General features: G+C 56.3%; 54 protein-coding genes and 2 tRNA genes (2 of these 56 only partly in view). 43 read left to right on the top strand and 13 right to left on the bottom strand.

Annotated elements, in window-relative coordinates; genetic code table 11:
• The 5 genes from ACWXTG_RS07420 to aceE all read right to left on the bottom strand — a co-directional run.
• Positions 1-570, bottom strand: the 5' portion of a protein-coding gene (locus tag ACWXTG_RS07420; RefSeq protein WP_407996812.1) for a DUF6607 family protein. 24 nt of this gene lie to the left of the window's left edge; only the first 570 of its 594 coding nucleotides appear in the window; the start codon lies at positions 568-570; the stop codon falls past the left edge of the window.
• Positions 561-779, bottom strand: coding sequence for a hypothetical protein (locus ACWXTG_RS07415; RefSeq protein WP_407996813.1), 219 nt, complete (start codon positions 777-779; stop codon positions 561-563). Before ACWXTG_RS07415 ends, ACWXTG_RS07420 begins: the two co-directional genes overlap by 10 nt.
• Before the next feature lie 198 nt (positions 780-977).
• Entirely contained in the window at positions 978-2,756 is a 1,779-nt protein-coding gene (gene lpdA, locus ACWXTG_RS07410) for a dihydrolipoyl dehydrogenase (RefSeq protein WP_407996814.1), read from the bottom strand.
• 16 nt (positions 2,757-2,772) lie between these two features.
• Positions 2,773-4,119, bottom strand: coding sequence for a dihydrolipoyllysine-residue acetyltransferase (gene aceF / locus ACWXTG_RS07405; RefSeq protein WP_309566699.1), 1,347 nt, complete (start codon positions 4,117-4,119; stop codon positions 2,773-2,775).
• 129 nt (positions 4,120-4,248) lie between these two features.
• Positions 4,249-6,903 carry a pyruvate dehydrogenase (acetyl-transferring), homodimeric type gene (gene aceE / locus ACWXTG_RS07400; RefSeq protein WP_309566697.1) on the bottom strand — a complete coding sequence of 885 codons (2,655 nt, stop codon included), beginning with the start codon at positions 6,901-6,903 and terminating at the stop codon, positions 4,249-4,251.
• A gap of 198 nt (positions 6,904-7,101) precedes the next feature.
• Between aceE and ACWXTG_RS07395 the strand changes: the two genes are divergently transcribed.
• Positions 7,102-8,556, top strand: coding sequence for a M17 family metallopeptidase (locus ACWXTG_RS07395; protein ID WP_407996816.1), 1,455 nt, complete (start codon positions 7,102-7,104; stop codon positions 8,554-8,556).
• A 10-nt stretch (positions 8,557-8,566) separates the two neighbouring features.
• On the top strand, positions 8,567-8,974 hold the full coding sequence (arfB, locus tag ACWXTG_RS07390) for an alternative ribosome rescue aminoacyl-tRNA hydrolase ArfB (protein ID WP_480219498.1): 408 nt from the start codon (positions 8,567-8,569) through the stop codon (positions 8,972-8,974).
• Between the two features lie 97 nt (positions 8,975-9,071).
• On the opposite strand, the gene ACWXTG_RS07385 is transcribed toward arfB, so the two are convergent.
• The 6 genes from ACWXTG_RS07385 to ACWXTG_RS07360 form a co-directional block, all read right to left on the bottom strand.
• Positions 9,072-10,112, bottom strand: a complete 1,041-nt coding sequence (locus ACWXTG_RS07385) for a M48 family metalloprotease (RefSeq protein ID WP_480219497.1) — start codon at positions 10,110-10,112, stop codon at positions 9,072-9,074.
• 112 nt (positions 10,113-10,224) lie between these two features.
• Positions 10,225-11,916, bottom strand: a complete 1,692-nt coding sequence (locus ACWXTG_RS07380) for a potassium channel family protein (RefSeq protein ID WP_407997164.1) — start codon at positions 11,914-11,916, stop codon at positions 10,225-10,227.
• A 52-nt stretch (positions 11,917-11,968) separates the two neighbouring features.
• Positions 11,969-12,337, bottom strand: coding sequence for a DUF6394 family protein (locus ACWXTG_RS07375; protein ID WP_309566689.1), 369 nt, complete (start codon positions 12,335-12,337; stop codon positions 11,969-11,971).
• Positions 12,338-12,407: 70 nt separating this feature from the next.
• Positions 12,408-13,892, bottom strand: a complete 1,485-nt coding sequence (locus ACWXTG_RS07370; protein WP_407996820.1) for a CYTH and CHAD domain-containing protein — start codon at positions 13,890-13,892, stop codon at positions 12,408-12,410.
• Positions 13,893-13,907: 15 nt separating this feature from the next.
• Positions 13,908-14,540, bottom strand: a complete 633-nt coding sequence (locus tag ACWXTG_RS07365; RefSeq protein ID WP_407996821.1) for a nucleotide-binding protein — start codon at positions 14,538-14,540, stop codon at positions 13,908-13,910.
• Between the two features lie 43 nt (positions 14,541-14,583).
• On the bottom strand, positions 14,584-15,036 hold the full coding sequence (locus ACWXTG_RS07360; protein ID WP_407996822.1) for a SixA phosphatase family protein: 453 nt from the start codon (positions 15,034-15,036) through the stop codon (positions 14,584-14,586).
• 73 nt (positions 15,037-15,109) lie between these two features.
• Between ACWXTG_RS07360 and ACWXTG_RS07355 the strand changes: the two genes are divergently transcribed.
• The 33 genes from ACWXTG_RS07355 to ACWXTG_RS07195 all read left to right on the top strand — a co-directional run bounded on the left by ACWXTG_RS07355 (position 15,110) and on the right by ACWXTG_RS07195 (position 46,369).
• Entirely contained in the window at positions 15,110-16,054 is a 945-nt protein-coding gene (locus tag ACWXTG_RS07355; RefSeq protein WP_480219496.1) for a hypothetical protein, read from the top strand.
• The gene (recJ, locus tag ACWXTG_RS07350; protein ID WP_480219495.1) at positions 16,054-17,748 is read left to right on the top strand and encodes a single-stranded-DNA-specific exonuclease RecJ; all 1,695 of its coding nucleotides are present in this window, start codon (positions 16,054-16,056) and stop codon (positions 17,746-17,748) included. The genes ACWXTG_RS07355 and recJ overlap by 1 nt, the downstream gene beginning before the upstream one ends.
• 82 nt (positions 17,749-17,830) lie before the next feature.
• Complete coding sequence (tpiA, locus tag ACWXTG_RS07345; protein WP_480219494.1) at positions 17,831-18,583, top strand: triose-phosphate isomerase; 753 nt, start codon at positions 17,831-17,833, stop codon at positions 18,581-18,583.
• Positions 18,584-18,616: 33 nt separating this feature from the next.
• Positions 18,617-18,952, top strand: coding sequence for a preprotein translocase subunit SecG (gene secG / locus ACWXTG_RS07340; RefSeq protein WP_309566676.1), 336 nt, complete (start codon positions 18,617-18,619; stop codon positions 18,950-18,952).
• A gap of 28 nt (positions 18,953-18,980) precedes the next feature.
• A tRNA-Leu gene (locus ACWXTG_RS07335) sits at positions 18,981-19,065 on the top strand.
• Positions 19,066-19,775: 710 nt separating this feature from the next.
• Complete coding sequence (locus tag ACWXTG_RS07330) at positions 19,776-20,132, top strand: NADH-quinone oxidoreductase subunit A (protein WP_230346657.1); 357 nt, start codon at positions 19,776-19,778, stop codon at positions 20,130-20,132.
• A gap of 13 nt (positions 20,133-20,145) precedes the next feature.
• Complete coding sequence (locus ACWXTG_RS07325; RefSeq protein WP_011480281.1) at positions 20,146-20,622, top strand: NuoB/complex I 20 kDa subunit family protein; 477 nt, start codon at positions 20,146-20,148, stop codon at positions 20,620-20,622.
• 11 nt (positions 20,623-20,633) lie between these two features.
• Positions 20,634-21,227: an NADH-quinone oxidoreductase subunit C gene (locus tag ACWXTG_RS07320; RefSeq protein WP_407996827.1), complete on the top strand. Its 594-nt coding sequence runs from the start codon at positions 20,634-20,636 to the stop codon at positions 21,225-21,227.
• 127 nt (positions 21,228-21,354) lie between these two features.
• Positions 21,355-22,608, top strand: a complete 1,254-nt coding sequence (locus ACWXTG_RS07315) for an NADH-quinone oxidoreductase subunit D (protein WP_309566669.1) — start codon at positions 21,355-21,357, stop codon at positions 22,606-22,608.
• Positions 22,605-23,084 carry an NADH-quinone oxidoreductase subunit NuoE gene (gene nuoE, locus ACWXTG_RS07310; RefSeq protein WP_480219493.1) on the top strand — a complete coding sequence of 160 codons (480 nt, stop codon included), beginning with the start codon at positions 22,605-22,607 and terminating at the stop codon, positions 23,082-23,084. Before ACWXTG_RS07315 ends, nuoE begins: the two co-directional genes overlap by 4 nt.
• The gene (nuoF, locus tag ACWXTG_RS07305) at positions 23,081-24,406 is read left to right on the top strand and encodes an NADH-quinone oxidoreductase subunit NuoF (RefSeq protein WP_480219492.1); all 1,326 of its coding nucleotides are present in this window, start codon (positions 23,081-23,083) and stop codon (positions 24,404-24,406) included. Before nuoE ends, nuoF begins: the two co-directional genes overlap by 4 nt.
• Positions 24,399-26,825, top strand: coding sequence for an NADH-quinone oxidoreductase subunit NuoG (gene nuoG, locus ACWXTG_RS07300; protein WP_480219491.1), 2,427 nt, complete (start codon positions 24,399-24,401; stop codon positions 26,823-26,825). Before nuoF ends, nuoG begins: the two co-directional genes overlap by 8 nt.
• The gene (gene nuoH, locus ACWXTG_RS07295; protein WP_480219490.1) at positions 26,822-27,841 is read left to right on the top strand and encodes an NADH-quinone oxidoreductase subunit NuoH; all 1,020 of its coding nucleotides are present in this window, start codon (positions 26,822-26,824) and stop codon (positions 27,839-27,841) included. Before nuoG ends, nuoH begins: the two co-directional genes overlap by 4 nt.
• Before the next feature lie 42 nt (positions 27,842-27,883).
• The gene (gene nuoI / locus ACWXTG_RS07290; protein ID WP_309566660.1) at positions 27,884-28,375 is read left to right on the top strand and encodes an NADH-quinone oxidoreductase subunit NuoI; all 492 of its coding nucleotides are present in this window, start codon (positions 27,884-27,886) and stop codon (positions 28,373-28,375) included.
• A gap of 197 nt (positions 28,376-28,572) precedes the next feature.
• Positions 28,573-29,211: an NADH-quinone oxidoreductase subunit J gene (locus ACWXTG_RS07285; RefSeq protein WP_407996831.1), complete on the top strand. Its 639-nt coding sequence runs from the start codon at positions 28,573-28,575 to the stop codon at positions 29,209-29,211.
• A gap of 16 nt (positions 29,212-29,227) precedes the next feature.
• A complete protein-coding gene (gene nuoK, locus ACWXTG_RS07280; protein ID WP_011480272.1) occupies positions 29,228-29,536 on the top strand; it encodes an NADH-quinone oxidoreductase subunit NuoK in 309 nt (102 codons plus the stop codon).
• Between the two features lie 59 nt (positions 29,537-29,595).
• Positions 29,596-31,620, top strand: coding sequence for an NADH-quinone oxidoreductase subunit L (gene nuoL / locus ACWXTG_RS07275; RefSeq protein WP_480219489.1), 2,025 nt, complete (start codon positions 29,596-29,598; stop codon positions 31,618-31,620).
• 6 nt (positions 31,621-31,626) lie between these two features.
• A complete protein-coding gene (locus tag ACWXTG_RS07270; RefSeq protein ID WP_309566652.1) occupies positions 31,627-33,114 on the top strand; it encodes an NADH-quinone oxidoreductase subunit M in 1,488 nt (495 codons plus the stop codon).
• Between the two features lie 21 nt (positions 33,115-33,135).
• Positions 33,136-34,584 carry an NADH-quinone oxidoreductase subunit NuoN gene (gene nuoN, locus ACWXTG_RS07265; RefSeq protein ID WP_309566650.1) on the top strand — a complete coding sequence of 483 codons (1,449 nt, stop codon included), beginning with the start codon at positions 33,136-33,138 and terminating at the stop codon, positions 34,582-34,584.
• A gap of 47 nt (positions 34,585-34,631) precedes the next feature.
• Positions 34,632-34,925: a DUF2818 family protein gene (locus tag ACWXTG_RS07260; protein WP_309566648.1), complete on the top strand. Its 294-nt coding sequence runs from the start codon at positions 34,632-34,634 to the stop codon at positions 34,923-34,925.
• Between the two features lie 39 nt (positions 34,926-34,964).
• Positions 34,965-35,549, top strand: a complete 585-nt coding sequence (locus ACWXTG_RS07255) for an NUDIX hydrolase (RefSeq protein ID WP_309566646.1) — start codon at positions 34,965-34,967, stop codon at positions 35,547-35,549.
• On the top strand, positions 35,546-36,376 hold the full coding sequence (locus tag ACWXTG_RS07250; RefSeq protein ID WP_309566644.1) for an SDR family oxidoreductase: 831 nt from the start codon (positions 35,546-35,548) through the stop codon (positions 36,374-36,376). Before ACWXTG_RS07255 ends, ACWXTG_RS07250 begins: the two co-directional genes overlap by 4 nt.
• A gap of 357 nt (positions 36,377-36,733) precedes the next feature.
• Positions 36,734-38,533, top strand: coding sequence for a methanol/ethanol family PQQ-dependent dehydrogenase (locus ACWXTG_RS07245; protein WP_309566642.1), 1,800 nt, complete (start codon positions 36,734-36,736; stop codon positions 38,531-38,533).
• Between the two features lie 87 nt (positions 38,534-38,620).
• Positions 38,621-39,463, top strand: a complete 843-nt coding sequence (gene moxJ / locus ACWXTG_RS07240; protein ID WP_309566641.1) for a methanol oxidation system protein MoxJ — start codon at positions 38,621-38,623, stop codon at positions 39,461-39,463.
• 25 nt (positions 39,464-39,488) lie between these two features.
• On the top strand, positions 39,489-39,983 hold the full coding sequence (gene moxG / locus ACWXTG_RS07235) for a cytochrome c(L), periplasmic (RefSeq protein WP_405029521.1): 495 nt from the start codon (positions 39,489-39,491) through the stop codon (positions 39,981-39,983).
• 98 nt (positions 39,984-40,081) lie between these two features.
• Positions 40,082-40,357, top strand: a complete 276-nt coding sequence (locus ACWXTG_RS07230; protein WP_309566638.1) for a methanol dehydrogenase — start codon at positions 40,082-40,084, stop codon at positions 40,355-40,357.
• Positions 40,358-40,499: 142 nt separating this feature from the next.
• A complete protein-coding gene (locus tag ACWXTG_RS07225; RefSeq protein ID WP_309566637.1) occupies positions 40,500-41,519 on the top strand; it encodes an AAA family ATPase in 1,020 nt (339 codons plus the stop codon).
• A 31-nt stretch (positions 41,520-41,550) separates the two neighbouring features.
• Complete coding sequence (locus ACWXTG_RS07220; RefSeq protein ID WP_480221191.1) at positions 41,551-42,414, top strand: DUF58 domain-containing protein; 864 nt, start codon at positions 41,551-41,553, stop codon at positions 42,412-42,414.
• Complete coding sequence (locus ACWXTG_RS07215) at positions 42,414-43,286, top strand: hypothetical protein (RefSeq protein ID WP_309566635.1); 873 nt, start codon at positions 42,414-42,416, stop codon at positions 43,284-43,286. The genes ACWXTG_RS07220 and ACWXTG_RS07215 overlap by 1 nt, the downstream gene beginning before the upstream one ends.
• Positions 43,283-44,284 (top strand): vWA domain-containing protein, encoded by a 1,002-nt coding sequence (locus tag ACWXTG_RS07210; protein ID WP_309566634.1) that lies wholly within the window; start codon positions 43,283-43,285, stop codon positions 44,282-44,284. The genes ACWXTG_RS07215 and ACWXTG_RS07210 overlap by 4 nt, the downstream gene beginning before the upstream one ends.
• A gap of 14 nt (positions 44,285-44,298) precedes the next feature.
• Positions 44,299-44,841, top strand: coding sequence for a hypothetical protein (locus tag ACWXTG_RS07205; RefSeq protein WP_480221190.1), 543 nt, complete (start codon positions 44,299-44,301; stop codon positions 44,839-44,841).
• 2 nt (positions 44,842-44,843) lie between these two features.
• Positions 44,844-45,869, top strand: a complete 1,026-nt coding sequence (locus ACWXTG_RS07200; RefSeq protein ID WP_309566632.1) for a vWA domain-containing protein — start codon at positions 44,844-44,846, stop codon at positions 45,867-45,869.
• Entirely contained in the window at positions 45,866-46,369 is a 504-nt protein-coding gene (locus ACWXTG_RS07195; protein ID WP_309566631.1) for an SRPBCC family protein, read from the top strand. Before ACWXTG_RS07200 ends, ACWXTG_RS07195 begins: the two co-directional genes overlap by 4 nt.
• A gap of 67 nt (positions 46,370-46,436) precedes the next feature.
• Here ACWXTG_RS07195 and ACWXTG_RS07190 read toward each other — a convergent pair whose 3' ends face one another.
• Together ACWXTG_RS07190 and ACWXTG_RS07185 are read right to left on the bottom strand one after the other, a co-directional pair.
• Positions 46,437-47,906, bottom strand: a complete 1,470-nt coding sequence (locus tag ACWXTG_RS07190; RefSeq protein WP_309566630.1) for a pyridoxal phosphate-dependent decarboxylase family protein — start codon at positions 47,904-47,906, stop codon at positions 46,437-46,439.
• Positions 47,903-48,541 carry a 2OG-Fe(II) oxygenase gene (locus ACWXTG_RS07185; RefSeq protein WP_309566629.1) on the bottom strand — a complete coding sequence of 213 codons (639 nt, stop codon included), beginning with the start codon at positions 48,539-48,541 and terminating at the stop codon, positions 47,903-47,905. The genes ACWXTG_RS07190 and ACWXTG_RS07185 overlap by 4 nt, the downstream gene beginning before the upstream one ends.
• Positions 48,542-48,680: 139 nt before the next feature.
• Here ACWXTG_RS07185 and ACWXTG_RS07180 point away from each other — a divergent pair.
• From ACWXTG_RS07180 to ACWXTG_RS07145, 8 genes are all read left to right on the top strand, one after another.
• Positions 48,681-48,757: transfer RNA gene (locus ACWXTG_RS07180), tRNA-Val, on the top strand.
• A 244-nt stretch (positions 48,758-49,001) separates the two neighbouring features.
• A complete protein-coding gene (locus ACWXTG_RS07175) occupies positions 49,002-51,668 on the top strand; it encodes a TonB-dependent receptor (protein WP_309566628.1) in 2,667 nt (888 codons plus the stop codon).
• 361 nt (positions 51,669-52,029) lie between these two features.
• Positions 52,030-52,869: a PEP-CTERM sorting domain-containing protein gene (locus ACWXTG_RS07170; RefSeq protein WP_309566627.1), complete on the top strand. Its 840-nt coding sequence runs from the start codon at positions 52,030-52,032 to the stop codon at positions 52,867-52,869.
• Between the two features lie 125 nt (positions 52,870-52,994).
• Positions 52,995-53,825 carry a PEP-CTERM sorting domain-containing protein gene (locus ACWXTG_RS07165; RefSeq protein WP_480221189.1) on the top strand — a complete coding sequence of 277 codons (831 nt, stop codon included), beginning with the start codon at positions 52,995-52,997 and terminating at the stop codon, positions 53,823-53,825.
• Positions 53,826-53,969: 144 nt separating this feature from the next.
• Positions 53,970-54,647 (top strand): CAAX prenyl protease-related protein, encoded by a 678-nt coding sequence (locus ACWXTG_RS07160; RefSeq protein ID WP_480221188.1) that lies wholly within the window; start codon positions 53,970-53,972, stop codon positions 54,645-54,647.
• A 2-nt stretch (positions 54,648-54,649) separates the two neighbouring features.
• Complete coding sequence (gene epsL, locus ACWXTG_RS07155) at positions 54,650-55,876, top strand: XrtB/PEP-CTERM-associated polysaccharide biosynthesis outer membrane protein EpsL (RefSeq protein WP_480221187.1); 1,227 nt, start codon at positions 54,650-54,652, stop codon at positions 55,874-55,876.
• An 11-nt stretch (positions 55,877-55,887) separates the two neighbouring features.
• Positions 55,888-57,273, top strand: a complete 1,386-nt coding sequence (locus tag ACWXTG_RS07150; protein ID WP_480221186.1) for an undecaprenyl-phosphate glucose phosphotransferase — start codon at positions 55,888-55,890, stop codon at positions 57,271-57,273.
• A 34-nt stretch (positions 57,274-57,307) separates the two neighbouring features.
• On the top strand, positions 57,308-57,671 hold the start of the coding sequence (locus ACWXTG_RS07145; protein ID WP_480221185.1) for an EpsD family peptidyl-prolyl cis-trans isomerase. It continues 587 nt past the right edge of the window; only the first 364 of its 951 coding nucleotides appear in the window; its start codon is at positions 57,308-57,310; its stop codon lies beyond the right edge, outside the window.

Below are 57,671 nucleotides of genomic sequence, written 5' to 3'. Positions count from 1 at the left end.
CCCAGACTGGCTTGGTGCTTTCCTGATAGCGGTCACCTGTGCTCCAGTCATATCTGTAATACGTTCATAGCGGTTGAACCCGGATTCACGAGCCAATACCGGATGGCTGGCAGCGAGTTTCCCTGTCTTATCCAGCTTCACCTTGAGGTTTTGCTGCTCATGCGTCCAGCCGATAGGCGTAATGGTGTGGCGGTTGTTGCCGATCAATGCATTATAATCGCTGCGCACGGTGTATTCGCGACGTGGGAATGGGCGCCAGCCATTCTCATCATTCCAGCTCGAGAAATTGTCTAGATGCTGCCAACGCGAAATGTCGGAATAACGCGGGCTGTCATCAACCTGATATACCGTCTGTCGCCAGTGGCCTTGCTGTTGTTCCATCGGGACTTTGGTGCGTTGCCAGGTGTTGTTGCCACGATATACCAATTGATCATTAGGCTCATATCGCCAATCCTGGCGCCAATGCTTGGTGACATGAGGGCCTTGAGTTTTGCCGTCCTTATCCTTGAACGACATGACCAGCAAATGCTGCAATACGATATCGCGACCATTGTCTTCTACTACGTACACTTTTTCTGTTCCCCAGCTGCGGTAGGGACGAATCCCGTGGTTTCAACAAAGTCGAAACTCACGCGATATTCACCGGCCATGGCGAGAATGGCACGGCGGTCGCGTTCGAACTGGCTTACAGGCGCTTGCAAGGCGTGCCATTCTGCAGTGGGTTCCGTGACGAGTTGAACTGTCGTGCCGCGTGTCGGCCCGCCTCTGGGGGATAGCATTGTCGGCGATGACGGGAAAAGCTGAGCATAGCAAAGCAATAAACTGGCAAGAACAAATGATTTTTATTCTTAATTTTGGCATTTTAAATTGACTGAAGAATGATCAACTTCTATTGCCGGACTGAGGCGGTTTGATGGCTCATAAACAAAAAAACGGCGCTTAGGGGCACCGTTTTTGATGATGTTTATTAAACGTAATCAGCGTTTCTTAGGAGGCAGCATGTCAGTGATCGTGCCTTCCTTGAGTTCTGCCGCGAAGCAGATGGTCTCGGACAAGGTCGGGTGGGCGTGGATGGTGAGGCCCAGGTCGTGCGCATCGGCTCCCATCTCGATTGCAAGCACGGCTTCCGCCAGCAGTTCGCCGGCATTGGTGCCGACGATGCCGGCACCGATCACGCGGTGGGTTTTCTTGTCGAAGATCAGCTTGGTGGCGCCTTCGGAGCGAGCAATGGATAACGCCCGGCCGCTTGCCGCCCATGGGAAGGAGGCTTTCTCGATCTCCAGACCCTTGGCCTTGGCTTCGGTTTCAGTGACGCCTACCCAGGCCACTTCGGGATCGGTATAGGCAACGGAAGGAATCGCCATGGCCTGGAACTCGACCTTGTGGCCGGCAATGACTTCAGCCGCCACTTTGGCTTCGTGGGTCGCCTTGTGCGCCAGCATGGGTTGGCCGACGATGTCGCCGATCGCGAAGATATGCGGTACGTTGGTGCGCATCTGCTTGTCGACGGCGATGAAGCCGCGATCGTCCACTGCAACGCCTGCGTTTTCGGCGCCGATGTTCTTGCCGTTCGGGCGGCGGCCGATGGAGACCAGCACGCGGTCGTAGACTTGGCTTTCCTTGGGTGCGTTCTCGCCTTCGAAGCTGACGTGGATGCCGTCTTTCTTGGCTTCGATCTTGGCTACCTTGGTGGAGAGCATGATGCTCTCGAAGCGTTTTTCCATGCGCTTCTGCAATGGGCGGATTAGGTCGCGGTCGGCACCCGGGATGAGGCCGTCCATGAACTCGACCACGCTGACCTTGCTGCCCAGCGCGTCGTATACCGTGCCCATTTCCAGGCCGATGATGCCGCCGCCGATCACCAGCAGGCGTTTCGGTACGTCTGCCAACGCCAGCGCGCCGGTGGAGTCCATGATGCGTTCGTCTTCAGGCGCGCCGGGGAATTTGGTGGCTTGTGAGCCGGCGGCGATGATCGCGTTCTGGAAGCCGACAGTGGTGACCTTGCCATCGGCCGCGGTCACGGCGATCTGGTTGGGACTGGTGAACTGGCCTACGCCCTGCACCACGGTCACGCCGCGCTGCTTGGCCATTTGTGCGAGGCCGCCGGTGAGCTTGGCGACGACGTCGTTGGCTTTCCAGTTGCGCAGTTCTTCCAGGTTGATCTTGGGCTTGCCGAAGCTGACGCCGTGATGGCTGGTTTCCTCGGCCTCGGTGATGACCTTGGCAGTGTGCAGCAACGCCTTGGACGGGATGCAGCCCACATTGAGGCAGACGCCGCCCAGCGTGGAGTAGCGCTCGATCAGCACGACCTGCTTGCCGAGGTCGGCAGCGCGGAAGGCGGCCGTATAGCCGCCAGGGCCGGAGCCGAGCACCACGACTTCGGTATTGATGTCGGAGTCGCCGGTGGCGGTTGCCGGAGCAGGCGCCGGCGCGGCAGGCGTTGCCGCGGGCGCCGGTTTGGATTGTTCCTGGGCTGCTGGTGCCGGGCTGGCGGCAGCGCCTGCCTGTTCCGCACCGGCTTCTTCCACCAGCAGGATCAGTGCGCCCTTGGCGACCTTGTCGCCCACCTTGACCTTGACTTCCTTCACCACGCCGGCGTGGGAGGAGGGAATGTCCATGGAGGCCTTGTCGGATTCCAGGGTGATCAGCGCGTCTTCCTTGGCGATGGTGTCGCCGGCCTTTACCAGTACTTCAATGACGTCCACGCTATCGAAGTTGCCGATATCGGGAACCAATACTTCAGTAATCTTGCTCATGTTTATCCCTCAATCCTTACAGCAACAAACGACGTACATCGGACAACACCATGCGCAAATGGCTGGTGAAACGGGCGCCATCGGCACCGTCGATCACGCGGTGGTCATAAGACAGGGACAAAGGCAGGATCAGGCGCGGCTCGAATTCCTTGTTCTTGCCGTTGAATACCGGTTGGATGCTGGAGCGCGATACGCCCAGGATCGCCACTTCGGGGCAGTTGATGATGGGCGTGAAGGCCGTGCCGCCGATACCGCCCAGGCTGGAAATGGTGAAGCAGCCGCCCTGCATTTCCTCGACCTTGAGCTTGCGCTCGCGTGCCTTGGCGGAAAGCTCGCCCAGCTCGGCAGCGATTTCGAGCACGTCCTTGCGGTTGACGTCTCGGATCACAGGCACAACCAGTCCGTCCGGCGTGTCGCAGGCGAAGCCGACGTTGTAGTACTGCTTGAGGATCAGGTTCTCGCCATCGGCGGACAGCGACGCATTGAAGTTAGGGTAGGCGCGCAACGCGTTGACCGAGGCCTTGATCAGGAAGGCTAGCATAGTGAGCTTGACGCCGCGTTTTTCCGCTTCGGATTGCATGGATTTGCGGAAATCCTCGAGGTCGGTGATGTCGGCCTCGTCGAATTGCGTGACGTGCGGCGCGGTGACCCAGTTGCGGTGCAGGTTGGCGCCCGAGAGCTTCTTGATGCGCGACAACGGCTTGGTTTCGGTCTCGCCATATTGCGAGAAGTCGATGACGGGGGCCGGAATGACGGCAAGGCCGCCGGCTCCGGTGGCGATGCCGCCGCCGCGGGGCTTGCTCAGCTCGCCCTTGACGTAGGCCTGAACGTCGGATTGCGTGATGCGGTTCTTGGGGCCGCTGGCGGTGACCAATGCCAGGTTGACGCCCAGCTCGCGTGCGAATTTGCGCACTGACGGGCTGGCATGCGCAAGCTTGCCAGCAGCGGTTTCAACGCTGGCCGCAACCGGGTTTGGCGTGGTTTGCGGCTGTATGGTCTGGGGAGGCTCGGGCGCAGGGCGGGTGGCTTCGGGTACGGGCGCCGGGGTTGCCGGCGCAGCTGCGGCAGGTGCTGCTGGCTTGGCTTCCTCTTGCGGGGCCGCGGCGGGGGCGCTTGCGCTTTCTTCCACCGCTTCCAGCGTGAGGATGAGGGCGCCTTGGGCCACCTTGTCGCCTACCTTGATTTTGACTTCCTTCACGGTGCCGGCGAATGGCGCGGGAATGTCCATCGAGGCCTTGTCGGACTCCAGGGTGATCAGCGAGTCGTCCTTGGCAATGCTGTCGCCGGCTTTGACCAGGACTTCGATGACATCCACGCTGTCAAAGTTGCCGATGTCGGGAACGAGTACGTCTTTAATTGCCATGCTTGATGTTCCTTAAAATGTATCTTTTCAAGATATGCATTTACGCAAAACGCCCGCATGCGGTAAGCCGGGGCGTATGATTGCTGCGAACGGCCGCCAGGGGTGCCTGGCGGCCTGTTTGCCATGGGCTTACACCGTTGCCGGGTTTGGCCTGTTGGCGTCGAGCTTGTATTTCTTGATTGCTTCCGCGGCCTTGGCGGCAGGCAGTTTGCCTTCGTCCGCCAATGCCTTCAGGGCCGCGAGCACGACATGGTAGCGGTCGACCTCGAAGAAGCTGCGCAATGCCTCGCGCGAGTCGGAGCGGCCATAGCCGTCGGTGCCCAGTGCAACATAGCGCTGCGGGATGAAGTTGCGGATCTGATCGGCAAACGCCTTCATGTAGTCGGTGGAGGCGATCACCGGGCCTTCGGCTTTCTTCAACTGCTTGGCGACGTAGCTTTCCTTCTGCGGCTTTTCCGGATTGAGCAGGTTCCAGCGCTCGACGTCCAGGCCTTCGCGGCGCAGCTCGGTGAAGCTGGTGACGCTCCAGATGTCGGCGGATACGCCCCAATCCTTTTCCAGCAACTCGGCCGCGGCAATCACTTCGCGCAGGATCACGCCGCTGCCCAGCAATTGCACCTTGGGGCCTTTTGCCTTGGACTTGCTGAACTGGTAGATGCCCTTGAGGATGCCTTCCTCTGCGCCCTTCGGCAGTTCGGGGTGGGTGTAGTTCTCGTTCATCAGGGTGATGTAGTAATACACGTCTTCCTGGTTCTGCACCATGCGGCGCAGGCCTTCCTGAATGATGACCGCGAGTTCGTAGGCGAAGGTCGGGTCATAGGAGACGCAGTTCGGGATGGTGGCGGACATCAGGTGGCTGTGGCCATCCTCGTGTTGCAGGCCTTCGCCGTTCAGCGTGGTGCGGCCGGCGGTCGCGCCCAGCAGGAAACCGCGCGCGCGGCTGTCGCCTGCCGCCCATGCCAGGTCGCCGATGCGCTGGAAGCCGAACATGGAGTAGAAGATGTAGAACGGGATCATCTGCACGCCGGTGACGCTGTATGAGGTCGCGGCAGCCAGCCAGGAGGAGAACGAGCCGGCCTCGTTGATGCCTTCCTCGAGGATCTGGCCGTCCTTGGATTCCTTGTAGAACATCACCTGGTCGGCATCCTGCGGCTCGTAAAGCTGGCCGACGGAGGAGTATATGCCGAGCTGGCGGAACATGCCCTCCATGCCGAAGGTGCGGGCTTCGTCAGGCACGATGGGCACGACGTACTTGCCGATCTGCTTGTCGCGCACCAGTGTGGAGAGGATGCGCACGAAGGCCATGGTAGTGGAGATTTCGCGCTCGCCGGTGGAGCCCAGCATGTTCTCGAAAGCGGACAGGGCCGGCACGGTCAGTTCGTTGCCCTTGCGGCGGCGTGCAGGGATGAATCCGCCCATGGCTTCGCGGCGCGCCTGCAGGTATTGCATTTCCGGGCTGTCGTCGGCGGGACGGTAGAAGGAAAGTTTCTCCACCTGTTCGTCGGTCAGCGGCAGGTTGAAGCGGTCGCGGAATTTCTTCAGCGTCTCGATGCTCATGCTCTTCTGCTGGTGGGTGGTGTTCTGGCCTTCGCCCTCGTCGCCCATGCCGTAACCCTTGACGGTCTTGGCAAGCACCACGGTAGGCTGTCCCTTGTGGTTCACCGCGGCATGGTAGGCCGCATACACCTTGTGCGGGTCATGGCCGCCGCGGTTGAGGCGCCAGATGTCCTCGTCGGACATCGCCGCGACCATTTCCTTGAGTTCGGGATACTTGCCGAAGAAATGTTCGCGCGTATAGGCGCCGCCCTTGGCCTTGAAGTTCTGGTATTCGCCGTCCACGCATTCTTCCATGCGCTTCTTGAGCAGGCCGTCCTTGTCCATGGCGAGCAATGGGTCCCAGTAGGAGCCCCACAATACCTTGACCACGTTCCAGCCGGAGCCGCGGAACGCGGCCTCGAATTCCTGGATCACCTTGCCGTTGCCGCGCACCGGGCCGTCCAGGCGCTGCAGGTTACAGTTGATGACGAAGATCAGGTTGTCGAGTTTCTCACGGGCCGCGAGTGAAATTGCGCCCAGGGATTCCGGCTCGTCCATTTCGCCGTCGCCGCAGAACACCCACACCTTGCGGTCTGCAGTATCGGCAATGCCGCGGTTGTGCAGGTACTTGAGGAAACGCGCCTGGTAGATGCCGGCGATCGGGCCCAGGCCCATGGAGACGGTCGGGAACTGCCAGAAATCGGGCATCAGCCAGGGGTGCGGATATGAAGACAGGCCGTTGCCGTTGGATTCCATACGGAAATTGGACAGCTGTTCTTCCGTGATGCGGCCTTCGAGGAAGGCACGCGCGTATACGCCGGGAGAGGAGTGGCCCTGGAAATAGATCAGGTCGCCGCCGAAGTTCTCGTTGGCAGCGCGGAAGAAGTGGTTGAAGCCGGTGTCGTACAAGGTGGCGGCAGACTGGAAACTGGCAATGTGGCCGCCTACGCCCGGGGATTTCTCGTTGGCGCGCAGCACGGTCATGATGGCGTTCCAGCGGATCAGCGCGCGGATCTTGCGTTCCATGGCGGTGTCGCCGGGATGCTTGGGCTGCAGGTGCGCAGGAATGGTGTTTACGTATGCAGTGGTTGCGTTATACGGTAAATATGCACCTGAGCGGCGGGCTTTATCGATCAGCGTTTCCAGCAGGAAATGCGCTCGCTCGGTTCCCTCGTTCTCAAGTACCGATGAGATGGCTTCAAGCCATTCCTGGGTCTCTTGAGGGTCGATATCGGGGGTCAATGCCATGTAAGGTTCTCCGGGAAACTTTTAAGATACGCTTGGGTATAATCAGCCTGATGCAGCATCAAGCTTTAAATATTTGTTATGGCTTGAGGCCGTTGTGAAGACGCTATATTGGCTTTTTTGACTGTTTAGGTCAAGTTTTGTCGCTTGCCGCAGCGCATGAAAGTACGGGCCTAACCCGCTAAAAACAAGAGAAAACTTATGACTGTGCAACTCAAGCAACTTCCACATCCCGCAGACGAGAAATCACTGGCGACGGCAAGCCATATACTGTTTGTTCTGCCCAGGAGGAAGCCTGCCTCGCTACCGTTCGCCTCCGTGCTGGAGGCCAGGTTGCGCCGTGCGCGGAGCAAATATACCGACCTGGCGAAAAGCCATGTATCGGCCGACCTCCCAAACGGGGGTGTTGCAAGCTGGGTGGTGATGGATGAGCGGCAGAATGCTTTCCAGCGCCATACCTTACTGCGCAAGGCTGCCAAGATATTGCTGGATGACCAGCCGCAGTCGGCGACTATTGCGGTGTTTGGCGATGAAGCGTTGCGGGCGCTCGCCGCGCGCGAGGCGTATTACGTGGTGAGCGTGAACGCGGTGGAACTGCCTGTGCGTAAATCCAGGCATAAAGCGCATCCGCTCAAGCATATCGTGGTTCAGGGCTGGAAGCAGGCCGACGGCTATGCCGGAATCAACGCGCTGGTGGCCGGCAATACATTGGCGAGAAGCCTGACCCTGACGCCGCCGAATGAATTGACGCCGGCCGCATACCGGGAAAAGATCGCGGAACTGGCTAGGCAATATGGCTGGAAACGCCAAGAGTACGACCTCAAGAAACTGCGCAAGCTTGGTGCCGGAGCCTTTGTCGCGGTGGCGCAAGGCTCACCGGAAGTGGATGCCGCGATCGTGCACTTATCTTACCAGCCCAAGGATGCGCGTCAGCATGTGGCTGTGGTCGGCAAGGGTATCTGCTTCGATACCGGCGGACACAACCTCAAGCCGGCCAAATACATGCACGGCATGCATGAGGACATGAACGGCTCTGCCGTGGCGCTGGGCATCCTGCTCGCCGCGACCGAGGCCCACCTGCCGGTCAAGATAGACTGCTGGCTGGCATTGGCGCAGAACCATATCGGGCCGTGCGCCTACAAGCAGAATGATGTGGTGACTGCCCTCAACGGCACGACCATAGAAATCGTCCATACCGATGCGGAGGGACGCATGGTGCTGGCCGACACCTTGACCCTGGCCTCACGCGCCAAGCCAGGGCTCATGCTCGACTTCGCCACATTGACCGGCAGCATGCAGGTGGCATTGGGCGACCGTTATAGCGGCGTGATCGGCAATGACCATGATTGGCTGGACAAGGCCGTGCAAGCTGGAAATGCCGTTGGCGAGCGGGTATGCAGGCTGCCGTTCGACGAGGATTACGAGGAAGAACTGGAAAGCGGCATTGCCGACATCAAGCAATGCACCCTGGAGGGCGGCGCGGACCATGTGCTGGCCGCGCGCTTCCTAGCCAGGTTCATCGAGAACGATATCCCCTGGGTGCACACGGATTTGTCTTCATACCACCGCAAGGGCGGGCTTGGCGCCGTGGGCAGCGACGTGAACGGCTTCGGCGTCAGCCTCGGCTTGCAGTTGATACGCCAGGTGCTGGATTAACGGATTTGTTATGGATTTGCCTGAACTGTACCTGGAGCCCGATGAAATCACGCTGACCGCCGTGCGGGCGCAAGGAGCGGGCGGCCAGAACGTGAACAAGGTGTCGAGCGCCATCCACCTGCGCTACGACGTCAAGGCCTCTTCTTTGCCCGACCTGGTCAAGGCCAGGCTGTTGCGCTTGCGCGACCACAGGATCACCAAGGATGGCGTGATCATCATCAAGGCCCAGCTGCATCGCAGCCAGGAGTTGAATCGTGCCGATGCGCTCGCCAGGTTGCATGAGCTGGTCAATAGCGTGGCCAGGACGCCCGCGCCGCGCATCGCCACCAAGCCCACCAAGGGCTCGAAACTGCGCCGGCTGGAAGGCAAGCGCCGCCATGCCGAGCTCAAGGCGTTGCGGCGCCATGTGATTGAATGAGTGGCCACCGCACCGAAACCGATCCCATCCGGCCCGGCGGCCCCGGGCAGGGCCATGGGCGATCTACGCCATACACAAGGCAGTTTGCCGGCCGCTTTTATTTCAGGTCGGGTATCAGGGCTTGTCCCAGCTGTTGCTTTTGCTCGATTTCCTTGACGGCCTGGTCCAGCGCCAGGTAGCGGCTGGCGGTATTGGGGTGCGACGCGCCGTGCGAGATCGCCTTCGGGTGCTCGGCGCCCATGCGCCGCCAGAAGTTGGGCGCGCTCCTGATGTCGTAGCCCGCGCGCGCGGTGGCGTAGATGCCGACATAGTCGGCCTCCGCCTCGAAATCCTGGCTGAACGCCCCGGCGCCGAGGTTGCCTCCCAGGTTGGTGACATCGACGCCGGTCACGGCGGTCGCTACCGCGCCTAGAATCACGCCCAGCAACTGGTTGTTGGATTTCTTGCCCATGTGGTCCATCTGGTTGTGCGCGAACTCATGCCCGATCACGGTGGCCAGTTCATCGTCGTTTTCGGTAAAGCGCAGCATGCCGCTGGTGATGTAAATCCCCTTGCCGTCGGCATAAGCGTTGACATCGTCCGCAGTGACCACCGTCACGGGATAGTTGCAGACGACGTCCATGGGGATCTGCAGGGTCCGGGCCTCGTCGGCACGCAGGATGTCGACGGCGATTTCCCGGCCTGGCGTGTGGGGCGCCGCAATCAATGACTTGAGGTCGGCCTGCTTGCTGCTGACGGTTTGGTTGTTGATGCGGACGATCACATCGCCTTTTTGTAGCCCGGCGCTTTCTGCGGGGCTGCCGGCAAAGATTTCCACTACTTTGTAGTCGTCGGTCAAGTTCCAGTGTTTGACCGCCGCGCGCTGCACGTCGCCTTGAAACTGCGACTGGTAATATGCGAGGAAGCCAAGGTGGGGAGCGGTGTTGCTACCGCAGTACGGGGCGGAGGTTCGTAATATCGGCAAGGCGACGCGCATGGCGTGCAGGTGCCGCTTCGCCTGGTTCTGGAAGGCCAGCTCGTGCTGGATGGCTTTTTCGGATTCGCTGACCTGTTGGTCGATAGCGGTTTGCTTGGTGACGGGAGTGGAGCAAGCGAGAAGTAGCGAGCTGATTGCCAAAGCGCTGAGATTGCGGATCATACGTCCCCCTTGAAATCGTGCCGATGGTTCGCCGGATACCTATGCTGGTATCTCAGGGCCTGTTCAACATATCCCATGAAGACATGTTGAACAGGCTATCGCCAGCAGTGTATTACTGCTGTGCTTGTTTGCGCAACTTGCGCAAACGGGTGACCTTGCGCGTCACCCAGCGCCAGAGCCAGCCGTCGGCAATTTCGCGGCCATTGATGATCCAGGTGAGGGTCTTGTGGTTGCTCAGGGTGATCGGCTGCACGCTCTTGGCCATGGCGCTGCCGCAGAATAGCAAGCGGTCGCCAACGTGCAACTGTTCGGTGACTTCCGGCAGCAGGGTGTATTGGCCGCTGCGTACCAGCATGAGAGGGACCAGGTCCAGCTTCTGCGTGCGGTTGCCGGGGTCGCGCGTCAATGCATCGAGCGTCACGGGCAGTCCCCAGGCAATCAGGTTGGCGACAGCGGGGCTGTGTTCCGCATCCACGGTCACGCCCCAGGCATCCGGTACGTTCTCGCCCACCACCCCTACCAGGCGGCTGATCAATTGGTTGGCCCAGCTGTTATCCTGCGTGCGCACCAGTTGCAGGAAATGCGTCATCATCGGTGTGATCATGCGGGCCAGGCATTCATGCGCAATGATGTCGCTGGGATCCATCGAGATATCGGCATTGAAGTGCTCGAACAGGGGCTCGTTGAAGCGGCGGTTCTTGCGCACGACGACGAACAGGTTGGGGTTCATCTTTTGCGCGGTCATCACGATCGACAGGTTGTTGATGTCATTGTTGGTGCCGGCGATGATGCCCACGGCATCGTCTATCCCTGCCGCTTTCAGCGTCGATGCTTCGGTGCCGCTGCCGACGATGCAGTTTTCGCAGTGGGTGAGCTCGGGGTCGGCCTCGATGACGACGGTCGTGATTTGCTCGCGCTCGAGGTTCTCCACCACCGCCTTGCCGAAACGCCCGTAGCCGCACACGATCCATTTGCCGATCGGGGGTACCTCGGGCAGGGTCAGGATATCGCCCGGCACGCCGGTGAGCCATTGGTGCAGCAGGTAAGTCCCGATCGCGTGTACCTCCATGCCTAGCTGGTCGCCAAATAAGGTATAGGGGTTGAGGATATGGTCGGTGCCGAACGAGGCCATATTGGCGGCGACTTCATCGTCTTCCGCCCGGGCGAGCACCATGAGGTCGGGATTGAGCAGCTTGGCCGCTACCGCCACCGCCAGGTTGACATGGTCGTTGTCGGTGAGCGCGGCGATGCCCTTGCACATGGGATGGCGCACGCCTGCCCGCAGCAAGGTGTCGGGCATCTTGGCATCGGCGCAGAGCACCGGGATGTCGAACTGGTAGTCTTCGAGCTCCAGGTCGTTAACGCGGTCCTGGTCCACTTCGGTGACCACGACGCGTATGCCTTTGTGGTCCAGCGCCTTCACCAGCAGGCTGCCGGTTTCACCGTAGCCTGAGACGATGAAGAACGGCTCGTGCAGATGGTCCACGGCCCGGGCGAAACTGTTGGTGGTGAGCGCTTGCTTGAGCGCGGGGTCCTGGAACAGTGAAATGATCTTACCTATGGCGTAAAACCAGGGAATGACCGTGAAGTAGATCGAGAAGGTCATCCATAGCCGCTGCGAATCGCTATATGGGAAAGGGACTTCGCCGAAGCCAATCGTGGTGGCCGTATAGCTGATGACATAAAAAGCCTCGAACAGGCTCATATGCCAAGGGTTGCCGTGATTATCGACGCCAGGCATCAATGTCAGCCCGACAATCGCGATGGTGTAGCTGACAATCACGGTGATCAGCGGCGCGCGCATGCGCCGCAGGATCAGGAAGAAAATATTGTTCACAAGCGGTTCCGCTCAGGATTTACCGGCGTAGCGTAATCGTTTCCGCAAGCAGCAGGATGACCGAGGTGATATTGGCGAGCAGAGCGCCCCCGCTGAGCGACACGACGCGCGCGGCGGTGCCGGATTCTTCGGCGCTGGCGACTACCCAGACGATGGCCGCCGCGATCAGTTGCAGGTCCGCGACCAGGCTGGTGGATAGGTGGATGGCGCCGATCTGCGAGCGGTCGCCGAACTTGAGCACCGTGGCGATCAGGTTCACCACGATCGCGGTATACAGCTCATAGATATGATGTTCGATGGGGTTGCCGCTGCCCCCGACGAAGAAACCGAAGTTAAGGGTCATCGCCAGTACGATGAAGAAGCCGAAAATGACTTTTTCCAGATTCATTGTGATCCCTGTATATGTGGAGTTGAGAGAATGGAGGCGAGTTTAGTAGATTTTGCCCGACATGGCACCTTTACCAGGCGGCAGGGGCTCGTTGAAACGCCTTCCATAGCGTCGGCAGTCCTGCGATATGGCGCTTTTCCCGTTTGCGCGCGGCATGCTGCCAGGCGAGCCACGCGGGTTGTAGGCCGGGATTGCGCTTGCTCATGCGCTCCAGGGTCTGGCTGGTGACGGCAAGGTCATTGAGCGCCCCGAGGCTGGCTTGAATTTCGCTTAGCGCATCCAACAGTTTTGCCGTCTGTTTTTCTGCTTTCTTGCTCGGATAAAGCGGGCTGAATAATTCGACCGCGTAACGCAGGCGGCGCGCCAGGATGCGCAGCTTGTGCCTTTTCTCCACAGAGAGTTTGTTGAGCCGCTTACCTTGCTTGAGCAGTTTTTTATGCCTGCGGCGCAAATGCGATGCGGCGGTATTGGATACGGCGTGACGGCTTGCGGGCAATCCTACAGCAAACAGGTGGCCCAGCGTGAGCAGCAGGCGTTGATAGCGCGATTGCCTTAGCCCGTTGCGCAGCGCGCCGTATGCCCGGCTTCTTGCGCGGGCAACGTGGGCTTGGGCCTGCTGCAGTTCATCTGCAGGCAGCTTCAGGCCCGGCAGGGTTTCATGCAGCAGCACATCGAGGTCGCGCGCCTTGGCGAGCAAATCATTGAGCCAGTCGATTTCATCGCCGAGCACATCGTCCTGGCTGCCAAAGGCTTTCAATGCCACTTTCATTCGGCGCAGCGCCACCCGCATCTGGTGCACGCCTTCGGGGTCGTCGCCCTGTATTGCGATCGCCTGGTTGCTTTGCAGCTGGCGCAGGCATTCCCAGCCCGCCTTCTCGAAGGCTTCTCCCGGGCTGTCCTTGGGCGTCAGGCCTGCAGGCTTGGCTTTGGAGGCCTGCTGCGGGAAATCGCGGTAATAGGCATAGCCGCGCTGGGCCTTGCTGACGTTTTCTATGGTGAGCGGGATGTCGGATTGCAGCTCGAGCGCGAGCGCGAACAAGTGCTCGACCTTGCCGCCCTTCAGCTCCAGTTCGATCTCGATGAGCGGCTGACAGTGGTCCTTTGCGATCAAGAGGCCGTCATCCAGCGACAGCTCGATGTGGCTGCCTTGGTAATCCAGCTGCCATTCGGTGCGGCGCATATCGGTGGTGAAGATGGGAAGCAACGCCTGCCGGAGCGCCGGATCGTCAAAAATAGGGGTAAGGCTGGGATCCGTGATCTTGGTGTAATCAGGCTCCCCCTTGGAGATGATGTCCTCCCACTCGAGGCGCTGGTGCAGCCCCGCCAGGGAATGGCCTGCCGCCTTGACCGCCTGGAACCAGCCGCCGGACATGCGCCGTACCCGCAGGCTCACGCGCTGGTCGAGCAGCTGTAAGTCGGGCGTGTCGTAGTAGGTGCTCACCAGGCGGCGCGTGACGGCTCTTTCTGCCAGATGCTTGCGGATGGCGGCATGCCGGCGCAGGCGGGGAATATCCTCCTTGGCAATGCGCAGCTTGAGCTCGATCTCGTTGGGCATATTCCCTCCTGGTGGTTATTTTTGCTTGTTGGCGTTGACCAGCCAGTGCAGCAGCGGAGCCCATTGCTGCAAATCGCGGCTGACCTGGGATGGGCGGATGTCGAACAGGCTGGCGCCTTGCTCTGCCGCGAGGGCGTATACCTGGGCATTGCGCAGGTTGCCCACGGAGGGGAAGCCCGATTTTGCGAGGAAATCCTGCAAGGCCAATGCGGCGCGCGTGCGGTTGTCCACCCGCATGCCGACCATCGCGACGAAAGTGCGGCCTTTGCGCACGGATTTCTCTTCCTGCAGCACTTGCAGGAAATCCCGTGTCGCTCCCATGTCGAAAGCGGACGGCTGCATGGGGACGAGGATGAAATCGGCATCCTTGACGGCCTGGCTCAGTTTGTCGCCGCGCAATCCCGCAGGGGAGTCGACAATGGTCCAGTCGGCGCTGAGGCTGTTGGTGTATTTGCCGCGGCCGTCCTGGCCATGGATCAATGGCAGCTTGTACGGCCTGCGCTCCAGCCATTGCAGTGCGGAGCGCTGCCGATCCATGTCTGAAAGCACCACATGCCTGCCCCTGCTGGCAAAATAGCCGGCCAGGTTGGTCGCAAGCGTAGTCTTGCCGCTTCCTCCCTTGGGGTTTGCAATCAGGACGGTGCTCACATGCTCTCCCAGGAGTGTTGGATCGGGGTGGGGGGCATCTTCATCAAATCAGTTCTGGCGTCACCATGGCGCGCAGTATGGTTTGTTCTTCCTCGCCGCGGCGGCGGTTGGCGATCCACCAAATAGCCCCTTTCTTGATGCTCCAATATTGCATGCGGCGCGTCATGGCATAGGCCGCAGCCATGCCCAGCGTCGGCTGGTGGCCGATGATGAGCACGCTGTCTTTACCCAGCGGCCAGCCTGCCGCATCAAGCAATACCTGGGGCGACGAACCCGGGGCAAGCTCGTCCAAAGTGGTAAACTCCAGCCCGAGGGCGTGGGCTGTCTGTTGCGTGCGTCTGGCGGGGCTCACAAGAATGCGGGTATCAGCTGGCATGTGCTGTTTCAGCCAGGCTGCCATTTTTGCAGCCTGTTGCTCCCCCTTCGGGGTAAGCTCGCGGGCAAGATCGGGAGAGCCTTCTTCGGCTTCAGCGTGACGCCATAAAATAATATCCATAAACCTTGTTGCTAAGCGGAGAATGTCCTTCTATCTTAGCGCTCAACCTGCTTCATGACAAAGTGACATCTGTGTGAAATTACAAATCTTTCTTTCCGATACTGCTGAAAGCCGGGCTGCCATGGCGGCCGACGATGCCTTGCTGCGGCTGCTGGCGCGAGGCCGGGTGCAGTGGCTAGCGACAGGCTGGGAAGCCTATCTGTGCCAACAGTTCGGCATTGCAAAGCAGCAGGATTGGCCGCTCGCCGCATTGGCACGCCTGGGAAATCGATTGTCCGTAGACGGGGCGTACTGGATGCTGGCAAGCCCGGTGCACCTCATGCTGCAGCGGGACTCTTTCTCGCTTGCTCAGCCGGCGCCGCTGGCCCTAGGCTTCGAGGAAAGCGAGGCATTGCGGACTAGTCTCAATCGGCATTTTGCCGGGGAGGGACTCGAGTTCCTGCCGGGAGCGCAAAGGCATTGGCACCTCAAGCTGCAATCGGCGCCGGCACTGTCGACCACCTCGATCAGCGTTGCCGCCGGGCGCGACGTGACGCCCTGGCTGCCGCAAGGGGATGATGCGCAGCACTGGCGGCAATTGCTCAATGAAATGCAGATGCTGTTGTTCGGACATGAGGTTAACCAGGCAAGGGAGGCGCGCGGCGAGCTTGCCGTCAACAGTGTCTGGCTGCATGGGGGCGGCGTGTTGCCAAGCCAGAGCAAGGCGGCTCCGTGCAAGGTTTATAGCGGCGATGCCAGCCTGAGAGGCATGGCGGAGCTCGCAGGCCTGCAGCATGCCGCCATTGCCGGTTTGCAGGCGCTGTTGCACGAATCGCATGCGCCTGCCGTCGTGCAGTCTTCGTATGATGAGCTAGGGGCAGGCTGGTGCGAACTGTTGTGGCAGACGTTGAAAGCCCGGCAGATACAGCAGTTGGACATATATTTCCCCTGGTCTGATCGCATGCTGCATTTGCGACTCAAGCCAATCGATGTGTATAAGTTCTGGCGCAAGCCTATAGCATTGGAAAAGTATTTTTGATGGTTCAGATCATACAAAGAAATATCGAGAAGGATGCCTATGAGGCATTGGTCGAGGCCGGCGTGCGTCCTACGATGGCTCGCTTGCTTGCCGCGCGTGGGGTGAGGGATATGGGACAGATGGAGGCAAGCCTGGCTCGCCTGATCCCGCCGGAAACGTTGACAGGCAACCCCGAAATGGCGGCCCTGCTGGCAGATGCCATTGCGGCAGGCAAGCGCATCATGGTGGTGGGCGACTACGACGCTGACGGCGCCACCGCCACGGCGGTGGCCGTCAAGGGCTTGCGCAGCATGGGCGCTGCCGTGGATTTTCTCGTGCCGAACCGTTTCGAATACGGCTACGGCTTGACGCCGGAAATCGTGACATTGGCCGCCGGCCATCATCCTGACCTGATCCTGACTGTGGATAACGGCATTGCCAGTGTCGACGGGGTGGAGGCGGCCGATAAGCTTGGCATTCCTGTACTCGTGACCGACCACCACTTGCCCGGAGATGAGACTCCCCGGGCGGCATGCATCGTCAACCCGAATCAATACGGATGCGATTTTCCCAGCAAAAACCTGGCGGGTGTCGGCGTGATGTTTTATGTCCTGCTTGCGCTGCGCGCCGAGCTACGCCGGAGAGGGGCGTTTGATGCAGGTTCCGAACCCAACCTGACCGAGCTGCTGGACCTGGTGGCGCTGGGCACCGTGGCCGACCTGGTGCGGCTGGACGACAACAACCGCATCCTGGTCGAGCAGGGCCTCCGCCGCATCCGCGCGGGCAAATGCAGCCCCGGCGTGCTGGCCTTGTTCGAGGTGGCGGGGCGCGGCCATGCCAAGGCCAGTCCGCAGGATCTTGGCTTCAGTATCGGCCCGCGCCTGAACGCGGCGGGGCGTCTTGACGACATGACGCTGGGCATCGCCTGCCTGTTGGCGCCGGATATGGCATCGGCCCGGCAGATGGCGCAGCAACTGCATGAGCTGAACCAGCAGCGGCGCAATATCGAGGCCGGCATGCAGGATGATGCCCTGGCAGTGCTGGACGAGATCGATGCTGCCGGGCGCTATAGCCTGAGCCTGTTCCGGGAAGGCTGGCACCAGGGCGTGATCGGCATCCTGGCCTCCCGCATCAAGGAGCGTTTTCATCGCCCCGTGATTGCATTCGCATCAGCAGGCGATGGCGTCATCAAGGGTTCGGGGCGCTCGATTGCGGGTCTGCACCTGCGCGATGCGCTGGACCTGCTTTCCAAACGCGAGCCCGGCTTGCTGCTGAAATTCGGCGGGCATGCCATGGCGGCGGGCTTGAGCATACGCGAGCAGGATTTTCCGCGCTTCGATGCGGCATTTGAGCAAGTGGTCGCTAGCCTGTTGACCCAGCAGCAGCTCGAGGCCGTGATCGAGGTCGACGGCTCATTGTCCGTAGAGGATGCCGGGCTGGACATGGCGTATGCGTTGGAGCGCCAGGTGTGGGGGCAGGGATTTCCGCCGCCGTTATTCCTGGACGAGTTCCGCGTCGTCAACCAGCGCATTGTCGGGGAGCGGCATCTCAAGCTGAGCCTGGAAAAATCCGGGCAGGTGTTTGACGCCATCTTTTTCAGGCAGGAGCAGTTCCTGCCCGAGCGGGTGCATGCGGTCTATCAAATGCAAGTGAACGAGTTTCGCGGCGCGCAGTCCGTACAACTATGCCTGCAGCATTGGCAGGAGCCAGCCTAGCCGGGGCCGCGTGCGTTGACCGGTCCAATGGCTGCACTGTAATATCGATCAACAATATCAAATAAATTTTTCGGGTTTTTTTATGCGTCGCAAGCTGGTTGTCGGCAACTGGAAAATGAATGGCAACCTTGCTCAGAACAAAAGGTTGCTGGAAGCGCTCGTGCGCGGCTTGCGGGATGTCGGCCATGTGGATATCGCCGTCTGCGTCCCTTATCCCTACCTGTTCCAGGCCCAGGAAATGCTCAGCAACACCAATATCGCCTGGGGAGCGCAGAATGTGGCCAAGCACGAGAACGGCGCCTATACCGGCGAAGTCAGCGCCGCCATGCTCAAGGAATTTGGCGCCAGCTACGTCATCGTCGGGCACTCGGAGCGCAGCGACGCCTACTGCGAAAGCGATGCCAACATCGCCGACAAGTTCGCCATCGCCAAGCATTACGGCATCACCCCCATCTTTTGCGTCGGCGAAACCCTGCAGGAGCGCGAGTCGGGAGTCATGGAATATGCGATCGCCAACCAGTTGGACGCCATCCTATCCGTCTCGGGCGGAGCCTTGCTCGACCAGGCCGTGATCGCCTACGAACCCGTATGGGCGATCGGGACCAACAAGACGGCTTCGCCGGAGCAGGCGCGCGCTGCGCATTCCTTCATTCGCGAGCGTGTTGCCGCCATGCATCCCGGTGCGGCGGAAAGCGTGAGAATCATCTATGGGGGTAGCGTAAATCCGAGAAATGCGGCACAATTGCTGTCTATGCCGGATATAGACGGCGGATTGATCGGCAGGTGTTCTTTGGATGCCGATGATTTTGAAAGAATTTGTCGCGCTGCTTGCTGAGTTTACAGCCAGGCAGGGGATTTAAAAGAGAAAATGGAAACAATCGTAACCGTCATTCATGTGATCGCAGCGCTGGGCGTAGTCGGCTTGGTATTGTTGCAGCATGGCAAGGGTGCCGACATGGGCGCTGCGTTTGGTAGCGGCGCTTCGGGCAGCCTGTTTGGTGTCAGCGGCTCATCCAACTTCATGAGCCGTGCAACCGCCATCTGCGTCGCGATCTTTTTCGTGACCAGCATGAGCCTTGCATACTTGGCCAGCCACCGTTCTGAACAAGGCAGCGTGGTACAGAAGTCCGTGGTAAAATCCGCTCCTGTTTCTGATGTGCCCAAGCCTGCTGAACCTACATCGGCAAAGGACGTACCTCAGTAATTACAAAGTTTTCGGGCGTAAGCCCATTGCCGTCGTGGTGGAATTGGTAGACACGCTATCTTGAGGGGGTAGTGGCGAAAGCCGTGTGAGTTCGAGTCTCACCGTCGGCACCAAATAAATCGAGAAATCGATCGTAAAACCCGCATTAACCTAGTGTTGTGCGGGTTTTTTATTGGCTTTAATTGCTGTTAAGAAGGCCGTGCGAGGCGGCAGTTGTTTGCTTGATGAAATGGACTAGTCCTTGTTTCATTCAAGTGAAATATGGCGGCAATACCATGTTCATCAATGCGATTGCACGCATTGAATCTTCCAAACTCATACAGGCCCATCCGGGCCTGTTTTTTCTTGATGTTTCCGGTCTGTCCTTCGTCCCGCCTTCCCTCTTTAGGCGGTGTTGCAACAGGAAGTATTGTTGCCGCTGAATCACCTTTTCTTGATGCTTGATGATCTTTTGAGTGTCTGATGCTTTGCGGGCTGGCGTCTGGAAATCCTGTCGTTTTTCGTCTTGGACGAATAAATTGAAATCCCTGTGAACTATTGAGGTTTTTGCGGGTATAACCTGTATCTTGTGGGGTTATTTTCGTAACAAAAAGTTAATTTGATTGCATTTTAACCCTGGTTTTATAAGGTTATTTGCAACTAAATATCATATGAAACAATTGCTAATGGTAAAGTCAGCCCCTGTGGCGGCATTCCGGGCTGTTTAGTTGTAATTTTTATGTTACAATTCATTAACAAATGCGGGGTATGATGAATGCATCGCTACCGCTGTCAAGTTGAATGAACTTGATTTCCTCAAGGCTGATTTGTATAGGGTTAGAACGTGCTGGAGAACTACTTCCCGATATTGCTGTTCATCATTGTGGGTCTTGGTGTCGGTGTCGCTCCTATTGTGCTTGGCAAGCTGGTTTCTCCCAACCGTCCTGATGCCGAAAAGAATTCTCCTTACGAATGCGGCTTTGAAGCGTTCGAAGATGCGCGTATGAAATTCGACGTGCGCTACTACTTGGTTGCCATCCTGTTCATCCTGTTCGACCTTGAAATCGCCTTTCTTTTCCCTTGGGCCGTCGTATTGCAGGAAATCGGCCTGTTCGGCTTTCTGGCGATGATGGTCTTCCTTGGGATACTGGTCGTGGGTTTCGTCTATGAATGGATGAAGGGGGCGCTGGAATGGGAGTAAGAGGTAATCTGGCATGAGCATTGAAGGCGTACTCGAAAAAGGCTTTGTAACCACCACGCTGGATACGGTGATCAACTATACCCGCACCGGCTCCCTGTGGCCGATGACGTTCGGGCTGGCTTGCTGCGCGGTGGAAATGATGCATGCCGGCGCGGCGCGCTACGACTTGGACCGTTTCGGCATCGTGTTCCGTCCCAGCCCCCGGCAGTCCGATGTCATGATCGTGGCTGGCACGCTGGTCAACAAGATGGCGCCGGCATTGCGCAAGGTCTATGACCAGATGGCCGAGCCGCGCTGGGTGATCTCGATGGGTTCCTGCGCCAATGGCGGCGGTTATTATCACTATTCCTATGCCGTCGTGCGCGGGTGCGACCGTATCGTGCCCGTGGACGTCTATGTCCCAGGCTGCCCGCCGACTGCCGAGGCCTTGCTCTACGGCATCATCCAATTGCAGAACAAGATTAAGCGTACCAATACGATAGCCCGCTGAGAGCCGACACAATGACGCGCCTGGAACAATTAAAGCAGAACTTGCAGCAAGTGCTCGGTGAAAGCATGACCCGCCTCAAGGACGATGGAGGCGAAATCACGATCGAGTGCAAAGCGCCATGCTTGCTGGAAGTAGCCAACCTGCTGCGCGATCACAAACTATTGAAGTTCGAGCAATTGATCGACCTGTGCGGCGTCGATTATGCCGATTATGGCGAGGGTTCGTGGTCCGGCCTGCGCTATGCCACGGTATACCATTTTCTTTCTGTCAGCTTGAACCAGCGGCTGCGCCTACGCGTATTCGCCCTGGATGATGATTTCCCGGTATTGCCTACCGTGGTGGATGTCTGGCCGGCCGCTAACTGGTTCGAGCGCGAGTCGTTCGACTTGTACGGCATCATGTATGAAGGTCACCCGGACCTGCGGCGCCTGTTGACGGATTACGGTTTTGTCGGCCATCCGTTCCGCAAGGATTTCCCGATGATAGGCAACGTGGAAATGCGCTACGACCCCGAGCAGCAGCGCGTGATCTACCAGCCGGTGACGATAGACCCGCGCAACAATGTGCCCAGGGTGATCCGCGAAGAAGGCTTCCATCATGGCTGAAATCAGAAATTACACCATGAATTTTAGCTCCGGCCGTACTTCGTACTTAACTTGCATGCGCAAGTTAGCCTGCACTGAAATAGTGGAAGCAGACATGGCTTCGATGGTCGGGGTGGGAGGCTGAGCCATGGCGGAAATCAGGAATTACACCATGAATTTTGGCCCGCAGCACCCTGCGGCGCACGGCGTGCTGCGGCTGGTGCTGGAGCTTGACGGCGAGGTGATCCAGCGCGCCGATCCGCATATCGGCCTGCTGCACCGCGGGACGGAAAAGCTCGCCGAGAACCGCACCTACCTGCAGTCCGTGCCTTACATGGATCGGCTTGATTATGTGTCCATGATGGCCAACGAGCATGCCTACGTTATGGCGATCGAGAAACTGCTCGGGCTGGAAGTGCCTTTGCGCGCGCAGTACATCCGCGTCATGTTCGACGAGATTACTCGCATCCTCAACCACCTGCTCTGGCTGGGCGCGCATGCGTTGGACGTGGGTGCGATGACGGTGTTCCTCTATGCGTTCCGCGAACGCGAAGATCTGTTCGATTGCTACGAAGCGGTATCCGGCGCGCGCATGCATGCGGCCTATTACCGTCCGGGCGGCGTCTACCGCGACCTGCCGGATCGCATGCCGCAGTATGAGGAATCGGCGGTGCGCAGCAAGGAAGACGTCAAGCAGCTCAACGAGAACCGCCAGGGTTCGCTGCTGGATTTCATCGAGGATTTCACCGACCGTTTTCCGGCCTATGTCGATGAATATGAAACATTACTGACGGACAACCGCATCTGGAAACAGCGTACCGTGGGCATAGGCGTGGTGTCGCCCGAGCGCGCCTTGGCGCTGGGGTTGACCGGGCCGATGCTGCGCGGCAGCGGTTTTGCCTGGGATTTGCGCAAGAAGCAGCCTTACGAGGTGTACGACCGGCTCGATTTCGATATCCCGGTAGGCGTGAACGGCGACTGCTATGACCGCTACCTGGTGCGCATCGAGGAGTTCCGCCAATCCAACCGCATCGTCAAGCAGTGCATAGACTGGCTGCGCAAGAACCCTGGACCGGTCATCAGCGGCAACACCAAGGTTGCGCCCCCGCCCCGTGAAGAGATGAAGCACGACATGGAGGCGCTGATCCATCATTTCAAGTTGTTTACCGAAGGTTTTCACGTCCCTGCGGGCGAAGCCTATGCCGCGGTCGAGCATCCCAAGGGCGAGTTCGGCATATATTTGATTTCCGACGGTGCGAACAAGCCATACCGCGTGAAAATCCGTGCGCCGGGATTTGCTCACTTGGCTGCGCTGGACGAAATGACGCGCGGCCACATGATCGCTGACCTGGTGGCGATTATCGGCACGCAGGATATTGTATTCGGAGAAATTGACCGATGAGTTTGTCTGCTGAATCCTTAGCCAAGATCGACCGCGAGTTGACCAAATACCCGTCGGAGCACCGCCAGGCGGCGGTGATGTCCGCGTTGCGGATCGCACAGACCGAGAAGGGCTGGCTCTCCAAGGAAACCATCAGTGAAGTAGCCGACTACCTTGGCATTCCCGCCATTGCCGCACTGGAGGTGGCGACCTTCTACAACATGTACGAGCTGGAGCCGGTCGGCAAGTACAAGATCACGGTGTGCACCAATATTTCCTGCATGCTGCGCGATTCCGCCGAAATTGTGGAGCATTTGCAGAAGCGCCTGGGCATCGGCTTCAACGAAACCACGGCAGATGCGCGCTTTACCCTCAAGGAAGGGGAGTGCATGGGATGCTGCGGCGGGGCGCCGTTGTTCCATATCAACAATACCGAAATGCATGAGTTCCTGACGCCGGAGAAGGTGGACCAGATATTGGAGGGCCTCGAGAAATGAGGGCGACACAAACCCTGGTTTGCTTGCGTACCGTCGGGCAGGAGAATCCTGCGTCGCTGGATACTTATCTCAAGGTGGGCGGCTACGCCCAGCTGAAGCGGCTGGTGACCGAGAAGGTCAAGGCCACCGAGATCATCAGCCAGGTCAAGCTCTCCGGCTTGCGCGGGCGCGGCGGGGCTGGTTTCCCAACTGGCCTCAAGTGGAGCTTCATGCCGCGCTATTTCGACGGCACCAAGTACTTGGTATGCAATACCGATGAGGGCGAGCCTGGCACCTTCAAGGACCGGGACATCATCCGCTACAACCCGCACCAGCTCATCGAGGGCATGGCGATCGCAGCTTATACCCTGGGCGCGCGGGTGGGTTACAACTATATTCACGGTGAAATCTGGCAGGATTACGAGATATTCGAAGCGGCGCTCGACGAGGCGCGTGCAGCGGGTTATCTCGGCGAACGACTGTTCGGCACCGATTTCAGTTTCGATCTATATGCAGTACACGGCTACGGCGCTTATATCTGTGGCGAGGAGACTGCATTGATCGAGTCGATAGAGGGCAAGAAAGGGCAACCGAGGTTCAAGCCGCCTTTTCCTGCCAGCTACGGCGTGTTTGGCAAGCCGACCAATGTGAACAATACGGAGTCATACACGTCGATACCATGGATCATGGAGCACGGCGGCCAAGCTTTTCAGGAACTTGGTGTCGCCAATTCAGGGGGAACCAAAATCTTCTCGATCTCGGGCCACGTAGACAAGCCCGGGAATTACGAGGTGAACATGGGCATTCCTTTTGCTGAATTGCTGGCACTGGCTGGAGGTGTATGGAAGGGGCGTCAGTTGAAAGCCGTCATCCCCGGAGGGCCGTCAACTGCCGTTTTACCAGCTTCAGCCATCATGGGAGCGACCATGGATTACGATGGTCTTTCCAAGGCGGGTTCGAGCTTGGGCGCCGGCTCCATGATTGTCATGGACGAAACCACCTGCATGGTGAAAACCCTCAAGCGCTTGTCCTATTTCTTCTTCGAGGAATCTTGTGGGCAATGCACGCCGTGCCGAGAAGGCACGGGTTGGCTATACCGGGTCATCAAGCGCATTGTCGACGGGCAAGGCCGGCTGGAAGACCTGGACTTGCTGACCGACGTCAGCAGCAATATCTCCGGCCGTACTATTTGCGCATTGGGCGATGCGGCCGCGACGCCGGTGTTGAGCTTCATCAAGCATTTCCGCCCCGAATTCGAATACTACATCCGCCATGGCCGCAGCATGGTGGAGGACGGCCTGGCAGGACGAATCCAGGCGCAGCAAGAGGTAGCCTATGCTTAATGTCGAGATAGATGGCAAGCAGGTCGAGGTGGAGCACGGCTCCACCATCATCGATGCAGCCGATCAGTTGGGCATTGCCATTCCGCGCTTCTGCTATCACAAGAAGCTTTCCGTCGCCGCCAATTGCCGCATGTGCCTGGTGCAGGTGGAAAAATTCAACAAGCCGCTGCCCGCCTGCGCCACACCCGTGGCCGACGGCATGAAGATATTCACGCGCTCCAAGGCTGCGGTGGAAGCCCAGCAGAGCGTGATGGAGTTCCTGCTGATCAACCACCCGCTGGATTGCCCGATCTGCGACCAGGGCGGCGAGTGCGACCTGCAGGATATCGCGGTGGCCTATGGTGCGCCCGCATCGCGCTACACTGAGGAAAAGCGCGTCGTCGTCAACAAGAACATCGGTCCCCTGGTATCCACCGACATGACGCGCTGCATCCAGTGCACGCGCTGCGTGCGCTTCCTCAAGGAAGTCGGCGGCATGATGGAACTGGGGCTGATCAATCGCGGCGAGCATGCCGAGATCACGGCCTATGTCGACAAGAGCGTCGATTCGGAGCTTTCCGGCAACATCATCGACCTTTGCCCGGTGGGCGCCCTGACCAGCAAGCCGTTCCGCTACACCGCGCGTAGCTGGGAGCTGATCCGCCGACCCTCCATTGCGCCGCATGACGGCCTGGGTTCGCATATCGAAGTGCATATCAAGGACGGCAAGGTGCTGCGCGTGCTGCCGCGCGAAAAGGAAACCATCAATGAATGCTGGCTGTCCGACCGCGACCGTTTTTCCTACGAAGGCCTGAACAGTCCGGATCGGCTCAAAGTGCCCATGGTCAAGCACAATGGCGCCTGGCATGAGACCGACTGGAAAACCGCGCTCGAGCTGGCCGCTGGACAGATCAAGGATATCGTGAACAGCGAAGGCGGAGATGCGCTGGGTGTGCTGGTCTCGCCCAACAGCACCATGGAGGAGGCTTACCTCGCCACCAAGTTCGCCCATGGCCTGGGCTCGGACAATGTCGACTACCGCCTGCGCCACACCGACTTCCGTCATGACGGCAAGCGTCTTGGCGTGATCTGGATGGGCTGCAACATCCCCGATGTGCAGGAAATGGACCGCATCCTGGTGATCGGCGGCAACCTCCGCAACGAACACCCCTTGCTGGCCCAGCGCATCCGCCGCGCGGTTGCCAACGGGGCGGAGCTTTCCGTGGTGAACCCGCTGGATGACGACCCTTTGATCCCGATCAAGCACAAGGCCATTTGCTCGCCGAACGACATGGTCAACGTGCTGTCGCAGATACTCAAGGCCGTTTCGGGCATGGAAAGGCTTTCTCTGTGCCTGCCCAAATCCTTGAGCGAATTGCTGGAAGGCGTCAGGGTCTGGGACAACAGCAAGGCCATCGCCCTCAGCCTGACAGGCCATGGCGAAACCATGGACTTGATCAGCCCCCGCTCCGCCGTGTTCCTGGGCAATATTTCCCAGCATCATCCGCGCTATACCGAAATATTCAGTCTGGCCGAAGCGATCGCCTCCTTGTGCGGCGCGACTTTCGGCGTGTTGAGCGCTGGCGCAAACAGCGTTGGCGCCAACCTGGTCGGCGCGATGCCCAAGGCGGGCGGCCTGAACGCCCGCACCATGCTGGAGTCGCCGCGCAAGGCCTATATGCTGGTCAATGTGGAGCCTGAGCTGGATTGCCATAACCCCAGCCTGGCGAGAAATGCGTTGCAGCAGGCTGAGTGCGTGGTGGCATTGACCGCGTACAAGTCGGAAGCGCTGGAGCGGGATGCCGACATCCTCTTGCCCATCGCGCCGTTTACCGAAACCTCCGGCACTTTCATGAGCATGGAGGGCAGGGTGCAGAGCTTTACCGCCGTGACCAAGGCATTGGCCGAGGCGCGCCCCGGCTGGAAGGTGCTGCGCGTATTGGGCAATCTTGCCGGCGTGGGTCATTTCGATTTTGACAGCACCGAGCAGATCAAGGACGAGATCTTCGGCGGCGAGAAGCCTTCGGCGGTTGTCTGGCGCACCTTGAACAACAACCTGCGCGAGCTGATCGATGTCGAGATCAAGGTCAAGCTGGATAGCGATTTGCAGCGCGTGGGCGAGATCCCGCAATTCCAGTCCGACGGCATTGTCCGCCGTTCGCCGCCTTTGCAGAAGACGCGCCAGGTAGCGAAGGCGGTGCTGGCTGCGCTGCATCCTGAACAGATGCAGAAGCTGGGCATCCAGGAAGGCGAGCGCATCCTCGTCAGGCAAGGCGAAGGCAGCGCCGTGCTGGAGGCGCATGCGGACATCCGCGTGCCGCATGGCTGCGTACGGATTCCCGGCGCCTTGCCTCAAACGGCGGGTTTGGGCGATTTGCTCGGCGAGATCACAGTAGAGCGGATTCCCGTCGAGCAACCGGCTGATGAGGTGGCCGCATGATCGCGGAAGTGCAAACCTTGCTGGGGCCGCTGTGGCCCCTGGTCTGGAACCTGCTCAAGATCATTGCCATCGTCTTGCCGCTCATGGGCGCCGTGGCTTACCTGACCTTGGCCGAACGCAAGGTGATCGGCTTCATGCAGGTGCGTCTGGGGCCGAACCGTGTCGGTTATCGCGGCCTGCTGCAGCCATTGGCGGACGGCATCAAGCTGCTGATGAAGGAAATCATCATCCCGAGCGCGGCGAACCGGACCCTGTTCCTGCTCGGCCCGGTGTTAGCGATTGCGCCAGCGTTGGCAGCTTGGGCTGTGGTGCCGTTCGACCTCACCTTGGTGCTCGCGGATATTGACGCAGGCTTGCTCTATATCCTGGCGATGACCTCTGTCGGCGTGTACGGCGTGATCATTGCCGGCTGGGCTTCCAACTCCAAGTACGCCTTTCTCGGATCTTTGCGCTCCGCTGCGCAGATCGTTTCCTATGAAATCGCGATGGGGTTTGCGCTGGTGGGGGTATTGATGTCTGCCAACAGCCTCAACCTGGGTAAGATCGTCCTGGCCCAGTCCGGTGGTTTCTGGGAGTGGTACTGGCTGCCGCTGTTCCCCTTGTTCGTCGTCTATTTCATCAGCGCGGTGGCGGAAACCAACCGTGCCCCGTTTGATGTGGCGGAAGGCGAGTCGGAAATCGTGGCCGGCTTCCATGTGGAGTATTCCGGTATGGCCTTCGCGGTGTTCTTCCTGGCGGAATACGCCAATATGATCCTCGTGGCCATGCTCGCGGCGCTGATGTTCCTCGGCGGCTGGCTGTCGCCTGTGCCGTTCCTGCCCGACAGCATCTTGTGGCTGCTGTTCAAGGTCGCGGCCTTGCTGTTCTTCTTCCTCTGGTTCCGTGCCACCTTCCCGCGCTACCGCTATGACCAGATCATGCGCCTGGGCTGGAAGGTGTTCATCCCCGTGACCTTGGTCTGGATATTGTTCGTGGGCGCGATGATGCAGACGCGCTGGGCTTATTTGTTTCATTGAGCGATTGGCTTACTTGAGAAACTATTTCATTGAGAAACTAGGATGATCGGCAAGATAAAAGAATTGTTCGCAAGTTTCATGCTGCTTGAGCTGGTCAAGGGCATGGCCTTGACCGGCCGCTACTTCTTCGCGCGCAAGGTCACAGTGCAGTTCCCCGAAGAGCGCACGCCCATGAGCCCGCGCTTCCGCGGCCTGCATGCGCTGCGCCGCTATCCCAACGGCGAGGAGCGCTGCATTGCCTGCAAGCTGTGCGAAGCGGTATGCCCGGCCTTGGCGATCACGATCGAGTCCGAGCAGCGCGAAGACAATACCCGCCGCACCACGCGTTACGACATTGACCTGACCAAATGCATTTTCTGCGGGTTTTGCGAAGAGTCCTGCCCGGTGGATTCGATCGTCGAGACCAGGATTTTCGATTACCACGGCGAGAAGCGCGGGGATTTGTTATATACCAAGCCCATGCTGCTGGCCGTTGGCGACAAGTATGAAGAACAGATTGCCGCGGACCGTGCGGTGGATGCGCGATATCGCTAGAAATTTGATAATAAGGGCGGCTTAACAAAACCCAGCAAGGCGGTCCTGGCTAGGCGTTCTGCCGCAGGCAGTACATTAGTACGACTAGGCAGGGCAACAACGCCAGGAGAGTTTTGTTAAGCCGATCTTAAGAAAGCCACGAGGAGGAGTGATGGATATGGCGCTGCCAATGCGCTTGTATCCATGAGGAGAGCATCATGATATTCCAGGATTATGTTTTTTACGCCCTAGCTGCCATCCTGCTGTTTGCCGGATTGCGCGTGATTACGGCCCGCAACCCGGTGCATGCCGCCTTATTCCTGGTATTGGCTTTTTTCACTGCCGCAGGCATCTGGCTGCTGCTGGAGGCCGAATTCCTTGCCATTGCCCTGGTGCTGGTTTATGTCGGGGCGGTCATGGTGTTGTTCCTCTTTGTCGTGATGATGCTCGACATTAATCTCGACAAGCTGCGCGAAGGGTTCTGGAACGCATTGCCGGTTGCCTTGCCGGTCGGTCTTCTCATGGCCGCCGAAATGGTGATGATCCTGGGCAGCAAGCATTTCAGCGCGGACATGCTCAGCGCGCCTGCGCCCCGGCCGGCCGGATACAGCAATACTGCGGAGATCGGTCGCCAGCTGTACACCGATTACCTGCTGCCGTTCGAGCTGGCTTCCGTCGTGCTGCTGGTCGCGATCGTTGCGGCGATCGCTCTGACGTTGCGCGAGCGCAAGGACTCCAAGTTCATGGACCCTGCGGAGCAGGTCAAGGTCAAGCGCGCCGACCGCGTGCGCATCGTCAGCATGCCGGCAGAAAAGGAAATCGTGCTGGCTTCAGAACCTGGTGTTGAAAAGAAATAAGAATGGGGATGCAGCAATGAGCGTAGGACTCTCTCACTACCTGATTTTGGGTTCGATATTGTTCGCCATCAGCGTGATCGGCATTTTCCTCAACCGCAAGAACGTGATCGTGCTGTTGATGGCGATCGAACTGATGCTGTTGGCGGTGAACATGAATTTCATCGCGTTCTCGCACTACCTGAATGATATTGCCGGGCAGATATTCGTATTCTTCATCCTTACCGTGGCGGCGGCCGAGTCTGCAATCGGCCTGGCGATTCTTGTATTGTTGTTCCGCAATTTGAGAACCATCAATGTCGATGATATTGGCAGCTTGAAAGGATAAACCATGCGAGCCCTGCAAATTTTCATTCGGCATGCCGTGTTGAGCCCTGGAGTATTGGCATGACGGTGCAAAGCCTTTATCTCTGGATTCCCTTGCTGCCATTGCTCGCCGCCGCCGTGGTCGGCCTGTTTGGCCGCCAGTTGCCCCGCGCCTCGGCGCATTGGCTGACGATTGCCGGCGTGGCTGCTTCGTTTGCCTTGTCTCTCTGCGTATTCATGGACGCATTGCACGGCAATGTCTTCAACGGCACGGTGTATACCTGGCTGACCAGCGGCGGGCACCGCTTCGAGGTGGGCTTCCTCGTCGACCGCCTCACGGCGACCATGATGGTGGTGGTGACCTTCGTCTCGCTGATGGTGCATATCTACACCATCGGCTATATGGCGGAAGACCCCGGCTACAGCCGTTTCTTCAGCTACATTTCGCTGTTCACCTTCTCGATGCTGATGCTGGTGATGAGCAACAACTTCATGCAGCTCTTCTTCGGCTGGGAGGCGGTGGGGCTGGTGTCCTACCTGTTGATCGGCTTCTGGTACAAGCGGCCGACGGCGATCTATGCCAACCTCAAGGCGTTCCTGGTAAATCGGGTAGGAGATTTCGGCTTCCTGCTCGGTATCGGCATGGTGCTGTATTATCTCGGCAGCCTGGATTACGCCGCCGTGTTCTCGATTGCGCCGCAATTTGCCGACACAACCGTCGAGCTGGTTCCAGGACATCCGTGGTCATTGATGACGGTGATCTGCATCCTGCTCTTTATCGGCGCCATGGGCAAGTCGGCGCAGGTGCCGCTGCACGTTTGGCTGCCGGATTCCATGGAAGGCCCGACCCCGATCTCCGCATTGATCCATGCCGCCACCATGGTGACGGCCGGCATCTTCATGGTGGCGCGCATGTCGCCGTTGTATGAGCTGTCGACCACTGCCTTGTCGTTCGTATTGGTGATCGGAGCGATCACGGCCTTGTTCATGGGCTTCCTCGGTATCATCCAGCACGACATCAAGCGGGTGGTGGCATATTCCACCCTGTCGCAGCTGGGCTACATGACAGTGGCGCTGGGCGTGTCCGCCTATTCGGTGGCGATTTTCCACCTGATGACGCATGCCTTCTTCAAGGCCTTGCTGTTCCTCGGGGCAGGGTCGGTGATCATGGGCATGCACCACGACCAGGACATGCGCAACATGGGCGGCTTGCGCAAATACATGCCAATCACCTGGATCACCTCCTTGGTCGGCTCGCTGGCCCTGATCGGCACGCCATTGTTCAGCGGCTTCTATTCCAAGGATTCCATCATCGAGGCCGTCAGTTTCTCCCATATTCCCGGTAGCGGCTTCGCCTATTTTGCCGTGCTCGCAGGCGTGTTCGTCACCGCGTTCTATTCCTTCCGCATGTATTTCCTCGTCTTCCACGGCAAGGAAAAATGGATGCAGGAAAAAGCCCACGGCCATCATGACGAACACCACCACGATGACGAACATGACGAGCACCATCACGGGCTGGGGCCGCATGACAAGCCGCATGAATCTCCATGGGTGGTGACGGTGCCGTTGGTGCTGCTGGCCATTCCCTCGGTGCTGATCGGTTATGTCGCGATCGATACGATGGTGTTTGGCGATTACTTCAACGACATCATCTATGTGGATCACCATCAGCACGGCGCAATGCACGAGCTGGCGCATCATTTCCACGGCGCATGGGCGATGGCGCTGCATGGGCTGACATCGCTGCCGTTCATCCTCGCGGCTTCCGGCGTGGCTTTGGCCTGGTTCTTCTACATGAAGCGCCCGGATATCCCGGCAGCGATCAAGGACAGGTTCGGGCTGGTATACCGCATCCTCGACAACAAGTACGGCTTCGACAGCTTCAACGAGAAATTCTTTGCCGGCGGCTCTCGCTTCCTTGGCGGCAAGCTCTGGCGGATCGGGGACGTCAAGTTGATAGACGGCCTGCTGGTGAACGGCTCTGCGCGCTTGGTGGCCTGCGTTGCCGGACTGGTGAGACGCCTGCAGACCGGCTTGGTGTACCACTATGCGTTTGCCATGATCATCGGCGTTTTCCTCCTGCTCACCGTCTTCATGAAAATATAACAAGCTATGAATGACTTACCTTTCCTGAGCCTGTCGATCTGGGTGCCTATCCTGGCAGGCGTATTGGTGCTGTTCACCGGCGGGGACAAGCACGCCGGCGCTGCGCGCTGGCTGGCCCTGCTGGGCAGCATTGCCGGCTTTGCCGTGACCGTGCCGCTCTATCTCGGTTTCGATACGCAATATGGCGGCTTCCAGTTCGTGGAGCGCCTGCAGTGGATTCCTGCGTTCAATATCCAATACCATCTGGGCGTAGACGGGATTGCAGTGCCCTTGATCCTGCTGACCAGCTTTACCACCTTCATCGTTGTCATCGCCGGCTGGGAGGTGATCGAGAAGCGGGTGGCGCAATACATGGCAGCCTTCCTCATCATGTCCGGCATCATGATCGGCGTATTCTCCGCCTTGGACGCCATCCTCTACTATATCTTCTGGGAGGCGATGCTGATCCCGATGTTCCTGGTGATCGGCGTGTGGGGCGGGCCGAACCGGGTCTATGCCACGATCAAGTTCTTCCTCTATACCTTGCTCGGTTCGTTGCTGATGCTGGTGGCGTTCATCTACCTGTATCACCAGAGCGGCAGTTTCGATATCGCCGAGTATTACCGCATGCCGTTGGCCTTGGACGTGCAGGTCTGGATATTCATCGCCTTCTTCATGGCGTTTGCCGTCAAGATCCCGATGTGGCCCGTGCATACCTGGCTGCCGGACGCCCACGTCGAGGCGCCGACAGGCGGCTCGGTGGTGCTTGCCGCGATCGCGCTCAAGCTGGGCGGGTATAGCTTCCTGCGTTTCGCCATGCCCATCGCGCCGGACGCGTCGCATTACCTGGCGGGCTTCATGATCACCCTGTCGTTGATCGCCGTGGTGTATATCGCGCTGGTGGCCCTGGTGCAGAAGGATATGAAGAAGCTGATCGCGTATTCGTCCATTTCGCACATGGGCTTCGTCACCCTGGGCTTTTTCCTGTTCAACCCACTGGGCCTGGAAGGCGCGATCGTGCAGATGATCTCGCACGGCTTCATTTCTTCCGCGATGTTCCTCTCCGTGGGCGTGCTGTATGACCGCATGCATTCGCGCCAGATTGCGGATTACGGCGGCGTGGTCAACACCATGCCGGTGTTTACGGCTTTTGCCGTGCTGTTCGCCATGGCCAATGCGGGCTTGCCGGGCACATCCGGCTTCGTCGGCGAGTTCATGGTGATCCTGGGTACGGTGCAGGTGAATTTCTGGTATGCCTTCCTGGCGGCGACCACCCTGATCTTTGGCGCCGCTTACACCTTGTGGATGATCAAGCGGGTTTATTACGGCGAGATCGCGAATCCCCAGGTGGCCGCACTGCAGGATATCAATCGGCGAGAGTTCTTCATCCTGGGCCTGTTGGCCATTCTGGTGCTGGGTTTCGGGATCTATCCGCAGCCCATCACCGAAGTGACCCACGCAACCGTGAGCCAACTGCTTGAGCATATGGCGTTGAGCAAGCTGCCGCCACTGTAATTGTGACGAGAATATACCGACATGAATGCCATATCCCTTGACCTGATGACAGCACTACCGGAAATCGTCGTGCTCGCGATGGCGATGTTTATCCTGTTGCTGGACCTGTTCCTCAAGCCGTCTAGCCGTTTCCTAATTTATGTGCTCTCGCAGCTGACCTTGCTTGCTGCGGCCATCATTACCGTAGTGACCCATTCTACCGTGGTGGAATACGCCTTTAACGGCATGTTCGTGGATGACGCGCTTGCGGATATCCTGAAACTGGGAATCTACTTGGCCACTTCGGTCACCCTGATCTACACCCGCACCTATGTCTCGTTGCGGGGCATGTTCAGGGGCGAGTTCTATGCTTTGGTGCTGTTCTCGACCCTGGGCATGATGGTCATGGTGTCGGGGCAGCATTTCCTCACCTTGTACATCGGCCTGGAATTGCTTTCACTATCCTTGTATGCGTTGGTGGCGCTGGACAGGGACAACGCCAGTTCGACCGAGGCCGCGATGAAGTATTTCGTGCTCGGCGCGCTTGCATCCGGCATGTTGCTGTACGGCATGTCCATGCTCTATGGCGTGACCGGCAGCTTGAATATCGCCGGGGTGGCCGAGGCATTGCTCAATGGCGCGCCGGATCATGGCGTGCTGGTGCTGGGCTTGGTGTTCATTGTCGCCGGCTTGGCTTTCAAGCTTGGCGCGGCGCCGTTCCAGATGTGGGTGCCGGACGTCTATCACGGCTCGCCGACGGCGGTGACCTTGTTTATCGGGTCGGCAACCAAGATAGCGGCCTTCGCCATGGTGGTGCGCCTGTTGATCCAGGCCATGTTCGTGCTCGCGGCGGACTGGCAGGGGATGTTGATCATCATGGCCGTCTTGTCGATGGCGATAGGCAATATTGCCGCGATTGCGCAAACCAATATCAAGCGCATGCTGGCGTACTCGACCATTTCGCATATCGGCTTCCTGCTGCTGGGTTTTTTGAGCGCCAGCCTGAACGGCTATGCCTCGGCGACCTTCTACATCCTGTCGTACGTGCTGATGACATTGGCAGGCTTCGGCGTCATCCTGCTCTTGAGCCGCCAGGGCTTTGAAGCAGATAGACTGGAAGACCTCAAGGGACTGAACCAGCGCAATCCCTGGTATGCCTTCCTGATGTTGCTGGTCATGTTTTCCATGGCAGGCATCCCGCCGACGCTGGGTTTCTACGCCAAGTTCACGGTATTGCAGGCTGCGTTGCAGGCAGGGTTCACGGTACTGGTGGTCTTTGCCGTGCTCATGGCGCTGATTGGCGCCTTCTACTATCTTCGTGTCGTCAAATATGTGTACTTTGACGAGCCGGATGACCGCAGCGCGATTGCGGCACCAATTGACATGAAGCTGGTCTTGAGTATTAATGCTATTGGTTTACTCATACTCGGCATGCTGCCGCAACGTCTCATGGACGCCTGCGCCTATGCCATTATTCACAGCATTCAATAATCAGGTCAGGTACAGCCATACGCTGCGCCTGAAGTGTAGCCTACGTCATGACAATTACGATCCTGTTGCTGCTGGCATTGCTTGCGGCCAACCTGCCTTGGTTTTCCGAGCGCCTGTTTTACCTCATTCCGTTGAAAGGCCAGCGTAAAGCCATTGGCTGGAGCTTGCTGGAGCTAGTCGCACTATATTTCGCGGTCGGCATGATCGCGATTGCAGTTGAGCGCGGCAGCATTGGCCAGGTGGCTGCGCAGGGCTGGGAGTTTTACGCCATCACTTTCAGCTTGTTCATCGTCTTTGCATTCCCGGGTTTCGTATACCGCTATCTCTGGCGCAAGCCCTAGGGACTGCGCCCCCGCCCTATCACACCAAGAGTTCATCTTATGAGTCATCACCGATACGACGACCAGGACCTTGCCGAGGTCACCTTGTCATCCGAGACCATTGCCGAGGGCGGCATGCTGCTGGTTAAGCGCGACCAGGTGCGCGTGCCCTCGGGAGCCACCAGCCAGCGCGAATATGTCATCCATCCCGGCGCGGTGGTGGTAGTTCCCGTGCTGGATAACGGCAATTTATTGCTCGAGCGTCAGTTCCGTTATCCCTTGTCCCGCGTGTTCATCGAGCTGCCTGCCGGCAAGATCGACGCAGGAGAGCCGCACCTGGAAACGGGGAAGCGGGAATTGCTTGAGGAAACAGGCTATACGGCGGCAGAGTGGGTTTATCTTGGCCTGCAGCATCCCTGCATCGGCTATTCCAACGAGGTGATCCACATCTACCTTGCCCGAGGCTTGTCCGCCGGACAGCATAACCGTGATGTGGACGAAGCCTTGCAGTTGTTTGAGGCCAGCTTGGAGCAGTGCCTGCAGATGATACGAAATGGCGAGCTGACCGACGGCAAGACCATCGTCGCATTGTTCCATGCGGAGAAATTTCTCCGCGGCGAATGGCCTGGGAAGGAGCAACGTTGAGCAGGGTATTGATCGCGGGGTGCGGCGATCTCGGCCTTGAGTTGGCTCGCCGCCTGGCGGCGCAAGGACATGAGGTGACGGGATTGCGGCGTTCCGAACAGCCCATGCCCGCCGGCGTGCAAACCCTGATTGCCGATGTCACCCGGCCGGAAACGCTGAAGCCGCTTTCCCACACCCGGCTGGAAATACTGGTGTACTGTGTCGCAGCGACCGAATACAGCGATGAGAATTACCGTCTCAGCTACGTTGAAGGCTTGCGCAATCTATTATCGGCATTGAAGAATGTTCCATTGCAGCATGTGTTTTTTGTCTCCAGCACGGGCGTATATGGCCAGGAAACGGAAGATTGGCTGGATGAGGATACACCGGCCATTGCCTCCGACTTCAGCGGCAGGCGCATGCTGGAGGCAGAGGCCCTGCTGGCGGATTATCCTTCCAGCGTGTTGAGGTTTTCCGGCATCTACGGGCCTGGACGCCTGCGCATGATCACCTTGGCGCAAACGCCGGAGCAGTGGCCGTCAAGGAACGCATGGACCAACCGCATTCACCGGGACGACGGCGCTGCATTTATCGCTTATCTGATACAGCAACGAGCCTATGGGATGCCTGAGCGTCTCTACCTGGTGACGGACAACCAGCCCTTGCCAGTCCATGACCTTCTGCGCTGGCTTGCCGATCAGCAGAACATCGTTTATACAGGCGGTGCAACGCCCCCGGTACAAGGCAATAAGAAATTGAGCAACGCGCGGATGCTGGCGAGCGGTTATCAGTTTATCCACCCGGATTATGTATCGGGATATGGTGCCTTGCTTGCTGCAATGAGCTGACCGGCATTTGCTGTAACAATGAAGAAAACGCCACAAGGGCAGCCTTGTGGCGTTTTTTATTTAGCGGCAGTTCAACATAATCCTTAGGCGGTTCGGGTGATTTTCCCGAAGGGGATATTTTAAATATAGCAATATGCCCCAGCCATTTAGAGGGAGTAGCTCAGGCAGTTTAGCTATAAGCCCTGTAAATATCATGCTTCCCGGCAAGGCTGGGTCACGACATTGGTGTGAATACTTTCCTATCTAATCGGGAATCTTTCATCTGTTGCACTTGTTACAAATTGTTAAAAATTGTTTCTGCCGAGTAACAACCGATCGGCAGGGAGTTTGTAATCAAACCAGAATGAGGAGAAGTATATGAAAGGCAGAGTAACCCACGTCGGTATCAGCGCTGCTGTCAGCAGTCTGCTGGTGCTTGCGACGATGCAAGGTGCTCAGGCAAACCAAGATCTGCAAAATCTGACAAAGAACGCAGACAACTGGGCTTTGCAAACCGGTAACTACACTGGTCAGCACAATAGCACACTGAGCCAAATCAATAAAGGCAACGTCAAGAACCTGAAGGCAGCTTGGTCTTTCTCCACCGGCGTGTTGCACGGTCATGAAGGCGCGCCATTGGTGATTGGCGACATGATGTACATCCACAGTGCGTTCCCTAACAACACATTCGCTGTTAACTTGAATGACCCTGGCGTGATTGCCTGGCAGCACAAGCCAAAGCAAATCGCTTCCGTTAAGGCTGTTGCATGTTGCGACATCGTTAACCGCGGTTTGGCTTACGGCGACGGCAAGATCGTCAAGACTCAGCTGGACGGCAAGCTGGTTGCCCTTGATGCCAAGTCCGGTAAGGTCGTGTGGGAAATCGAAGTATGTGATCCTAAGGTTGGTGCAACACTGACCCAAGCTCCATTCATTGTAAAGAATACTGTTCTGGTTGGCTGCTCCGGTGCTGAGCTGGGTGTTCGTGGTGCTGTTAACTCCTTCAACCTGAAGACCGGCGAACTGCAATGGCGTGCCTTTGCAACTGGTCCTGACGAAGAAGTGCGCTTGGCCAAGAACTTCAACAGCGACAATCCACACTACGGTCAATTCGGCCTGGGTCTGAAGACCTGGGAAGGTGATGCATGGAAGATCGGTGGCGGTACTAACTGGGGTTGGTACGCTTACGATCCTAAGCTGAACCTGTTCTACTACGGTTCCGGTAACCCAGCGCCATGGAACGAAACCATGCGCCCTGGCGACAACAAGTGGACCATGACTATCTGGGCGCGTGACCTGGACACAGGCGAAGCCAAGTGGGGTTACCAAAAGACTCCTCACGACGAGTGGGACTTCGCTGGCGTGAACCAAATGATCCTTTCCGATCACAAGGTTGATGGCAAGGTAACTCCTCTGCTGACCCACATCGACCGTAACGGCATCATGTACACGCTGAACCGTGACAACGGTAACCTGATCCAGGCTGCCAAGGTTGATCCAGCCGTAAACGTGTTCAAGAAAGTTGACCTCAAGACAGGTACGCCAGTACGTGACCCTGAGTTCAGCACACGCATGGACCACAAGAGCACCAACGTATGTCCTTCCGCCATGGGTTTCCACAACCAAGGTCTGGATGCATTGGATCTTGACGAGCCTATCGTTTACGCAGGCCTGAACCACATTTGTATGGATTGGGAGCCGTTCATGCTGCCATACCGTGCCGGTCAGTTCTTCGTAGGTGCAACCCTGGCGATGTACCCTGGACCTAGCGGCCCAACCAAGAAGGAAATGGGTCAAGTACGCGCCATGGACATCGTGACAGGCAAGTACAAGTGGACCAAGTGGGAGAAGTTCGCTGTTTGGGGCGGTACTCTCGCTACCAAGGGCGGCCTGGTTGCCTACAACACGCTTGATGGCTACATCAAGGCCCTGGACAAGGACAACGGCAAGGAACTGTGGAAGTTCAAGATGCCATCCGGTGGTATCGGTGCTCCTATGACCTACCAGTTCAAGGGTAAGCAATACATCGGCTCCATGTACGGTGTAGGTGGTTGGCCTGGCGTTGGTCTGGTATTCGACCTGACCGATCCTAGCGCTGGTCTGGGTGCTGTAGGTGCCTTCAAGGAGCTGCAGAACCACACTCAAATGGGCGGTGGCCTGATGGTGTTCAGCCTGTAATTCAGTAAAAGCAAGCTGATGTGATATTCCGGGGCAGCAGGTCTGCCCCGGTATCTAAGTGAAATTGCGTTTTGGAATTGAGTACACATGCATATTGTTGATAAGAAATCCTGTATCAGTGCTGTTAAAGCCGCATTGGTTGGTGTTGCCGGAATGCTGGCCTTGCAGGCCCAGGCGGCAGATGAGTTGAGAGTATGCGCAGGTAAGGACGAGTTGCCTTACTCAAATGACAAGCAACAGGGCTTTGAGAATGAGATTGCCAAGGTGGTCGGCAAGGCCATGAACCGCAAGGTCTCATTTGTGTGGTGGTCTGATGCGCGCTACTCGGTCAGGGATTTTCTTGACAAGAAGCAGTGTGATGTTTTGCTGGGATTGGACAAGGGCGATCCACGCGTCCTGAATACCAAGACCTACTATAAGTCCGGTTATGTGTTCGTGACACGCAAGGACAGGGAAATAGATATTACCTCCTGGGATCATCCATATCTCAAGGAGCGCAATTTTAGGCTGGGATTCTTACCTGACAGTCCTGCCAAGAACATGATGCTTGAGATCGGCCGTTTTGATGACATGTTCGACTATCTGACCGAGCTGACCGATTTCAAGTCCACGCGTAATCGCTACATCAAGATTGACGAGCGCAAGCTGGTCAATGACGTGATTACCATGAAATTGCATGCTGCTGCCATTTGGGGCCCGACAGTTGCAAAGTATGTGGCGGAATCCCCCACACCGTTGAATATGGTGCTGATCGAAGACAACGCCACGCGTGCCAACGGCAGCAAAATTCCTATGCAGTACGAAGTAGTAATGGGCGTACGGCTTGGCGACGAAGCCTTGAAGGCTGAGTTGGACAATGCCATTACGTCTAGCCAGCAAGAGATTGATGCGATTCTCAAGAGAGAACACATTCCTCTCTTGCCAATCTAGTTTTTTTGTAACTCCGGGGTAGTAAATGTTTAAAAAATTAGCAGTTGTAGGTGGTTTGAGTGTGTTTCTGGCTTCAGGCTTTGCCTTGATGCCTGCACAAGCGGACCTTGATTTCCGTGGCACCATTTCCGGTGAGCCTTTGGACTTTGAAGGCGAAACCGAAAGCCCGCAATTCAAGGAATTCAAGAATACTGGTGTCAATCCGTACAACGGTGACCAAGAAGCCTTGAATAAAGGTTACGTCATCTTCGCAACAGCTTGCTCTGGTTGCCATGGCCACTTGGCTGAAGGCAAGCTGGGCCCTGCATTGTCAGATGATTACTGGACTTATCCAACCAATTTGGAAGACAAGGGCCTGTTTGAAACCATTTATGGTGGGGCGGCTGGTCAAATGGGTCCGCAGCAGGGCTTGCTCGAGCCGGATGAAATTTTGCATGTCATGAGCTGGGTACGCGCTTTGCAAACTGAGCCAGAAAAGGCGAAGAAAGCAGTGGATACCTTTGAGCATCGCAACGGTTAATTTCAGTTAATTGTGCATAGGAATTCTGCCGGAAAGCTGACTGGTGGCCTCCGGCAGATCAGTAGTACCACCAGCAACCATAACACAAGGAGATATCAATGAAACGCGTTTTGACATTAGTAGCAACCGTAGGTGCGATGGTTGCCTCTGGCCTTGCTTTCGCATATGACGGCCAAACCTGTCGTGCTCCTGGCGACTGCTGGCAAGCCAAGCCTGGTTATCCAGAGAAGATTGCTGGTTCTAAGTACGATCCTAAGCACGATGCTGCTGAACTCAGCAAGCAAGAAGCTGCTATCAAGGCAATTGATGAGCGCAATGCTAAGCGTATTGCCAATGCAAAGGCTACCGGCACTTTCAAGTTTGACGTGAAGTAAGCTTGTGATATGTCGAAGGCTGATGTCCGGATACGGACATCAGCCTTTTTACTGAGATGGCAGGCTTGGTTGGTAGTTTATTTAAATGACATTTCCCAAAGTGTCATTCAAATAAAATCTTCAGTCAGCAGGATGCAATGAGATGCAAGAGCAAATAAATCTGAATGAGTGGCGAGAGCGCGCACTGTCATTTGAGCAATCTGCCAATAAGGTCGTGCTTGGACTGGAGAAACAGGTTCGCGCACTGACGATTGCCATTTTCTCGCGCGGACATGTCCTGCTTGAAGGCGACGTCGGGGTTGGCAAGACTACCTTGCTGAAAGCGGCCTCCCGCTTGCTTGGCGGCGCGTATCAACGCATCGAGGGCGCGATCGACCTCATGCCGGGCGATTTTCTCTACCATGCCTATATCGACCAGAATGGCCAGCCTGCCGTGGCGCCTGGACCGTTGTTGCGGCATGAGGAAAACCTGGCCGTATTTTTCTTCAACGAAATCAACCGTGCCCGGCCGCAAGCACATTCGCTATTGCTGAGACTGATGGCTGAGCGCAGCGTCAATGCGTTCAATCGCGACTATTCCTTTCCCCACTTGACGGTCTTTGCCGATAGAAACGGTCTCGAGCGCGAGGAAACGTTCGAGTTGCCAGCCGCGGCGCGCGACCGCTTCTTCATGGAAGTTTCCGTGACCGCGCCGGAGGATAAAGAGCTGCAGCGCGACTTGATGTTCAGTACCCGGTTCCACGATGCGGACGCGCTGATCGAGACGTTGGAGCCAGGCCTGGTTCCCTACGACAAACTGAACGCGGTATCTGCCGCGATCCAGGAAAACGTGCGTTCCGAGCTTGCCTTGCAGGATTATGCAGTCAATATCTGGCAGGCATTGCGCCACCCGGAGCGTATCGGTATCGAGATCGAAGACGTCGATATCAGCCGCTTGGTGGCCGGAGGCGCCAGCCCGCGCGGCATGGCCATGTTGATGCGGGCAGCGCGTACACGCGCCTGGCTGGAAGGCCGCGATTACCTGACTCCGGATGATATCCGTGCTGTTTTCCCTGAAACCGTAGGGCATCGTGTGTTCTTTACGCCGGCGTACGAATTGCGCCGCGATGAAATTGCCCCTGCACTGCTGAGCGGCGTACTCAACAAGATCCCTGCGCCCTAGGTTGCACAGGCCCTGACAGGCAAGCATTATTTTGGCAAGCTTTACACCACAGGAATTCTATTACCACCTCCGCTGGCGTGCCCGCGGTGCCCAGCCGGGAGCCCATGCCACCCGCACACCCGGTAGCGGGACAGATTTTGCCGGGCATGTGCCTTTCATGGACAATCCCGATCCGCGCCGACTGGATTTGCGCGCCAGCCTGTGCGTGATTCCTCGGCGTTACGTGGTGCGCTCTTTCTTCGAGCGCGGGGCGATCGTGGTGTATGCCCTGTTGGACGTATCAGCCTCTATGCGGTTTGCCGGCAATGCCGAAAAGAAGCACTTGCTTGCCGATATTACCGCGGCAATCGCCTGGTCCAGCACCCGTCACGGGGACGCGTTTTCGCTGCTGGCCTGTGATGACGTTGTCCGGCAGGATCTGTTCAGCCCTCCCTCCGCCCGGCGCGGCCTTGCCCAGGAATTGCATCGGAAAATATTGGGCGCGGACATTCGCCCCCAGTCCGGGGCAACAGGCTTGCCGCGCGCGATCGAGCAGGTGCGGCCAAGCCGGTCATTGGTGTTCCTGATTTCCGATTTCCACATGGATGAGGCATTGCTGAGCAATACCTTGACGAGTTTCTCTGCACACGACGTCGTGCCCTTGGTGCTGTGGGACAGCAGCGAATACCGCGACCTTCCCGAATGGGGATGGGCGCGCGTCAGGGATATGGAGGGTCGAGGCGACCGTTCCATTTTCCTGCGGCGCAGCCTCAAGCGCGAAATCGAACAGCGCTACCTGGAACGCAAGAGCGAACTCAAGAAGCTGTGCCGGCAATACGGCGCCCGCGCCCCATTTTTTATTGAAGACAAATTTGATGCCGGCTTGCTGACGCGTCATCTTTTGGAGGCTAGTTGATGAGACGTGTATTGTTGTCTTTGTTATTCCTGACCTTGCCTGCTTTTGCCGCGGAAAAGAGCATCAATGCGCAATCGTTCGTGCGCGACATCGGCTACCGTGTCGGCGATATCGTCGAGCAACGGGTAGAGGTCGTAGTGCCAGCAGGCTTTGAGTTCGATGAAAGCTCGTTGCCAAAGCGCCTCGGGGCGGGCGCCCATATCGAGTTGCGCGATGTCGCGCATAAAACCGAGAACACCGGCAAGGGGGTCAAGCATACCCTCCTGTTCGATTGGCAGGTATTCCGCACCCTGCGGGATGTCCGGCCGATTCCATTGCGCGCCCTGGATTTGCAGTTCCGCAAAGGAGATGAGATCCTCGTGGCGCGTCTGCAGCCAGCCGAAGTCCTGATGGCTCCCATGCTGCCCACGATGCTGACCAAGGAGCAGGCGACGCCGCGTGAGGCCATCGCGCCTAAGGCGCAGCCGCTGGAGCCTATCCTGCAGCAAATAGGCTGGTCTATCGTCGGGCTCTTGGTCGCTGTTCTTTATTTTGCCTGGCGGTTCGACTATCTGCCTTTCCGCGGCAAGCATGCCAGCCCTTTCCGCAAGGCCGCGCGGGAAATCCGCCGCCTGCGCAACCAGCAAGGCGGGTTGCAGGCATCGATCCGGATTTTGAGCCGTGCGTTCAATGACTATGCCAATGCTGCCGTCACCCAGGAAGGCCTCAAGCAATTCTTTGCCAAGCATCCTGAAACGCAGCAATTCCAGGCTGAGATAGAAAAATTCTTCCTGGCGACGCAACAGATGTTCTTTGCGGGCAAGGCCGACACCATCAGCAAGACCGAGGTGGAAAAGCTGGCACGCCAGCTGAGCCTGATGGAGACGCCGTGAGCGAGTTTCTCCAGAACGCGGGCGCCGGGCTGCAAGCGCCGGGCTGGCTGGCGTTGTTGCTGCTGGCTTTGGTGCCATTGCTGGTGCGCGGCCATGCCGCATTTCCCTACCCATCCATCCTGCGCTTGCCCGAGGATGAGCTGTCGCTGTGGATAGAACGCTTTTGGCGCTGGGCGGGGGCGTTGGCTATTGCGGCAATGGCGATAGCATTGGCCGGGCCGTATTGGGGCGAGCAACAGCTGGAAAAGGTCGGCCGTGGTGCGCACGTCATGATCGTGCTGGACCGCAGTGCGAGTATGAACGACAGTTTCGCCGACTCCGCCAAGAGCGATAGCGAATCGAAAATGGCGGCGGCACGCCGTGTCCTGCAGTCTTTTGTGAGCCAGAGCCGCGAGGATCTGCTGGGCATGGTGACGTTCAGCACCTCTCCCATCTTGGTTGCGCCCCTGGGCGGCGACCGAGAGGCGGTGCTGGCCGCATTGCGTGCCACGGAAGCGGGCGGCATGGGCTTTACCGCGGTGGCGCGCGGCCTCGGCATGGCGCTGGATTATTTCGAAGGGCGCCCGGTTACCGGCGCACGAGCGATCCTGCTGGTTTCCGATGGCGGCGCGCATCTGGACGTGAAGACGCAGGATTTGCTGCGCGAAATGTTCCATCGCCAGGGCGCTTCCCTATATTGGGTTTACCTGCGTTCTGCCAATGGCGTCAGCATCAAGAATGCGCCTGAGGATGAGGACCTCGATGCTTATCCCGAGCATCAGTTGCATGATTACTTCAAAACGTTGGGCGTGAACTACCACATATACGAAGCGGAAAGCCCAAAAGCGGTGGAAGAGGCGCTGACCGACATCGCCGAGCTCAAGAACCAGCCTGTGAAGTATTACGAAGCCGCTGCGCGCCAGGATTTGAGCTGGATATTCTATTTATTGTCGCTGTTGTGTGCCGCAGCATTATTTGCCCTACATCTGACGGAGGTTAAGAGATGGCGCGCCGTTTAAGGCTATTTCCGTGGATGTTGCTCTTGTTGGTGCTGGCTACGGCGGGCCTGATCTGGAGCAGCGTGAGTCTGTACCGTGCAGGAATTTACAACCAGAAGCTGGAAGCAGGAGAGCCGCAGTCAGGCAAGTCCGCGCGCGAGTTGTTTGCCGATGCCTGGCTGCTGGCAGAGCAGGGGCAAACCGAACAGGCGCTCGAGCTCTATGTCGAAGCCGCCGCCAAGGGGGGGGAGGAGCTGCGCAAAGCCGCCTATTTCAATTCCGGCAACCTGTATCTTGCCCAGAGCGTGGATATCCTCGAAAGCGAAGGCTACGTTTCCTGGGACAAGGTTGGGCCGTTGATGTCGTTGTGCAAGGAGAACTACAGCAAGGCGCTCCTCATCGATCCCGAATGGATCGAGGCCAAATACAACCTGGAGCTTGCTTTGCGCTTGTCGCCGTCGTTTGCCGGGGTGAAGACGCCAAACCGCTATAACGAGGATGACGATGAGGTGAAGGAAGACGAAAAGCGCCCTGACGGCTGGCCGTCGATTCCCGGTTTTCCTAGAGGGATGCCTTGATTTTGCAGCGCTTTAAATTTTCCAGCCTGAACCTGCGCGGCCGCATGATGCTGGCAAGCGTGGTGTTGCTCGCGATTACCATGCTGAGCCCCAGCGCCACGTTGCCGCGGCGGGTGTTCGATTGGTTTTTCGTGCTGGATATCACCCAAAGCATGAACGTGCGTGACTATACGCTGGACGGGAAGAGCATCAGCCGGCTGGAGCTCTCCAAGAAAGCCATGCGCGAAGCATTGCGCGACCTGCCTTGCGGCTCCACCGTCGCCCTTGGCATGTTTACCGAACGCGGAACGCAGAACATCGTGCGGCCGCTAGAGGTCTGTGCGCATTTCTCCGCGCTGGACCAAACCATAGACCACATGGATTGGCGCATGGCCTGGGCTGCGGATTCGTTTATTACCCACGGGGTGTTGAGCGGCATCGAGCAGGCAGCCAAGCTTGGGCCCGACGTGTACCTGGCATTCTTTACCGACGGGCACCAGGCGCCGCCATCCAACCCTGATTATTTGCCCAAGTTCGAGGGCAAGCCGGGCGAAGTCGGCGGCATATTGGTCGGTACAGGCAAGGAAGAGTTGAGCAGGATTCCCAAGCTGGACGAGCACGACAACATCATTGGCTATTGGGAATTGGAAGAAGTGATGCGTTTTGCCACGTTCGGCATGTTCACATCCAAGTCTGTCCATGAAATGGAAAAGGACATGGAAGTGGAGGAGGACGATGACGGCCTTAACCGCCGTAATGCATCCCATGGCCGCAACCCGGCAGAAGATACAAAAGCCAACCTTTCCGGGCTGAATGAAAAAGAACTGAAGCAATTGGCCGAAACCACAGGCCTTAAATATAAACGCTTGGATGCGCCGCATGGATTCGCGCGTGATGCCACCGCAACCGGCATGGCGACTTGGCGGTCGGGCAAGACCGACCTCAGGCCATGGTTCGCCTTGCCAGCACTTTTATTGATTTTGGCGTTCTTTATGCCGCCAAGGTTTTTCGATTTCGTTCAACAACATTTGAGGTTCAAGAAAAGATGAAATTATTAATTGCAATACTCAGCCTTGCCATTGCCGCGCCTGTATTCGCTCACGGCCCCACCCCGCGCAAGACGGATGAGGCGGTGGTAGTCAAGGCCGCCCCGGACGCGGTCTGGGCCAAGATTGCCGAGCCTTGCGGCATTGCCAAGTGGCATCCTGAAGTCAAGGCATGCGAGGCAGTCGACGACAAGACCGCCAACCTGACCTTGCAAAACGGAGGCAAGATCCAGCAGCAGGTGGATGAGCTGGATGTCGCCAACAAGACATTGTCATACCGCCTGGGCGGCGAGATCGCACTCGAGGCATTGCCGGTAAGTTCTCTGACCGGCCGCATCAAGGTGGAAGCTGATGGCAGCAACTCCAAGGTAAGCTGGATGGCGCGTTTCTACCGTTTCGATACCGGTAACGAGCCGCCTGAAGGCCAGGACGATGAGACTGCGCAAAATGCGGTAGACAGCTTTATCAAGGCTGGCCTGGCAGGCCTGGAGTCCGGCAAGTAAGCAGGCAAGCATTCGAGGAAGCAAAGGGCAGGGTCCACCTGCCCTTTTTTATTGGCGCTCGCCAATATCAGGCGGACTGTATAAGCAGGCTGTCGCCGATAAGCCGGATGCTTTCCAGCAGGGCTCGCTGGTGCGACGGCTGGGTATAAGGGTTCATGAATGTGCACCGTAGCCAGATATGGCTGTCGATATTAACCTGGCTCAAATGGAATAATCCCTGTTGCAGCAGCCTTTTTCGAATATCCGCCTGTAAGGCATTCAACGTTGCCATATCCAATGCGGCATTGCCCAAATAGCGGAAGCAGACAATATTGGTCTGCGGCAGCATCAATAAGGAAAAGTGTTGGGTTTTGGCGACAAGGCCGGCAAACTGTCCAGCCAGGGAGAATACATGCTCGATTAAGGTCGCTATTCCCTGCCTGCCGTAGAGCTTGAAAGCCGCCAGCAATTTCAGCCCCATCATGCGCTTGGTGCATTCCAAGGTGCGGCGGCTGGTATTGAAACCCATTGCTTCTATGTCGTCGTCCTCATGAAACAGGTAAGAGGCGTCCTGCGAGAACGCGCTATAGCTGCTGGCAGCGTCGCGGAACAGCACGGCAGAGACCGTGGCGGGCATGTACAACAGCTTATGCGCATCCCAGGTGACGGAATCCGCCAGCGCCATGCCTTCCAGTTTTTTGCGATGATCTGCCGAAAGCAGTGCCGAGGCCCCGTGAGCGGCATCGACATGCATCCAAAGGCCGTGCGAGCGGCAATATTCCCCTATTGCCTGCAAAGGGTCGATACTGCCGGTCGCTGTGCAGCCTGCGGTCGCCACCACCGCCATGACGGTTTCCTGCCGTGCTGTGCACATGTCATACGCTTGCCTCAAGGCCTCGGTGGACATTTTTCCTTCCGCATCCACTGCTACAGGGAGGACCGCTTCCGTTCCTAGCCCCATGATGCCTGCGGCACGGCTGATGGAGTAATGCGAAAGCGCTGACGTGAGGATGCGCAGCCGCGGCGCAGTGTCGATGCCCTTGTTCCAGATGCTGTTCCCCGCCTTTTGTCGCGCTGCCAGCAGGGCGGTGAGATTGGCCTGGCTGCCGCCCGAGGTCAGCACGCCAGATCCTTCAGGCCAACCGATTAAGGTATTGAGCCAGCGGATGACTTGGCGCTCTATGAGCGTAGCCGCCGGGCCTGCCTCGTAGACCGCCATGGCCTGGTTGCTCAGTGCAGCCACCAGGTCGGAAAGCGCTGCCATGGGCAAGGGCGGCGCTGCCTGGTGCGCCATGCTGTGCGGGTGGTGCATCGCGAGGTTGCGGGGCAATATTGCCTGTCGAATCCAATCGGCGAAATCTTCAGGACGAAGTTCTGGATGCTCCGGCATGGTTTCCTGCCATGCTTGTTCCGCCTCAAGCGGAGGCTGCCATTGGATGAGGCCGGCATCGCCGCTCAACTCGCTGGCGAGCTGTTCGGCCAGCATGTCGATCAATGCATGGCCGCTGGCACGGAACTGTTCAGGGTCGAACAGGGGGGCGAGCCCTGGCAAGCTCATGACAGGCTGGAGCCGCGCTTCCTGAACCATCCGGTCAGGCTGATGCGTGGCTGGGACGCTGGAAGCACTTCATGCCAGAACTTGCCGGATAGAAACGCGACCAGCGTGCCGCCAAGCGGTACGGTGTCGATATAAGGCTCGGGTTCTTTCCCATCCAGGTAGAGGCGCAGCTGGCCGCCGTATTCCTCTTTCCAGTCTTCGTTTAAATAGAGAATGCAGCTGACCTGCCGCTCTTCGTTGCCACGAAACTGATCCAGGTGCTTGTTGTAAATCGCGCCCGGAGGATAGATGGCAAAGTGGTTTTCAAGCTCGAACAGGCCCAGGAACAGGTGGCGGTTGAGCGATTCGCGCAGGGTTTCCATGATGGCGGAAAACTCTTGCTGCACCGGGCTGGCATCGGCATGGTCCAGCCAATGAATCAGGTCGCCGCGCACTTTGCTATCCAATTGGTTTTTTTCAGCCTTGCCTATGGTGGCGCGCCGCAGCTTGCCGGCTTCCTGCAGCGCCATGGCTTCAGTACGCAATGATTGAATAAACGTGTCAGGCAGGAATCCGGGCACGATCGCGTAGCCTCGTTCGGCAATGCCGTCAGTAATTTGGTCGATATGGTGGCTGGCTGTGGCAAAAGGAAGCATGAAGAACCTTGGTTTGAGCTTAGTCATTATTATAGCGGCGTGTTCTCCGCGCATGCAGGCTTAGATTTTTGGCATTCAGGATTGCGAACCCAGGGGCATTGCGCTAAAATGCGCAGCTCTCTTGTTTTCAAGAGCAAATAGACCCGTAGCTCAGCTGGTTAGAGCGCTGCCTTGACATGGCAGAGGTCGATGGTTCGAGTCCATTCGGGTCTACCAATATTCCAAAGCCACCAGTCGGTGGCTTTTTGCTTTTGCCCTTTCTAATTAATTTGGTTGTATGTAGCCATTGGCTACAGCCATATGGGGATGTATACAACCATCATCCAATCATTAACTAATCCCACTTCATTAATTTACCAATAAAAACAGTTGGTTATTATGTCATTGCCCTGATGGCTTAACTTTTGCTGGGTTGCTCTCCAAGCTGGCTGGAAAGCCAGTATTCATTAGAAAAAACAAGATGATGGATATGGAGAAGGAGAGCGTGTTGACACAAGTCAAGCTGGGAAGCATTCGCCAGCATAAAGTCATTTATGCATTACTGTTAATGCTGGGGGCTTCTGTAGAGTTGGCGATTGCCGCAGAAGAAGGGGAAGCAAATATTGCAGCAGAGGAGGGGAATGCGGTTCCCGAGCCCGCCATCAGGGTGGAGGAGATCGTGATCCGGGCGCCGCGGGTCCGCATCGTTAGCCCATTGCCTGGCGTAGGCATTGACCGGGAGCAGGCCGCAACCAATATTCAAAGCGCGACCGGAAAGGAAATCTCGGAGTCGCGGACGATCAACATTACCGAATTCATGAACAATAACATGCAGTCGGTGAGCATCAATGATTACGCAGGCAATCCTTTCCAGCAGGATCTCAACTTTCGTGGCTTTACCGCCTCACCCATGCTGGGCACCCCGCAAGGCATTTCCGTTTATCTGGATGGCGTGCGGGTCAATGAGGCCTTTGGCGATGTCGTGAATTGGGATTTATTGCCCATGAACGCGATTGCGTCCATGGACCTCTTGCCTGGCTCAAGCCCATTGTTCGGGCTGAATACTTTGGGGGGGGCGCTTGCCATTCGTACCAAGACTGGTTTTACCGATAATTTCTTGCGCGGGGAAGTCGTCTCTGGCGCTTGGGGACGCCAGCAGGTCCAGCTTTCTAATGGCATCAATAATGGCGTCCTGGGATTGTTCACGGCCTATAACCACTTCGAGGAAGACGGCTGGAGACGCAATTCGCCCAGCAATCTTCGCCAGCTATACAACAACGCGAGTTTGAAGCTGCCCAAAGGCGAGCTCAACTTCAGCGTGCTCAATGTGGATACCGCATTGACCGGCAACGGCCTGTTGCCTTTCGAAATGGCGGAGACCAACCGTAAATGGGTGTTCACCTCTCCCGATGAGTCCACCAACAAACTGGATCATTACAACCTGAATGGTCGCTGGGACGTAAGTGATAATTTTGTCATCTCTGCCCTGGCTTATAAGCGCAAGATGCGCCAGTCCGCGATGAATGGCGATTTTTATGATGAGTATCAGCAGCTTGTTAGCCGGTTGCATATTGATTACATCAATGGGCGGTTCAATCTTTCCGACCTGAACCAGGACAGTTTCGGGTTGACCTTGCAAGCGGCATGGGATGTGGGAAACCATCAAATAGTGTTTGGAGGAAGCTTTGACAAGAACAAGGTCAAATTCAAACAACAGGAAATGTACGGCGAGCTTGACGCTGACCGTCAAGTCAACAATGTCAGGGATGAAGGGTATTACTGGGACGGGCTGTATGCGGCAAAGTATCCTGTATTGCGCAATGACTTGAAAGGGCACAGTACAACGAAAAGCTTATTTTTCAGCGACACCTGGTCTCCCAAGGACAATCTGCACATCACTTACGGCACGAGGTTTAACTGGTCGCATGTGGTGAACGAGCTGATGTCCGACTTCGGCAATGATCTTTATCAGTTTGAAATCAACCCTGCAAATCCGTTGAATGGAAATAGCGGCAGGTTGCTGGACCCAAGAAGGCAGCGTTGCCCGTTGCCCGGCGACCCCTTTGTCACATTTGCCCGTTTTGTCTGTACTGATGGGGATTACAAGTACAAAAGTTTCAATCCTTCCATTGGGGTAGTCTGGGAGGCGATCGAGAGCCTGAGCGTTTATGGAAATATCAGCCGGGGTGCGCGCATTCCTACGATAGTCGAGCTTGGCTGCGCGCGTGACCATACTAAGGATAACCAGCCCGGCAGCACCAATTTTCAGTACGGCTGTTCGATTCCCACTTCTTTATCTGCGGATCCTTATTTGAAGCAGGTGCGCTCAACTTCATACGAGATCGGCCTGCGTGGCAATCATAGTGGGATGACCTGGAATGCCGGACTCTTCAGAACGGAGCTTAAAGACGACATTCTGTTCATGCCCTTGGGACGGAAAAATCGTGGCGTATTCGACAACTTCGGCGAAACCCTGCGCCAGGGCATAGAAATGGGCTTCAGGGGAGAAGCGGGCAAGAGCCGGTTCGGCGTTAATTACACTTATCTACTGGCTACGTTCGAGTCGCCAGCCAATGCCATCAATCCCAATAACAGCAGCAATACCGCTCCGCAGACTTTGCAGTCCTACGTGAATATTGAGCCGGGGGACAGCCTGTCCGGGATGCCGAGGCATATTGTGCAGGCCAATTGGAATTACCGTTTCAGCGACAGGTTTGATGCCACGTTGAATATGATCATGCATTCATTCTCTTATGTACGTGGAAATGAGAATAATGAACATAGACCAAGGGCGGCCACGCACGCCGGCTATCCCGGAGATGCGCAATATGCTGACCGCGACCCTTACGACTACATTGGCAAAGGCACTATCCCGGGCTATGCCATATTCAACTTGCGGGCTACTTATAAGTTTGACTATGGCATGACGCTGTTTGTAAAGGCGGACAATATTTTCAATAAGGAATATGCCACCGCTGGAGATTTGGGACGCAGCCCGTTCGGTTCGAATGGAGTCTTTAACCCGAACAATGCTGAATGGCAGAACACCACATTCATCGGACCCGGCGCTCCCCGTGCTATCTGGTGTGGGTTGGCGTTTGACCTCAACTGGAAAAAGCTTTCCGCCAATCAGGGTAACCCAAAATAGAGCGGTTGGTTGTTGGTGGTTGTGAATAACCGTATTGGTTGCTTGCAGCCGAAATTGGCAAGGGGAATTTTCCCCGCCGGATTTTTCCTTCTTTGGTTTGAATAGTCCGTTCGGACTATTTTTAACTGAGAGGCCTCCAGGCTGGAACGGTAAAAATGTCTTATATGTAAATGATTTGTAAATATTTTGTTTCTTTGTTGTTAATTCTCAAGTTAGGCCGTGCAAGGGAACATGTCCTGAATCGCCTCAATTAGGCCCGGAATTTGCAGATAGTGGCAGGTGATAGTCAATATCAAATCATGACTGTCAGCAATGGAGTCTCGTTCATAGAGACTTGGCCATTCTTAACAAAAGGAGATTGATGATGAATTTGAGGTCTATGGCAATAGTTGCCATGCTGGTTTCGGCATCATCTGCATATGCAGGTGATTTCGTTAACTTGCGTGACGACTTGGCAAATCTGAGCGCGGCAAATGGTGGTTTGATTGGTGGGGCCAATAATCCATTCCGGGACCCTTTGTTCCTGGATGCCACTAGTTACACTTGGCTGAGTGGATATGGCAGCAACCCAAGCCAGTTGATTGCGACTTCGATTTCTTATTCCGCAAGCGGCGGTGCTGGTGTGCTGACCTTGCTCGACTATCACGTGACAACCGGGGTCGAGTTGTTGCCTGGCGTAGCACAGGCCACTATCTATGATTTCGTGTTCCGCGACAGCAGGGACGATTCTTTGGTATTCGGTACTCGGTACATTAACCAAGTCAACAACAACCAAGAAGTGAACTTCCTCTACCGCTACGGTTTCGATGGGTATGACGCCGCATCTGCCTGGCTATTCCTCTCGGATTTCGACTTGCGTTTGTACGAAACCGGCCGTACCGAAGACTACTCCTACAGCAGCACTGTCGCATTTGATGCGGATGCCGTGCGTCAAAAGTCTGACATCAGTGTAAGCGAAGGCAACCCATACAGCGGCCTGTTCCTCGTAAAAACTGATGCTACAGAGTATGTCTGGGGCGATAAGGCAATTGGCTACTACCAAGCTGGTGAAGAAGGCCAAGCCATTGTGGGCGGATTCATCGGTGGTTTTGTTCCAACTGTCGCTGCAGTACCTGAGCCATCAGAATATGCCTTGATGATGCTTGGTTTGGGAGTGGTAGGTTTTGTGGCTGCACGCCGCAAAAAGCAAAATCTGGCTTAAAGCCAGTACGCAGTAAGTTTGGTACCGCAACGGTACTAAGCGCTATGGAGATAGTAGTTTAATCAAGAACGGAGTCATTGTCTGTTCATAAGGCAATGGCTCAATTTAAGAGGGGATTTTAAAAAATGCAACAAGTATTCAAACAAGCTATTGCCGGTGCCGCACTGGCGCTCGTGAGCGTCAGCAGCGCCTACGCAGGCGGTTTTGTCGATGTCCTGAACACAGGTGAGCGCACTCCTGGCAGCGTGAACAATGTATTGACGGATCCATTTTTCTTGACTGGTGGTATTCCATCCAGCTGGGCTCAGCAGGCTTCTGTGACTACAGCTGTCTACTCTCCTGTAAATAATAGTATCCAAGTTGGCAATTTCATCGACACCGTATGGATTGATGCAACCACTAATCAGCTGATTATTGGCAGCTATTTCCAACTGCTGTCTAATTATCCAACAGGCAATATCCACGGCGGCGGCGGTATCTCTGAAATCAATTCTATTGTACGTACTGGTTTTGCCGATGTAGACACTGTTTCTGCTGCTTGGTATTTCGCTTATGGCATTTATAGTGGTGCTGAAGATGGCTACCGTCTGCGTGATCCATCACGCTCTGGCTATGTAGCGTCTTACAATGCTGCCAATGCCGCTGCAGGCGATTATCTTGATCTGGACAAGGTTGCCATTCGTACCGATGTTAGCATCGGTGAAGATAACCCCAATTCCGGAATCTACTTCCTGAGCGTAGATGCATCCCAATACACCTATGTATTTGGTAGCAATGCTATCGGTATTATCCAGGGCGCTTCTACCAGCGAAGGTGGTCGTGTAGGCCAGGAAATCTGGTTGAGTGGTTTCCGTGTGGCTGCTGTTCCTGAGCCATCCGAATATGCGTTGATGCTGATCGGCCTAGGCATGATGGGTGTTGTGGCACGTCGTCGCAAAAGCAAGGATTTGTCATAAATCTATCGCAGTAGCTCAGTAGCATTCAATAAGTCGGCTTTATGCCGACTTATTTTTTAGTCCGAATAGACTATACAAATGAGAATTTATATCATTTGTGAGCGAAGTTTTGTATTATGCCCGATTGAGCTGATTATCTAGTATATGTTTTTATCCCGGTTGAATATGCCGATTTGGAGTCGCGTAGCGCCGTTTGCGCTATATATGCTATTCATGGCAGCGGTGGACTTGGCTGCCCGGTTCGCGCCTGCTGAGCTTGATCTGCGTTGGCTCTATGGCATCAAGGTGGGCCTGGTAGCCATATTGCTCTGGGTTTTACGTAAGCATTATGCCGAGCTCCGCGATATATCCTCGTTGGGAGCAAAGTCGTGGTTGAGCGCAACTGTTATTGGTGTGCTAGTATTTATCGCCTGGATCAATCTGGATGCGCCATGGATGTTGCTTGGCGAACGGTCTGCAGGATTTAATCCAGGAAGCGGACCAGATGCCTGTCTGCTAATGGCGACAAGAGTGATGGGGGCTGCACTGGTTGTACCCCTGATGGAAGAGCTGTTCTGGCGTTCATTCTTGATGCGCTGGATTCATAATCAACACTTCCTCAACGTCGACCCGCGGCAGGTAAGCGTCTTGGCCTTGCTTGTTTCATCCGCATTGTTCGCGATAGAGCATACCGAGTGGTTTGCTGGCCTGATGGCTGGCTTGGCATACGGCTTGCTTTATATCCGTAGCGGAAAAATATGGATGCCGATCATCGCTCATGCGGTGACCAACGGTATATTGGGGGTTTGGATTATCTATACCAGTAACTGGCATTACTGGTAATCATGGGAAATACATCTTTGCAGTTATTGAGCTATACAAACTTAAAAAAAATAGCCTTGCTGGCGATGGGGATCAAACTAGTAGGGGGTTATTCTGTTGCTCTAGCTTTAGAGGGGGATGTCATTCGGCCATATGCCAGCGCAACTTATTCTTATGATGATAACTTAAGGCGTTTTAGTAGTAGTGAGCAAGCGCTACTTGCTACTGGCAGTAGCAAAACCTCTGATACTTTTCTGATGACAGGTGTCGGTATTATTCTTGACAAGACTATTAGTCAGCAACATTTTTTTGTTGATATAAGCGCTAATCGAACAAAATTCGATCGAAACTCCGATCTCGATAATGATGGTAAGGAAATGACGGGGCGGTGGGATTGGAAGGTTGGTAAGCGATTTGAAGGAAAATTCGAACTTTATCATAAGGAAGCGCTTGTCCCATTTGCAAGTACTCGGGGATTTGCGATGAATATGAGAACGTCAGATCGGCGGCAGTTTGAAGCTCGATGGTTGTTTCATCCTAGATGGCGAGCAAGAGGCAGTTTGGTTAATAGCGAAACTAAGTATAGTTCGTCTCAAAGTGCAGCTAATCTTGATGAGCATTCTCAGGAGATCGGTATCGATTATCTATCTCCTTCAAGGAGCGTAATTGGTGTGCAATATCGGCATGTCCGCGGTGAAAAGCCTGTGCAGATATTTTTGGGGATGCCTTTTAGCAACGATTATGATCAAAACGAATTGAAGTTAAATATAGATTGGGCTGTGACTGGAAAATCAAAATTGCAATTTCTAGGGGGGGTTGTTGATAGAAAACATGACGAATTACCATCTCGCGATTTTCGCCGATTTAACGCGCGAGGGAATTTTGAATGGATGCCAACTGGTAAGATTGGACTCGATCTTTCTGCTTGGAGGGAAAATAACGCACGGGCATTTGTTACCACCAGCTACACTGTCAATACGGGAGCCGCACTGGCGGCCAATTGGTCCTTGACAGGAAAACTCACTATGCAGGGGCGGGTTCAATATGAAAAGCGTGATTTTGTAGGTGATGTATTCTTTGATCAAGAGCGGATTGATAAAAACAAGAATCTCACTTTGGGGCTAGTGTATAGACCTACCTTGTCTTTAGTGCTTAATGCATCATTTACTCATAGTAATCGAGAGTCAACAAATGAGTTGCTTACATTCGACTCCAATAGTTTTGCATTAACTGGGCAGTATGAATTCTAAAAGGTGTCTCGATGACAGTTAATGATATTCCTTTAGTTGCATTTTTCAAGCAGTTGCTTGATCCGCTTATCATACTTGGAGCGTTATATGGTTTTACTCTATTGTATGATGAGCCGTTCAATGGCTACTATCTGATCCTTGCCCTCCTTGCCTATTTTGTTTCCTCCAACGTTTATGAGCGTCTGGACTTATATCGTACTTGGCGGAGTGGGAAGATATTGGGATATATACGCGATATCTTGTTTGGATGGGGTATTGTCGTAGCAGTCCTGATTTTCATTGGATACGCTGCAGACTTATCCAGTCAATATTTGGACGAAATGATTTATGCCTGGTTTGTTAGTGTACCCATAATTTTCATTATTGCGCATCTTACTATCCGTAAAATTGCTTCTGATTTACATAAAAATGGTGAGGTGCGCTCAGTTGTTATTGTGGGCGCTAACGATATCGGTGTTCGGTTGGTGAATCGCATCAATGAAGATCCTTATCTTTTCATGGAAGTGAAGGGGCTTTTTGATGACCGCGAAGTCTCTCGTCATCCTAAAGGAATGCGTAATGTTCCTTTATTGGGTTCCATGGCAGATATTGCGCCTTATGTACGTGAAAATAACACACAGATTATTTTTATTAGCTTGCCAATGTCCGCACAGCCTCGTATCAGGCAGCTATTTGAAGAGTTGCAGGATACCACTGCTTCTATTTATTTTGTTCCAGATATCTATATTTTTGACTTGGTGCAGGCCCGATTTGATGATGTCGCTGGTGTGCCGGTTGTTGCCATTCTTGAAACGCCATTTACAGGCTTCAATAGTTTAATCAAACGGACTAGTGACATTATTCTTGCCTCGCTTATTCTATTAATGCTTTCTCCCATTATGCTGGCTATAGCATTGGCGGTGAAGCTGACCTCTAAAGGTCCTGTCATATTCAAGCAACGTCGTTATGGTTTAAATGGTGAATCCATTATAGTTTACAAATTCCGTTCGATGACGGTTATGGAGGATGGCGATAAGGTTGTGCAGGCTCAAAAGAGGGATCAGCGTTTGACACCTATTGGTGGGTTCCTTAGAAAGAACTCCCTTGATGAATTACCACAATTTATTAATGTGTTGCAGGGGCAAATGAGTATCGTTGGGCCGCGCCCTCACGCTATAGCTCACAATGAGCAATACCGTAAGTTAATTCGTGGTTATATGTTGCGGCATAAGGTGAAGCCCGGTATTACAGGGTGGGCACAAGTAAACGGTTTGCGCGGAGAGACGGATACATTGGATAAAATGGAGTCGCGTATTGAATACGACCTAGATTATTTGCGTCATTGGTCTCTGGCCTTTGATTTCTGGATTATTGTGAGAACTGTTCTTGTGGTTTTTAAGAAAGATAACGCATACTAACTATATGAGATTTAAAGAGTTTGAGGAGATTAACTTGAAAAAAATATCTACTATGAGGTCGCGATTAAAATTCGCAAAAATTGCAGCAATTGGTTGTGTAGTCATGGTTGGACTAGGTGGCTGTCAGAAACATGAGGCAGGTAGTAAGGGAAGTCAGTCACTGGTGAGTGTTAATGGTAAGGAAATTACCGTTCATCAACTGAATGAAGAGCTGTCTCGCGCTAATGTGCAGCCCGCACAAAAAGATATTGCTACCAAGCAGCTGCTTCAAGCCTTGATCGATCGCCAATTATTGGAAGGGGCTGCATTAAAAGCCAAAGTGGATCGAGATCCAAATGTTATGCAGGCAGTAGAGCGCGCAAAGTCTCAAATAATCGCTCAGGCTTATTTACAGGGAA

It is taken from the genome of Methylobacillus sp. DLP286, from assembly GCF_056636515.1.
The sequence above is the reverse complement of the archived record's forward strand: the minus strand, read 5'-3'. Positions and strand labels throughout refer to the sequence as shown.

What these genes read in the sequence shown, in the direction of transcription:
- ACWXTG_RS07415 (WP_407996813.1), bottom strand. Translation starts at nt 779, where the DNA reads ATGCTATCCCCCAGAGGCGGGCCGACACGCGGCACGACAGTTCAACTC.
- lpdA (WP_407996814.1), bottom strand. Translation starts at nt 2,756, where the DNA reads ATGAGCAAGATTACTGAAGTATTGGTTCCCGATATCGGCAACTTCGAT.
- aceF (WP_309566699.1), bottom strand. Translation starts at nt 4,119, where the DNA reads ATGGCAATTAAAGACGTACTCGTTCCCGACATCGGCAACTTTGACAGC.
- aceE (WP_309566697.1), bottom strand. Translation starts at nt 6,903, where the DNA reads ATGGCATTGACCCCCGATATCGACCCTCAAGAGACCCAGGAATGGCTT.
- ACWXTG_RS07395 (WP_407996816.1), top strand. Translation starts at nt 7,102, where the DNA reads ATGACTGTGCAACTCAAGCAACTTCCACATCCCGCAGACGAGAAATCA.
- arfB (WP_480219498.1), top strand. Translation starts at nt 8,567, where the DNA reads ATGGATTTGCCTGAACTGTACCTGGAGCCCGATGAAATCACGCTGACC.
- ACWXTG_RS07385 (WP_480219497.1), bottom strand. Translation starts at nt 10,112, where the DNA reads ATGATCCGCAATCTCAGCGCTTTGGCAATCAGCTCGCTACTTCTCGCT.
- ACWXTG_RS07380 (WP_407997164.1), bottom strand. Translation starts at nt 11,916, where the DNA reads ATGCGCGCGCCGCTGATCACCGTGATTGTCAGCTACACCATCGCGATT.
- ACWXTG_RS07375 (WP_309566689.1), bottom strand. Translation starts at nt 12,337, where the DNA reads ATGAATCTGGAAAAAGTCATTTTCGGCTTCTTCATCGTACTGGCGATG.
- ACWXTG_RS07370 (WP_407996820.1), bottom strand. Translation starts at nt 13,892, where the DNA reads ATGCCCAACGAGATCGAGCTCAAGCTGCGCATTGCCAAGGAGGATATT.
- ACWXTG_RS07360 (WP_407996822.1), bottom strand. Translation starts at nt 15,036, where the DNA reads ATGGATATTATTTTATGGCGTCACGCTGAAGCCGAAGAAGGCTCTCCC.
- recJ (WP_480219495.1), top strand. Translation starts at nt 16,054, where the DNA reads ATGGTTCAGATCATACAAAGAAATATCGAGAAGGATGCCTATGAGGCA.
- tpiA (WP_480219494.1), top strand. Translation starts at nt 17,831, where the DNA reads ATGCGTCGCAAGCTGGTTGTCGGCAACTGGAAAATGAATGGCAACCTT.
- secG (WP_309566676.1), top strand. Translation starts at nt 18,617, where the DNA reads ATGGAAACAATCGTAACCGTCATTCATGTGATCGCAGCGCTGGGCGTA.
- ACWXTG_RS07325 (WP_011480281.1), top strand. Translation starts at nt 20,146, where the DNA reads ATGAGCATTGAAGGCGTACTCGAAAAAGGCTTTGTAACCACCACGCTG.
- ACWXTG_RS07320 (WP_407996827.1), top strand. Translation starts at nt 20,634, where the DNA reads ATGACGCGCCTGGAACAATTAAAGCAGAACTTGCAGCAAGTGCTCGGT.
- ACWXTG_RS07315 (WP_309566669.1), top strand. Translation starts at nt 21,355, where the DNA reads ATGGCGGAAATCAGGAATTACACCATGAATTTTGGCCCGCAGCACCCT.
- nuoE (WP_480219493.1), top strand. Translation starts at nt 22,605, where the DNA reads ATGAGTTTGTCTGCTGAATCCTTAGCCAAGATCGACCGCGAGTTGACC.
- nuoF (WP_480219492.1), top strand. Translation starts at nt 23,081, where the DNA reads ATGAGGGCGACACAAACCCTGGTTTGCTTGCGTACCGTCGGGCAGGAG.
- nuoG (WP_480219491.1), top strand. Translation starts at nt 24,399, where the DNA reads ATGCTTAATGTCGAGATAGATGGCAAGCAGGTCGAGGTGGAGCACGGC.
- nuoH (WP_480219490.1), top strand. Translation starts at nt 26,822, where the DNA reads ATGATCGCGGAAGTGCAAACCTTGCTGGGGCCGCTGTGGCCCCTGGTC.
- nuoI (WP_309566660.1), top strand. Translation starts at nt 27,884, where the DNA reads ATGATCGGCAAGATAAAAGAATTGTTCGCAAGTTTCATGCTGCTTGAG.
- ACWXTG_RS07285 (WP_407996831.1), top strand. Translation starts at nt 28,573, where the DNA reads ATGATATTCCAGGATTATGTTTTTTACGCCCTAGCTGCCATCCTGCTG.
- nuoK (WP_011480272.1), top strand. Translation starts at nt 29,228, where the DNA reads ATGAGCGTAGGACTCTCTCACTACCTGATTTTGGGTTCGATATTGTTC.
- nuoL (WP_480219489.1), top strand. Translation starts at nt 29,596, where the DNA reads ATGACGGTGCAAAGCCTTTATCTCTGGATTCCCTTGCTGCCATTGCTC.
- ACWXTG_RS07270 (WP_309566652.1), top strand. Translation starts at nt 31,627, where the DNA reads ATGAATGACTTACCTTTCCTGAGCCTGTCGATCTGGGTGCCTATCCTG.
- nuoN (WP_309566650.1), top strand. Translation starts at nt 33,136, where the DNA reads ATGAATGCCATATCCCTTGACCTGATGACAGCACTACCGGAAATCGTC.
- ACWXTG_RS07260 (WP_309566648.1), top strand. Translation starts at nt 34,632, where the DNA reads ATGACAATTACGATCCTGTTGCTGCTGGCATTGCTTGCGGCCAACCTG.
- ACWXTG_RS07255 (WP_309566646.1), top strand. Translation starts at nt 34,965, where the DNA reads ATGAGTCATCACCGATACGACGACCAGGACCTTGCCGAGGTCACCTTG.
- ACWXTG_RS07245 (WP_309566642.1), top strand. Translation starts at nt 36,734, where the DNA reads ATGAAAGGCAGAGTAACCCACGTCGGTATCAGCGCTGCTGTCAGCAGT.
- moxJ (WP_309566641.1), top strand. Translation starts at nt 38,621, where the DNA reads ATGCATATTGTTGATAAGAAATCCTGTATCAGTGCTGTTAAAGCCGCA.
- moxG (WP_405029521.1), top strand. Translation starts at nt 39,489, where the DNA reads ATGTTTAAAAAATTAGCAGTTGTAGGTGGTTTGAGTGTGTTTCTGGCT.
- ACWXTG_RS07230 (WP_309566638.1), top strand. Translation starts at nt 40,082, where the DNA reads ATGAAACGCGTTTTGACATTAGTAGCAACCGTAGGTGCGATGGTTGCC.
- ACWXTG_RS07225 (WP_309566637.1), top strand. Translation starts at nt 40,500, where the DNA reads ATGCAAGAGCAAATAAATCTGAATGAGTGGCGAGAGCGCGCACTGTCA.
- ACWXTG_RS07215 (WP_309566635.1), top strand. Translation starts at nt 42,414, where the DNA reads ATGAGACGTGTATTGTTGTCTTTGTTATTCCTGACCTTGCCTGCTTTT.
- ACWXTG_RS07205 (WP_480221190.1), top strand. Translation starts at nt 44,299, where the DNA reads ATGTTGCTCTTGTTGGTGCTGGCTACGGCGGGCCTGATCTGGAGCAGC.
- ACWXTG_RS07195 (WP_309566631.1), top strand. Translation starts at nt 45,866, where the DNA reads ATGAAATTATTAATTGCAATACTCAGCCTTGCCATTGCCGCGCCTGTA.
- ACWXTG_RS07190 (WP_309566630.1), bottom strand. Translation starts at nt 47,906, where the DNA reads ATGAGCTTGCCAGGGCTCGCCCCCCTGTTCGACCCTGAACAGTTCCGT.
- ACWXTG_RS07185 (WP_309566629.1), bottom strand. Translation starts at nt 48,541, where the DNA reads ATGCTTCCTTTTGCCACAGCCAGCCACCATATCGACCAAATTACTGAC.
- ACWXTG_RS07175 (WP_309566628.1), top strand. Translation starts at nt 49,002, where the DNA reads ATGATGGATATGGAGAAGGAGAGCGTGTTGACACAAGTCAAGCTGGGA.
- ACWXTG_RS07170 (WP_309566627.1), top strand. Translation starts at nt 52,030, where the DNA reads ATGATGAATTTGAGGTCTATGGCAATAGTTGCCATGCTGGTTTCGGCA.
- ACWXTG_RS07165 (WP_480221189.1), top strand. Translation starts at nt 52,995, where the DNA reads ATGCAACAAGTATTCAAACAAGCTATTGCCGGTGCCGCACTGGCGCTC.
- ACWXTG_RS07160 (WP_480221188.1), top strand. Translation starts at nt 53,970, where the DNA reads ATGTTTTTATCCCGGTTGAATATGCCGATTTGGAGTCGCGTAGCGCCG.
- epsL (WP_480221187.1), top strand. Translation starts at nt 54,650, where the DNA reads ATGGGAAATACATCTTTGCAGTTATTGAGCTATACAAACTTAAAAAAA.
- ACWXTG_RS07150 (WP_480221186.1), top strand. Translation starts at nt 55,888, where the DNA reads ATGACAGTTAATGATATTCCTTTAGTTGCATTTTTCAAGCAGTTGCTT.